Source organism: Phycicoccus jejuensis, from assembly GCF_044797865.1.
Taxonomy (GTDB): Bacteria; Actinomycetota; Actinomycetes; order Actinomycetales; family Dermatophilaceae; genus Phycicoccus; species Phycicoccus jejuensis.
Map to the genome: position 1 here is coordinate 456267 of NZ_CP085209.1, position 55164 is coordinate 511430.

Here is a 55164-nt window from a genome sequence, read left to right on the forward strand (position 1 = left end):
ATCCACTCGACGACGTGCTCGGTGCCGTCGTCCTCGCGGTAGATCGCGTCCTCGGTGCTCAGCTTGAGGTCGACGACGCCCGGGGCGATCGCCACGCGCGGGTGGTGGCCGACCTCGTCCCCCGCCTCGGCGACGGCGGCGACGAAGCGGGCGGCCGCCGCGAAGTCGTCGACGCGGTAGCGGGCGTGCAGCCCCTGGGCCAGCCGGCGCCAGTCGTCGAGCGCGGCCGCGGCGATGTCGTCTCCCCCGAGCATGTCCATGACGGGCGACCCTAGCCCCGATGTGCCGTGGACGACAGCCCCCGGGAGGGCGGCTCCGGGTCAGGGAGCGACGAGCTCGAACACCTCGAGCGTGGCGTCCATGTACCTGGTGCTCGGGCCGAGGTGGCGCATCCCCAGGCGTCGGCACACGGCCGTCGAGGCGGTGTTCTCGGGGTGGACGACGGCGACGACGCGGGTCAGCCCACGGGCGAAGGCGTCGTCGAGGACCATCCGTGCCGCCTCGGTGGCGTAGCCGTGGCCCCAGGCGTCGGGGTGCAGGTGCCAGCCGACCTCGACTTCGGGAGGCCCGTCCGTCCGTTCGTCCGTGCTCAGGGGCACGGGCTTGAGGAGGAGGTTGCCGAGCCGGCGCCCGTCGTGGTCGGCGACGAGCCAGACGCCGTGCACATGGTGCGCGCTGATGGCCCGCCGCCGGTGGATCGACGCCAGCGCCTCGTCGCGCGAGGTCATCGTCGACGGGGCCGCGCCGAGGTGCCGGACGACCTCCCAACGGCCCTCGAGGTCGAGGAGGAAGTCGGCGTCGGCGGGCTCCCAGGGCCGCAGCACGAGCCGCTCCGAGGTGAGGGTGCGCACGGCGCCGACCCTAGCGACGAGGCGTCGGCGCCGGGGTGCGTCCCGGATGTCCCCGCAGCCGCCGGGTCGTCCGGCAGCAACCAAGGCGTCCGATCTGCCGGCCTCGCGCGTCCGGAGTGCGGGCAACCTGAGACGACCGGCGGGGTCCATCGATAACATGTGGTCAGCCATCTTCAAACGAGGAGTTATCAATGTCCCTCCACCTCGGCGACACCGCCCCCGACTTCACCGCCGACTCGACGGCCGGCCCGATCAGCTTCCACGCGTGGAAGGACGGCGCCTGGGCCGTGCTGTTCAGCCACCCGGCCGACTTCACGCCCGTCTGCACGACCGAGCTCGGCCGGACCGCGGCGCTGGCGGGGGAGTTCGCCGCGCGCAACGCCAAGCCGATCGCCGTGTCCGTCGACTCGGTCGAGGACCACGGCCGCTGGGTGCCGGACATCGCCGAGGTCGGCGGGGTCGCGGTCGACTTCCCGATCATCGCCGACCAGGACCGCACCGTCGCGCAGGCCTACGACATGATCCACCCCGGCGAGGGTGACACCTCGACCGTGCGGTCGGTCTTCCTCGTCGACCCCGGCAACAAGGTGCGCCTGACCATCACCTACCCGAAGTCGGTGGGGCGCAACTTCACCGAGATCCTCCGGGCCCTCGACGCGCTCCAGCAGACGGACGCCGCCCCGGTCTCGACGCCGGCCGAGTGGCAGCCGGGCGACCGCGTCATCGTCGCCCCGACGATCTCGACCGACGACGCCCGCGAGCGCTTCGAGAACGTCGACGAGGTCAAGCCCTACCTGCGCTTCGCCGACGCCCCGGCCTGAGCCGGCGGCCGTCCGGCCCGAGACACGAGAACGTCCACGAGACCCCGGCTCCGAGACGGGGTCTCGTGGACATTTCGGGGTGACCCCGAAATGTTGAGGCGCCGGGGTCAGGCGGGGGTGTGCGGGGGGAGGCGGTGGAGCTCCACGTCGTGGATGCCGCCGTCGGCCAGCCGCAGGGTCATCCACGTGAAGTCCGGCTGGCGCCGGCGGTCGGTCGGCGAGCCGGGGTTGAGCAGCCGCAGGCCGTCCTGCGCGGTGTCCCACGGGATGTGGCTGTGCCCGAACACGAGCAGGTCGACGTCGGGGTACGCGACGCGCATCCGCTCCTCGCGGCGCTGCTTCTGGCCGGTCTCGTGGACGACGGCGATGCGCACGCCCTCGATGGTCGCGCGGGCGACCTCGGGCAACCGCGCCCGCAGGCCGGGGCCGTCGTTGTTGCCCCAGCAGGCGAGCAGCCGGGCGCTGCGGGCCTCGAGGGCGTCGAGCGTCGCCTCGTCGACCCAGTCGCCGGCGTGCACGACGAGGTCCGCCGCCTCGACGGCGTCCCAGAGCGGCGCCGGCAGGTCCTTGGCCCGCTTGGGCAGGTGGGTGTCGCTCATGAGCAGCACCCGCGTGCCGGGCTCGCGGCTCATGCCTCGTCCTTCGGGCGGTTGCGGCGGCAGGCCTCCGAGCAGTAGCGCACCTCGTCCCAGTCGCGGGCCCACTTCTTGCGCCAGGCGAACGGCCGGCCGCACGTCGCGCAGACCTTGGTGGGCAGGTCGGCCTTGCGGGTCATCCGCGCCATCGGGCGTCCTGGTCGTGGCGGCGGCTCATCGCCTCACCGTACGTCGCCGCGTGCGGGCAGCGGCAGCTCGCGTGCGGTCCATCGACGCCGCAGCCAGCGGTCGTGCGAGGCGACGAGCACCGTCGCCGGCGACGCGTCGACGGCCTCCTCGAGCTCGTCGACGAGGGTGAGCGACAGGTGGTTCGTCGGCTCGTCGAGGAGGAGGACGTCCGGGCGGTCCAGGACGACGAGGGCGAGGGCGAGCCGTCGCTGCTGGCCGAGGCTGAGGTCGCCGACCGGGCGGGCGGCGTCGCGCGGGTGGACGAGCCCGAGCGGCAGGAGCGCGGCCCGCGCGTCGTCCTCGGCGAGGCCCTGCTGCGCGGCGACGAGCTGCTGGGGGCTGCGCCGCGGGTCGTCGAAGACGGTGTCCTGGGCGAGGCGCGCCACCCGGCCGCCGACGTCGACGCCGCGGTGCCGCGGGGCGTCCGCGAGGGCGCGCAGCAGCGTGGACTTGCCGCAGCCGTTGGGCCCGGTGACGAGCAGGTGCTCGCCGGCCGCGACGTCGAGCCGCGCGAGCCGGAGGCGTCCGGGCACGTGGAGGTCGCGGACCCGCACGCCCGAGGACGGCGCGCCCCCGCGGCCCAGGTCGACGTCCAGCCTCAGCCGCGCCGGGGGACGCGGCACGGGGTCGGCGACGATGCGCTCGAGGCGCCGCTCGGCGTCCTTGGCCCGGCGGCGGGCGGCGGTCTGCACGCGCGAGCCCTTGAACGCGTGGATGAACTTGTCGTTGTCGGTCGGGCCCCGGCCGTGGGCGACGCCGCCCTCGCGGGTGACGGCCCGCTCGCGCAGGTCCGCGACGAGCTCGCGCTCCTCGAGCCACTGCTCCTCCCAGCGCCGGCGGGCGGCCGCCTTCGCCGCGCGGTAGTCGGCGAAGGAGCCGGTCCACGACGCCCCGCCGACACCGTCCGTGCCGCGGTGGCGCGGGTCGAGGTCGACGACCCCGGTGCAGGCCCGCTCGAGCAGCACCCGGTCGTGGCTCGCGACGAGCACGGCTCCCGGCATCGACGACAGCTCGGACTCGAGGAACTCGAGCGCGGCGTCGTCGAGGTGGTTGGTCGGCTCGTCGAGGAGGAGCGCGTCCGGGCGGCGCACGAGGAGCGCCGCGAGGGCGAGGCGGGTGCGCTCGCCGCCGCTCGTCCGCGCGACGAGCCGGTCGTGGGGGATGCGCTCCAGCCCGAGCGCGTGCGCCGCCACCTCGGCCCGGCGGTCGGCGTCCCACGCGTCGCGGGCGACGGCCCGGGCCAGGGCGTCGTCGTAGGCCGCCGAGGTCGTGGCGTCGTCCGGCCGGGTGGCGAGATCGGTGGCGAGCCGCTCGACGTCGGCGGCGAGCCGGTGCAGCGGCGCGAGGGCCGCGCGCAGCACGGCGCCGACGGTCGCGGACGGGTCGAGCCCGGAGTCCTGCGGCAGGTACCCGAGGTCGTCGGGGAGGCCCGCTGACCCCGACGTCGGGGCGAGCCGGCCGGCGAGGCAGGCAAGGAGCGTCGACTTGCCGGAGCCGTTCTCGCCGACGAGCCCGACGCGGTGGCCGGGCGGGACGGTGAGCGAGACGCCGTCGAGGACGAGGCGGCCGTCGACGGCGTAGGACAGGTCGCGGACGACGAGGGGGGAGGATGCTGGCACGGGGACTCCACGCGGTGGTGCTTGCGTGCTCGCCGGGCGGTGCCTCGGGCGCGAGCAGGGCGTGGGTCAGTGCTTCATGGTCCGACCACGGTACCCCGGCGCCACCGGGTGGTCGCAACCCGCATTCGTCCCCGGAGCCCCCGCGCACGCCGGTGCGGGCTACACCGCAGTACGTGCTGCTGTGGCGACACTTACTGCGGTGTAGCCCGCGATGGGTCGTGCGAGTGGCGGGTTCTCACCGGTGTCGAGGGCGGAAGTGGTTGCTCCGGCGACCACGTCCGCACTCGACTCCGAGGGGGAGGGGGGTCAGCGGGGGCCGGCCACCGACGCCAGCGTCCCGCCGGCCCGGTCGAGCCAGCCGACGTAGACGCGGGTGTTGCTTCCGCCGCGCCGGTCGAGGTCGACCGTGATGCCGCGCTCGGTGGCGCCGCCGATCGTGACGGTGCGGGACCCGATGGTGCCCTTGCCGTCGACGACGTAGACGTGCGCCGTCCCGGCGGCGTTGGCGTGCAGGCGGACCCACGCGGTGTCCTTCGAGGTCGAGACGCGCTCGACCCATCCGGCGCGCTGCGGCGCGCTCGCGGGGCCACCGGCCAGCGGCACGTCGTTGCGCACCGCCTGCTCGAGCGACGGCGGGCTGTCGAGCGACGACAGCGCCGTGCGCGGGATCACCGGCTCCGGCGCCTCGGTCGGACGGTCAGCCGGCGGGGTGTAGCCCGGCAGCGTCGCGACGCCCCAGCGGTACGGGTCGCCCTGCACGCCGCCCCAGGTCGACCAGCCGATGCGGGTCTGGCCGGTCTTGTCCTGGGTGTCGGAGTCGTAGACGAACAGGTCGAGCCCGAGGTGCTCGGGGTCGACCGCGCCGGGGAGCTCCGACATCGGGATGGACACCTCGACGGTGTAGCCGTCGTACGGCTCGTTCACCGTCGACGCCACCTTCATGCCGGGAGCGGTCTCTGCCGCCGGGCCCTGGTGGTTGTCGGCGTCGCGCAGGCCGCACGCCGGACCCTCCGCCGTGGCGGGGAGGACGGCTGCCTTGAACGTCGTCGAGGTGTTCTCGCTGTCGCCCCGCGGGTCGATCGCGATCTCGACCGAGTCGGTGCGCCAGTGCCGCTTGCAGTCCGCAGTGTCGAGCCGGGTGCCGAGCACGTCGTCGGTCACGTGCACGAGGACGTTGAGCGTGTCCTCGTGCCAGGCGACCTTCGCCGTGGCCGAGCAGTCGGCGGCCGAGGAGCAGGCCGTCCCCTCCCAGAGGCGGGAGATGTCGATGGCCTCGCCGGGGTACTCGCCCGGCGACTCGGTGCCGTCGACCACCGGTGCGGCGGAGGCCTCCTCGATCGTCGTGGTCGGGACGATCTCGAGGGCGCCACCGGTCGTCGAGGTGCCAGCCCGGGTCGTCGTGACGATCCGGTAGGCGTAGTCACCGGCCGCGGCGCCGGGGGTGCCGCCCTGGTTGGAGGTCGGGAGGGAGGCGTCGGTGTTGGTGACGGTGAACGTCACGCTGCCGTCCGCCCCGGCCGCCAGCGGCCCGTAGTCGGCGCTCGCCGGCTCGGCGGAGAAGCCGTCGGGCAGCTCGAGGGCCACCGTGCCGGCATCCGGGCGGGTGCCGTTGTTGTGCAGGTCGACCCGCACCTCACGGCTCTTGCCGGAGGCGATGGGCAGGACCGGCGTGACGGTGCCGCTCAGCTGGGGCTCGTCGGCCGTCGCCGGGGCCCACCGCTCGAAGTCGGCGACCTGGGGCAGCAGCTGCTGGCGCGCCGAGACCGTCGGGACGACCTCGACGACGCGGTCGGAGTAGCCGGACCCGACCTTCGTCGAGAGGCGGGCGGCGACGCGCGCCCGCTGGCCGGCGTCGGCGTCGGCCGCCGGGGTGACCGTGAACGTGCGGGTGACGGTGCGCCCGGGCTTCACGGTGCCGAGGTCACGTCGGCCGGTCGCGGTCCAGCCGTCGGGCAGGTCGAGCCGGACGGAGGCACCCGGCAGGGCGCGACGGGGCGCCGTGACGGAGACCGTCGCCTCGAACGACCGGCCGGGCAGGACACCGAAGCGGTCGGTGTCGACGCGCAGGCCGGTGCCCAGCGGGACGGTGCCCGGTGCGTGCACCGTGGACCCGGCGAGCGCCGACCAGGAGCGCTGCGCCGCAGCGGTGCCCGGCTCGGCGAACGGCACGCGCGAGTCGACCTGGCGGAAGACGTCGCAGCCGATCTTCGTCGGGTCGGTCGGCACGTCGGGGAAGCCGGCCCAGCCCTGGGAGGCGTACTGGCGCTGCGCGTCGCGCTCGACGGCGGCCCAGGTGCGGCCGTCCGGCGAGGTGGCGCCGGCCCACACGCCGTAGACCGTCTGGGTCGGGTCCTTCGGGGCGAGCTGCGCCATGCACTGCTCACCGGTCGGGGCGGTGGCCGACCCGCGCATCATCAGCTTGTCGGGCGAGAACGGCCGCAGGCCCTCCGAGCGGATCTGCTCCGGGTAGCGCGTCGGGTCGCCCGCGGCCGCGAAGGCCTCGGTCGCGAGGCGCGCGGCCTCCTGGTGGTTGCCGTGGTTGCCGGGAGACGGCGCGGGGTCCATCGTGAAGAGGATCTCGGGGCGGGTCTCGCGGATGACCCGGACGACCTTGCCGAGGACCTCGTCGTGGTCCCAGACCTCCTGGGTCAGCGGGTCGCTGACGGTGTAGTAGAAGTCGACCTCGTCGAGGTTGAAGATGTCGGTGATGCCCGCCCGACCGACGGCCGAGCGCTCCTCCTTCTCGCGCAGGAGGCCGAGCGGCGGGCCCTCCTCGGGGCCGACCGCGTTGCCGCCGCCCTCGCCGCGCGTCACGGTGACGACGCCGGTGCGCAGGTGGTTGTCGTGACCCCACTGCCCGTAGGCCGACAGCGAGCCGGCCTCGTCGTCGGGGTGCGCGCCGATGAACAGCGCCCCGAGGTCGACCGGCTTCCCGGCGGACGTCGTCGAGGTCGGCGGGCGCGAGGAGTGTCCTCCGCCGTGGTGGTCACCGGACGTGGTCGCCGCGGCGGCCCCCGCCCCGGTGAGCGCGAGCGCGACGGTGGTGGCGAGCGTCGCCACCCTCCGCGCGGACGCGCGTGGTCTGCTGACGTGCGTGGTCATCGTTGACCCCAATCCCTGTCGGTGGTGCGGAATCCCCTGCCCTACTCCCGGACTGCTCCTTCGAGCATCCCGGCGATGAAGTGGCGCTGCAGGAACAGGTAGAGCACGACCACCGGGGTCGCGACGATGCAGGCACCGGCCGCGAGGAGGGTGAAGCCCTGCGTGTACTGCCCCTGGAAGAACGCCAGCCCGAGCGGCGCGGTGCGCAGCGACTCGGAGACGACCATGACGAGGGGGACGAGGAACTCGTTCCAGGTCCACATGAAGGTGAGCACGGTGAGCGTGACGACCGCCGGCCGGGCGAGCGGCACGAGCACCTGCCAGAGGATGCGCCACGTCGAGGCGCCGTCGAGCCGGGCGGCCTCGACGACGGACCGGTTCGCGGAGCGGAACCAGGCCCGCATCCAGAAGGTGCCGAACGCCACGGACTGCGCGACCTGCGGCAGCAGCAGCGCCCAGATGGTGTCGGTGAGCCCGAGCGCGCGCAGGTCGTAGTACAGCGGCACGAGCACGGCCTCGCTCGGCATCATGATGCCGACGAGGAAGACGTAGAACAGCACCGTCGCCCCGCGGAAGCGCATCGTCCCGAGGGCGTAGCCGGCGAGGAGCGAGAAGACGACGCTGACGACGACGACCGTGCTCGAGACGAGGAGGCTGGTGCGCAGGTAGCTGCCGAACCGGCCCTGGTTCCAGGCGGTCACGAAGTTCTCGGGGTGCAGGCCCAGGACGCCGGCGCCCACGGTGCCGCCCGCGGCGTCGTCCGGCCCGAGGGCCGCGACGACGACCCCGAGGATCGGCCACAGCGCGAAGACGGCGAAGGCCGCGAGGATGACGTAGTTGGTGGCGCGCTCGGCGCGGGAGACGCGCATCAGCGGTCCCGCTCCGCGATCCGGGTGATGCCGAACGAGATCGCGAAGATGATGACCGTCAGCACGACGGCGATGGCGGCGGCCGACCCGACACGCCCCTGCTGGAAGGCGCGGTTGTAGACCTCGTACGACGGCACCGAGGTGCTCGTGCCGGGCCCGCCGCGGGTCGTCACGTAGACGAGGTCGAAGGTGCGCAGCGCCGCGATCACGGTGAGCGTCAGGGCGACCGCGATCTCGCCACGCAGCGCCGGCAGCGTGACGACGAAGAACTCACGCACCGCGCCGGCGCCGTCGAGCCGGGCGGCCTCGTAGAGCTCGGTGGGGATCTTGCCCATCCCGGCGAGCAGCAGCACGGTGACGAGGCCGATCTCGAACCACGTGCCGATGAGGCCGACCGCCGGCAGCGCGGCGGTGTAGTCGCCGAGCCAGCCCCGGGTCAGGGCGTCGAGTCCGATCGCCGACAGCAGGTCGTTGATGCTGCCGTCGGGTGCGTACATCCGGCGCCAGGCCACGGCGATGACGACCATCGCGACGACCTGCGGCAGGAAGACGACGGTGCGGAAGAAGCCGAGGCCGCGGACCTTGGCGCGCCCGAGGACGGCGGCGAGCACGAGGCCGACGACGAGCGGCAGCAGCGCGTAGAACGCGATGAGGACGAGGGCGTGCCCGAAGGACGCGCGCAGGGCCGGGTCGCCGACGACCTCGACGTAGTTGTCGAGGCCCGCCCAGGTCGCCAGCGTGTTGCCGTTCCAGTCGTAGAGCGAGATCTGGACCGCGCGCAGGAGCGGGTAGAGGAGGAAGGCCGCGTAGACGAGGAGCGCCGGCAGGACGTAGAGCCAGCCGACGGCGCGCGGCTCCCCGGGGGGCCCGCCGCGGCGTCGGCGGCGGGTCCCCTCGGGGGTGCGGGCGCGGCTGGGTGCCGCCGTCGCGGTCTCGCTCATCCGTTCTGGGCGACGAAGTCGCCGTAGTCCTTCTGCACCGTCTCGAGGAACTGCCCGGGCGTGGCCTTCTTCGCGAGGAGGTCCTGCAGGGCCGCGCCGAGGGTGTCGGACATCGTCGGCGTCGCGTAGTCGAGGTACGGGACGAGCGAGTCGTCGTCGACGGCGGTGCCGAAGGCGGTGAACACGTCCTGCCCGATCGCGCTCGGCGCCTTCTGGTCGGCGGTGTCGGCGACCGGCAGGTTCTCGGTTTTCGCGAGGATGCCCATCGCGTCCTTGTTCGTGATGAAGTCGATGTAGGCCGCGGCGGCGTCGGGGTTCTTCGTCTTGCTCGAGACCGCCCACGGGATGCCGGTGCCGCCGGTGGCGACGGGCGCCTGCTGGGCCTTCGGCGGCAGGACGAAGGTGACGTCGTCGCCCATCGCCTTGCCGAGGTCGGCCTGCAGCCAGGTGCCGGCGATGAGGTAGGCGCCGGTGCCCTTGCTGAACTGCTGCCAGGCGGGGTCGTAGCCGAGCCCGTTGACGTCCTTGGAGAAGTAGCCCTTGTCGACCCAGTCGACGAGCGTCTGCGCGGCCTTCGTGTTCTCGGCGGTGGTCCAGCTGCCGCCGGGCTGCCCGAAGCCGAGGGTCCGGATCTGGTCGGCCGGCGTGGTCTGCGCCTGGACGGTGCCGAAGACGTGGATGGCGGGCCACTTGTCGAGGTTGCCGAGGACGAGAGGCTGCTCGCCGGCGTCCTTGACCTTCTGGAGGCTCGCCTCGAAGCCGGCCCAGTCGCTCGGGACCTCGGAGACACCGGCCTTCGCGAGGACGGCCTTGTCCGCGTAGACGCCGACGACCTCGCCGACCTGCGGCAGGCCGTAGAGGTTGCCGGTGCCGAAGGTCTTGCCGTCGGGCGAGTAGCTCGAGTACTTGCGGACCGACTCGGGGTAGCGGTCGGTCCAGCCGTAGGCGTCGGCGTAGCGGTCGAGCGGCAGGAGCTGCCCGGCCTGGACGAACTTGCCCATGTCCGGGCGCCCGTTGTTGGCCTGGAAGACGTCCGGGGCGTCGTTGCCCGAGAGGGCGAGGCCGAGGATGGTCTTGAGGTCGTCGAACGAGCGCGAGACGCGCTTGAGCGTGATGTTCGGGTACTTCGCCTGGAACTCCTTGTTGAGCTCCTCGATCTGCGCGGCCTGGCCGCCGCGGACCTCCTGGTCCCAGACCGTCAGGGTGACCTGGCCGAGCGACGCGGGGTCGGTGTTGACCGTCCCGGTCGGGGCGGCGCTGGACCCCGTGCCGTCGCTGCCCGACCCGGGGGTGCAGGCGGTGAGGGCCAGGGCACCCAGGGCGCCGACGGCGATCAGGCGGGTGGTGGGTCGTCTCCTCATGCGGGTGCTCCTCGGTGGATGACGGTGCCGCGGGGGTATCCCTCGACGTCGACGTGGCGGGCGATGGTGGCGGTGGCGCGGCGCCCGGCGCCGACGGGGACGTCCTGGACGAGGTCGTCGAGGAACGCGTACCGGCGGCGGACCGAGCGGTGGTAGCTGTCGGTGGCCTCACCGTCGCGCAGGTGGTGCCACCAGTCGGCGATGTCGCCCCAGCCGGGGGCGGCGAGCGAGCCGCCGAAGTGCTGCACGGCGAGTGCCGAGCACAGCGCGGCGAACGAGATGCGCTGCTGGAGAGGCCACTCCGCGAGGGTCCCGAGGACGACGGCGGCCCCGAAGACGTCACCGGCGCCGGTGGGGTCGAGGGCGTCGACGCGCAGCGCGGGGACGACCGCCTCCTCCCCGGTGCGCGAGTCGATCGCCAGCGCGCCCTCCTCGCCGTTGGTGACGACGGCGAGCGGCACGAGGTCGGCGAGCGCGTAGAGCGCCTCGCTCGGGGTGCGGGTGCGGGTGTAGGCCATCGCCTCGACGGCGTTGGGCAGGAACGCGTCGCACGTGCCGAGCTGCTCGAGCACCGTGCGCGGCCACGTGCCGCTGGGGTCCCAGCCGACGTCGGCGAACACGAGCGCGCCCTGCGCCCGGGCCTTCTCGACCCACGTCGGCTCGTCGGCGTCGACGAGCAGCCGGTCGGGTGCGAGCTCGGCCATGACGGCGCGGCTGCGCGGCGGCTCGCCGATGAGGGCGGTCGCGTCGAGGGGCGGCGGGTGGCCGTGGCTGACCATCCCGCGGTCGCGGGCGACCGCCATCGAGACGGTGACCGGCGAGTGCCAGCCCTCGAAGCGGCGCGAGCGGGAGAGGTCGACGCCCTCCTCGTCGGCGAGGGTCTCCCAGCAGAAGTCGCCGTAGGCGTCGTCGCCGAACGCGGCGGCGAGCGAGGTGTTGAGGCCGAGCCGCCGCGCGGCGACGGCGAGGTTCGCGATGCCGCCGGGGCACGAGCCCATCCCCGTGGCCCAGACCTCCTGGCCGCCGTCGGGCAGCGCCTCGAGGCCGGTCATGATGATGTCGAGGAAGACCGTGCCCCAGACGAGGACGTCGATCTGCGGGGCGTCGTCGGCCCGCTGCGCGGCGAGCGGGTCGAAGGCCGGGGACGGCACGGCGGGCTCCTCGGGTCAGCGGGGCGGTCGAAGGGCCAAGCATGCACCCGACGACGGGGTCGGACAAGCAGTCGGTGCACCTAATTCTTCATCCGTGATCATGACGTGACGAAATCTGATCGGTACAGTGACGGCATGCGAGCGGCCCGGCAGCGATCCATCGTCGGTCGCCTCCGCGCGCGCGGGGTCGCCTCGACCGAGGAGCTCGCCGAGCTGTGCGGGGTGTCCGTCGCCACGGTGCGGCGCGACCTCATCGAGCTCGAGCGGCTCGGCTCCCTGCGTCGGGTGCACGGCGGCGCCGTCCCGACGAACGTCGCCGACGCCGACGCGCTGCGGGGCTTCGCCGAGGTCGCGGCCACCGACGCCGGGGACAAGGCGGCCGTCGCCCGGCGGGCCGCCGCGATGGTCGCCGACGGCGACTCGGTCGTCCTCGACATCGGGACGACGACGATGCTGCTCGCCCGCGAGCTGCGCGGCCGGCACGTCACGGTCGTCACCGCGAGCCTCGCCGTCCTCGACGTCCTGCGCGACGACGACGCCGTCGAGCTCATCCTCCTCGGCGGCATCGTCCGCCGGACCTACCACTCGCTCGTCGGGTCGCTCACCGAGGACGCGCTGCGCCAGGTGCAGGGCTCGTACGTGTTCCTCGGCGCCAGCGGCGTCCGGGCCGACGGCACCGTGCTCGACACGACCGCGGTCGAGGTGCCGGTCAAGCGCGCCCTGCTGCAGGCCGGTGACACCTCGGTGCTCCTCGTCGACCGGCACAAGATGCCCGGCACCGGCTCGCTGCGCGTCTGCGAGGCCGGCGCCGTCGACCTCGTCCTGACCAACGAGGGGGCCGACCCCGCGACCCTGGCGGCCTGTCGGGCCGCCGGCACGGAGGTGGTGCTCGCATGAAGCTCGCGATGCTCGGCGGTGGGGGCTTCCGGACCCCGCTCGTCTACGGCGCCCTGCTGCGCGACCGGCACGAGCGACGGGTCGACGAGGTGTGGCTGCACGACGTCGACGAGGAGCGGCTGGCCGCCATCGGGCGGGTGCTCGCCGAGATGGCCGACGGCGACCCCGACGCCCCCTGCGTCCACACGAGCACCGACCTCGACACCGCGCTCGAGGGCAGCGACTTCGTCTTCTCGGCCATCCGGGTCGGGGGCCTCGAGGGTCGTACGGCCGACGAGCGCGTCGCCCTCGACCTCGGGCTGCTCGGCCAGGAGACCACCGGCCCCGGCGGCCTCGCCTACGGGCTGCGGACCGTCCCCGTCGCGCTGCACGTCGCCGAGCGCGTCGCCGCGGTCGCCCCCGACGCGTGGGTCATCAACTTCACGAACCCGGCCGGGATGATCACCGAGGCGATGCAGTCGGTGCTGCACGACCGCGTGATCGGCATCTGCGACAGCCCGATCGGGCTCGCGCGCCGGGCCGCTGCGACGCTCGGCATCGACCCGGCCCGCACGACCGTCGACTACGTCGGGCTCAACCACCTCGGCTGGCTGCGCGGCCTGCACTTCGACGGACGCGACGTCCTGCCCGACCTCCTCGCCGACGACGCCGCGCTCGCCTCGATGGAGGAGGGGCAGCTCTTCGGGCTGGACTGGGTCCGCACGCTCGGGGTCGTGCCCAACGAGTACCTCTACTACTACTACTTCACCCGCGACGCGGTCCGCTCGATCACGGCGGCGCCGCAGACCCGCGGCGAGTACCTGCTGGACCAGCAGCAGGGCTTCTACGCGTCGCTGCGCTCCGGAGGGCCCAGCGGCCCGAACGGGTCCGGTGCGCTCGCCGAGTGGGACCGCGTGCGGATGGAGCGCAACGCCACCTACATGCAGGAGGCGCGCGGCGAGGACGAGGAGCGCGACGAGGCCGACGTCCAGGGCGGCGGCTACGAGGGGGTCGCGCTCGCCATCATGGCGGCGATCTCCCGCGGCGAGCCGGCCGAGCTCATCCTCAACGTGCGCAGCCGGGGCACGGTCCCGGGCCTGCCGGACGACGCGGTCGTCGAGGTCCCCTGCACCGTCGACGCCTCCGGCCCCCGGCCGCACCCGCTGCCGCCGCTCACCGGGCACGCGCTCGGGCTCGTCGAGCAGGTCAAGGCCGTCGAGCGGCTCGTCATCGCGGCGGCCCGCACCGGCTCCGAGCGCGACGCGGTGCAGGCCTTCGCCCTGCACCCCCTCGTCGACTCCGTCACCGTCGCCCGCGAGCTGCTCGCCGGCTACCGGTCGCGCATCCCCGCGGTCGACGCCGTCTTCGCGCGCGGTCGCTGAGGCCGGGTCCGGCCACCCGCCTCGTAGCATCGGCCGGGTGGGAGACCGACGATGAGCCCGCGCCGCCGGGCGTTCCTCGCAGGGGCGCTCGCCGTCGTCGTCCTCGGCGTGCTCGCGCTCGTGCTCGTCCCCCGGCTGGCGTCGGACCCGGCCGACACCGCCGCCGGCCCGGTGCTGCTCGTCCCCGGGTACGGCGGCAGCACCGCATCGCTCGCCTCGCTCGTCACCGCCCTGCGCACAGCGGGTCGCGACCCGCGCGTCGTCGAGGTCGGGGACGGCACCGGTGACCTCGCGGCCCAGGCGGCCGCGGTCGGTCGGGCCGCCGACGCCGCGCTCGCCGAGGGCGCCGCGTCCGTCGACGTCGTCGGCTACTCGGCCGGGGGTGTCGTCGCGCGCGTGTGGGTGGCCGGCGAGGGCGCCGGGGTGGCCCGACGCGTCGTCACGCTCGGGTCGCCGCACCACGGCACGACCGTCGCCGACCTCGGCGCCCTGCTCGGCGGGGCCTGCCCCACGGCCTGCCGCCAGCTCGCCGAGGGCAGCGACCTGCTCGCCGGCCTGCCCGAGGCCCCCGGCAGCGCCCGCTGGACGAGCATCTGGACCCGCGACGACGAGACCGTCACCCCGCCGGACTCGGCCGTCCTCGCGGGCGCGGAGGACGTCGAGCTGCAGGCGGTCTGCGCGGACGCGCGGGTGACCCACGGCGGGCTGCCCGGCGACCCGCTCGCGGTGGGCGTCGTCCTGCGCTCGCTCGGCCGCACCGCCCCGGACGCCCCGCCCACGAGCGCGGACTGCGCGGCCCTGCGGGCGGCCGGCGCCGGGGCGCTCGGCGGCTGACGCGGCTCAGCTCGTGACGTCGCGGGTCGTGAAGTTGGCCCACGCCGCGCCGAGGAAGACGAGCACGTACCCGGCCTGCACGAGCGCGCCGGCCTGGAGGTCGTGCCACGGGATGGGGTCGCGGAACAGGTCGACCCACGCCAGCCAGTACCGGGTCGGCAGGTAGTCGCGGACCGAGCCCGCGGCGTCGAGCGTCACGAGGACGGTGCTGCTCACGAGGGCGGCCAGCCCGCCGAGGGCCGCGCCGAGCGAGGAGTCGGTGAGCGTCGAGAGGAAGAGCGAGATGGCCGCGAGCCCGACCATCGACCAGCCGATCGAGAGCACCATGACGCCGGTGCGCCACGCGAGGTCGGTCGGGGTGAGGGCGGTGCCGGAGAGCGTGGTCGTCGTCAGCTGCCCCGAGTTGCCCAGCAGCGAGATGCCCGTGACGTACCCGACGACCGCCACGGCGACGACGGCCAGCAGCGTGTACGCGACGACCGACACGAGCTTGGCCGCGAGGAGCCGGGTGCGGCCCACCGGCCGGACGAGGAGGTAGCGCAGCGTCCCGGTCGACGCCTCGCCCGCGACCGCCTCGCCCGCCTGCACCGCGACGGCGATCGGCAGGAAGAACGGCAGGACGATGCCGAGCGCCGCCGCCGGGTAGAGCGCGCCGTTGCCGAGGACGGCGGCGAGCAGGGTCGGCCCCTGGCCCGGCCGGGGCGCGATCCCGGTGACCGCCAGGAAGACCGCGACGACGACGGGCAGGAGGCAGAGCAGCCCGATGCTCACCCAGGTGCGAGGACGCGAGACCAGCTTGCGCAGCTCGACCCGGATCACGCGGTCAGCTCCAGCACCGACTCCTCGAGGGTCCGTCGCTCGGGGGCGGCCTCGAGGACGGCGACGTCGGCCCGCACGAGCCGCGACGTCGCCTCGGCGACGCTCGACCCCTCGAGGACCAGACGGCCAGCGGGCTCCCCGGTGCGTCGCCGGTCCGGTGGGGGCACCCCGAGCGCCCGAGCCGCGGCCTCCACGTCGTCGACGTCGACGACCGTGCGGCCCGTCGGACCCCGCAGGGCGTCGAGGTCGTCCTGGGCGACGAGCCGGCCGCGGTGCAGCACACCGACCCTCGTGCAGAACAGCTCGACCTCGGCGAGCAGGTGGCTGGAGAGGAACACCGTCGTGCCGCCCTCGTTGAGGCGCAGCAGGAGGTCGCGCACCTCGGCGATGCCGCGCGGGTCGAGGCCGTTCGTCGGCTCGTCGAGCACGAGCAGCCGCGGCCCCCGCAGGAGGGCGGCGGCCAGCCCGAGGCGCTGGCGCATCCCGAGGGAGTAGGCGCGGACCGGCTTGCGGCCGACGTCGGCCAGGCCGACCTCGTCGAGGACCGACTCGATGCGCCGCCGCCGGCTGCGTCGGGAGCCGACCTCGGCGGCGAGGGGGTCGCCGACGTCACGGGGGCCGGCGGCGTCGAGGAGGCGCAGGTTGGCCCGGGCCGACAGGTGCGGGTAGGCCGCCGGACCCTCGACGAGGGCGCCGACCTGCGCGAGGGCGGCGGCGGCCTGCCGGGGCACCGGATGGCCGAGGACCTCGGCCTCGCCGCTCGTCGCGTGGACGAGGCCGAGGAGCATCCGCACGGTCGTCGTCTTGCCCGAGCCGTTGGGCCCGAGGAAGCCGTACCGGTCGCGCGGCCGCACGAGCAGGTCGAGGCCGTCGACGGCCGTGACCCGCCCGAAGCGCTTCGTGAGGCCCCGCGTGGCGACGGCGGGGGTGTCGGGGCTGGGGTCGGTCACTGGTCCTCCCGGAACGGGGGTGGTGAGGCGAGCAGGGCGGTGGCGACCTCGTCGAGCAGCGCGGGCTCGACGAGCCCGGCCACGACGTAGGCGTGGAAGCGGTCCTCGCCGCGGACGAGCTCGACGTTGAGCAGGCTCGAGCCGATGCGGACGACGGAGCCACCGGGCAGCTCCTCCTCGACCGAGCCGGCGCGCGTCGCGTTGCCGACGACCTCGCGCGCCACGCGGCCGGGCAGCGGCAGCACGAGGACGCGGGTCAGTCCCGTGCCGTAGGTGCTCGCGCCGTCGACGACCTGCGTCGACGCCGGCAGGCCGGCGAGCTCGTCCGGCAGGTCCCACGGGGAGCGCTGCGCCACCCGGGCGACCAGGTCGGGGGCGGAGTCCAGGGAGCGTCGCGCGGTCGGCGGCGACGGCGGGTCGAGGACGTCGGCGGGGGGCCGTCCGGTGCGCACCCCGCTCACCTCGCTGACGAGGGCGTCGGCCCCGCCGCGCGCGGTGACGACGACGCGCAGCGGCAGGCCGGTCTCGCGGTCGACCCAGACGTCGGCGCGGGCGAGGGTGCTGCGGGCCGAGGCGGGGACGACGCGCAGGCCGTCAGTGGTGCGTCCGTCGATGCGCTGTGGGGGCAGGGCGGACAGGCGGTCGTCGGGTCCGACGGCGGACAGCAGGCGGCGGCCCGCGTTCGGTGCGACGAGGTCGTCGGCCCGGGGCAGGCGGACCGACGGGTCGCCGGTGACGGTGGCGAGCCGCCGGCTGCCGTAGTCCCACGTCGTCGTCGAGGTGGCGAGGCCGTAGGTGTCGCGCTCACCGGCCGCGTCGACGGTGTCGACCCGCCAGCGCCGCGGGCCGTCCCACCAGATGCGGGTGCGGGTCGTCCCGCCGAGGAGCGTCGCGAGGTCGCCGAAGCCGCCGACGTCCGGCAGGGCCAGCCCGCCGCGGCTCTCGCCGACGGCGGTGTAGGCGACGGAGGCCGACGCCAGGGCCCGCTGCCGCACCTCCGCCGGGGTCGTCGTCGCCGCCCCGACCGCCACGGTCGACCGGAGGACGGGCACCGCGGCGAGCATCCCGACGAGCACGCCGGTCGCGGCGACGACGGCCGCCCACCGCCGCCGCGCGTCACGGCTGACGACGGTGCCCATACGGCATCCTCACCCGGGAACCGGCCGGGGACAACGTGTCCGATCGTCCGTCCACCGGCGCCGTCCAACCGTGCCCGCCCCGGCACCGCTTCTCGCTTCGCCTTCTCCGCGCGACCTGCGCAGGTCCGGGTGCGACCGCACGCGGACCCGCGCAGGTCGCCACGAGGAGAGGCCGGACCCGTGCACGCGCCGCGGCGGCCGGCCGGGTCGGTCAGGTGCGCTGCTGCACCGTGACCGGGTGGTCGGGGTGGCGTCGCAGCCACTCCGCCGCGAACGGGCAGTCCGGCCGGACGGCGCGGCCCTCCGCGGCGAGCTCGTCGAGCGCGGTGCGCACGAGCGCGCCCCCGACGCCCTGCCCCTCGAACGCCTCGCCGACGCCCGTGTGGACGAGGACGACCGCCGAGCCGTCACGGCTCTCGCGCCACACGAGCTCGCCGGCGACCTGCCCGTCGACCCGGGCCACCCACGCGTGCTCGTTCCTGCTCACCTCGACGTCGGCCACGCCGCACCACCTCCTGCGCCCATGCTGGCACCTCCGGGCCGGATGATGCGCCGGTGCGGGGCCACTGTCCGAACGGCCCGTTGCCCGCGGCGCGTCGTCGGGGTGTACTGCGAGGGTGTCGAGCAGGACGGCCCGGCGCGGCGCCGGTGGCCCCGACGGGGTCCGGTCGGTCGTCGCGGAGTCCTGGCTGCGTTCGTCCGCCGCGGGCGTGGACCCCGAGGGGCACCTGCCCCCGGTCGTCCTCGACGGCGGTGACCTCGCCGACTACCGCACCGCGCACGCCCTCTCGCACGTCTTCCCGCTGCTCTACGACGTCCTCGGGCGCGCGGCGGTCGACTGCGACGCACTGATGGCGGTCGGTGACGCGAGCGGCCACCTGCTCTGGGTCGCCGGGGCCCGGCACGTGCTGCGGCGCGCGGAGGACATCAACTTCGTCGAGGGCTCGGCGTGGAACGAGCACTCCGCCGGCACCAACGCCCCGGGGATGGCCCTGCACCTCGACGGTCCCGCCGTCGTGCGCGCCGGGGAGCACTTCAACCGGCTCGTCCACCCCTGGTCGTGCGCGGCGGCGCCCATCCACGACCCGACGACGAGCGCGGTGCTCGGCGTCGTCGACATCACGGGCGGACCCGACGTCGCCTCCCCGCAGAGCCTCGCGATGATCCGGGCCGCGGCGCGGATGGCGGAGTCCGAGCTCGGCCGGCTCGCGCTGACCGGGACGCTGCTCGGGGGCGGGGAGCATCCCGGCGCCGGCCTCGGGCCGGGGGTCGTGCGGGTGCGCGGCCTGGGTCTGCCGGAGGCGGTCGTCGAGGTCGACGGGCGCACGCACCGGCTCAGCCGCCGGCACAGCGAGATCGTCGTCGCGCTGACCGAGAACCCGCGCGGCCTGTCGGCCGAGCAGCTCGAGACCGAGGTGTACCCGGGGCGGGTGACCTCGTCGACGTTGCGCGCCGAGATGACCCGGCTGCGGACGCTGCTCGGACCGGAGGTGATGCTCTCGCGGCCCTACCGCGTGCAGGCCGAGACCGAGACCGACTGGTCCGGCGTGCTCGCGCACCTCGCCGCCGGACGGGTGCGCGACGCGCTGCGGGCGTACAAGGGCCCGCTGCTGCCGGGGTCGGAGGCGCCGGCGGTCGCGGAGCTGCGCGAGGTGCTCGAGGCGCGGATGCGCGCCGCCGTGCTCGCCTCCGGCGAGGCCGACCTCATGGTCGGGTGGACCCGCTCGCGCTGGGGCGCCGGTGACCTCGAGATGTGGGAGCGCCAGCTCGACACGCTGCCGGCGGCCTCCCCGCTGCGCCCCGTCGCCGAGGCCGAGGTCGCGCGCCTCCTGCGCGACGCCTGACCCGCCACCCCCCGTCCCCACCCGCCCCACCCGCCTCCCCTTTTCGGGGTCACCCCGAAATGTCCACGAGACACGACCTCGGAGCCGGGGTCTCGCGGACGAACCGGGGTGCATCACGGTGCCGGGGCGACCTCGCCGTGCCGGGGCGAGCTCGCCGTGCCGGGATGGTCTCGCCGTGCCGGTGTGGTTTCGACGTGCCGAGGTGCTGTGGCAGGGCGGCGGGGCGAGGTCGGGGCGGCAGGGTGATGTGGGGGCGGCGGGGCGCGGTGAAGGCAGTGGGGGCGAGGTCGAGGTGGGCCCGTGGTGCCGAGGTGGGCCCGCGGTGCCGGGGTGGTTTCGCGGTGCCGGGGCCGCGCTGCAGCGTGGTTGCAACGTCGCCGCGCCTACGGTCCGTCCATCCCGCACCGGGCACCCCACGATCGAAGGAGATCGAGTCAATGACGACGTACACCCCGCCGGGCCGCGACGGCAGCAGCATCGAGGTCAAGGGCCGCTACGAGAACTACATCGGGGGCCAGTGGGTGCCGCCGGTCAGGGGCAACTACTTCGAGAACATCACCCCCGTGACGGGGCAAGCGTTCACCGAGATCGCCCGCGGCACCGCCGAGGACATCGAGCTCGCCCTCGACGCCGCGCACGGCGCCTCCGCCGCCTGGGGCCGCACGAGCGCGACCGAGCGCTCCAACATCCTCCTGAAGATCGCCGACCGGATGGAGGCCCACCTCGAGGACCTCGCCGTCGCCGAGACCTGGGACAACGGCAAGCCGGTCCGCGAGACCCTCGCCGCCGACATCCCGCTCGCGATCGACCACTTCCGCTACTTCGCGGGCGCCGTTCGTGCACAGGAGGGTTCGATCGGCGAGATCGACGAGTACACCGTGGCGTACCACATCCACGAGCCGCTCGGCGTCGTCGCGCAGATCATCCCCTGGAACTTCCCGATCCTCATGGCGGTCTGGAAGCTCGCCCCCGCGCTCGCGGCCGGCAACTGCGTCGTCCTCAAGCCGGCGGAGCAGACCCCGTGGTCGATCCTCAAGCTCGTCGAGCTCGTCGGCGACCTGCTGCCCGACGGCGTCCTCAACGTCGTCAACGGCTTCGGCGTCGAGGCCGGCAAGCCGCTCGCGTCGAGCCCGCGCATCGCCAAGGTCGCCTTCACCGGCGAGACGACGACCGGCCGCCTGATCATGCAGTACGCGAGCCAGAACCTCATCCCGGTCACGCTCGAGCTCGGCGGCAAGAGCCCGAACATCTTCTTCGAGAACGTCTCCGCGCAGCGGGACTCGTTCTACGACAAGGCCCTCGAGGGCTTCGCGCTCTTCGCGCTCAACCAGGGCGAGGTCTGCACCTGCCCGAGCCGCGCGCTCATCCAGTCCTCGATCTACGACGAGTTCCTCCAGGACGCCGTCGACCGCGTCGGGAAGATCGTCCAGGGCAACCCATTCGACACCGACACGATGATCGGCGCACAGGCGAGCAACGACCAGCTCGAGAAGATCCTGTCCTACATCGACATCGGCAAGCAGGAGGGCGCGAAGGTCCTCATCGGTGGCGCGCGGGCCGACCTCGGGGGCGAGCTGTCCGGCGGCTACTACGTCCAGCCGACCGTCTTCGAGGGCGAGAACTCGATGCGCATCTTCCAGGAGGAGATCTTCGGGCCGGTCGTGTCCGTCACCCGCTTCGAGGACGAGGCCGACGCGCTGAAGATCGCCAACGACACCCTCTACGGCCTCGGCGCCGGCGTGTGGAGCCGTGACGGCTCGCAGGCCTACCGGGCCGGCCGCGAGATCCAGGCCGGCCGCGTGTGGACGAACAACTACCACGCGTACCCCGCGCACGCGGCGTTCGGCGGCTACAAGCAGTCGGGCATCGGGCGCGAGACCCACAAGATGATGCTCGAGCACTACCAGCAGACGAAGAACCTCCTCGTCAGCTACAGCCCCGACGCGCTCGGCTTCTTCTGAGCCGATGAGCGTCCCGGCCACCGCGAGCCGGGTCGACGTCACGGGTGGGGCGGCGGAGCTCCTCCGCCGCCTCACCGCGACGCACGGCCCGCTGATGTTCCACCAGTCCGGCGGGTGCTGCGACGGGTCGGCCCCGATGTGCTACCCCGACGGCGACCTCATCATCGGCGACGCCGACGTCCACCTCGGGACGCTCGACGTCGGTCTGGACCGGGCTGTCCCCGTCTGGATCTCGCGGGCGCAGTTCGAGTACTGGCGCTACACGCACCTGACGATCGACGTCGTGCCCGGCCGCGGCGCCGGCTTCTCGCTCGAGGCGCCCGAGGGCGTCCGCTTCGTCATCCGCTCCCGGATGCTCACCGTCGACGAGCTGCACGACCTCGACGACGACTGACCGGCAGGGCCGCGGGACCGTCCGGCCGGGCGGTCCCGCGGCCCGTCCGGGCGTGCTTGGCTGGGGGGATGGACCGCGCCACGCTCCGCCAGATGCAGGCTCCGCTCCGCGAGCGCTACGCCGCCGACCCGTCCTCCGCGCACACACCGCTGCACGCCACCGCCGACTTCCGGGACGAGGGCGTCACCTGCACCGTCGACGGGTTCGCGGGACCGGTGCGGGCCGGGCTGCACCGCGCGACCGGCGGCGACGGCTCCGACGCGTGCAGCGGCGACATGCTCCTCGAGGCGCTGCTCGCCTGTGCCGGGGTGACGCTGCGCAGCGTCGCGACGTCCATGGACCTGGCGCTCGGCGAGGTGCACGGGGTCGCCGAGAGCTCGTTCGACGCCCGTGGCACCCTCGGCCTCGACCGCGCCGTGCCCGTCGGCATCGGACCCGTCACCCTCACGTTCACCGTCGCGACGGACGCCGACGACGCCGCGCTCGAGCGGCTGGCGACCTCGACGGAGCGGTACTGCGTCGTCGGGGCGAGCCTCCGTGAGGCCCCCACGGTCGTGGTCCGCCGGGCATAGCCTGTCCCCAGCACGGCGACCCGGCCGCACGAGGAGGACAGCAGGATGAGCGCACCCCCCGGATGGCACCCGCAGCCCGACGGCCGCGACCGCTGGTGGGACGGCCAGCAGTGGACCGACCACTTCCGGGACCCGGTGGCCCCCGCCGCTCCGGCGCCCTACGGCACCCCGGGCGCGCCCCAGGGCCAGTGGCCGCCACCGAAGCGCGGGATGAGCGGCGGCGCCAAGGGCTGCCTCGTCGCCGCGGTCGTCGTGGTCCTGCTCGTCGTCGTGGCGCTCGTCGTCGGCGGGATCTTCTTCGCGCGCACCGCGAACCGCGTCGTCGAGGACGTCCGGACCTCGTTCCCGACCTCGAGCGCGTTCCCCTCGGGGCTCCCCAGCGACCTTCCCGGAGGCGGCGAGCCGGTCGAGGTCACGGTCGGTGAGGGGTTCGAGCTGGGATCCGCGAGCGTCGAGCCCGGCTGGACCCTCGGGAGCCTGGCCGGCGTCGGCGCGACGGTCGACGGGATGACCGTCACCTTCGGCGGCGGCAACGCGCTCCCGGTGGTGTTCTCGATGGACTTCGACAACGGAGCGTCGACGACGTGCACGGCGAGCCCGGCGGAGGGCGCCGACTCCGGCGACGTCTCGTGCCTCCCGATGGTCGACGACGCCCCGGACGACGGCGCCCGGGTCACGGTCACCCCACGGTTCTGACGCTGCGGGTCACGGCCGCCGGGTCACGGCCGCCGGCTCACGACCCGGTGGCGTTGACGACGTCCTGGACGAGCTCGTCGGTGCGCAGGTCGGCGGGGTCGACCTCCGGCGAGAACCCCATCCGGACCACGACGAGCCGCTGCGACGGCACGACGTAGACGCGCTGGCCGTCGTGCCCGCTCATCCAGTAGGCGTCCGCCGGCAGGAGCGGCGTGACGAGGGAGCCGTCGGCCTGCCGGTTGACCCACCAGCCGGCCGCGTAGCCCTTCTCCTCGCTGCGGTCGACCGGCTCGGCCGTCGTCGAGCGCTGCATCCAGCCCTCCGGCAGCAGGCGCTTGCCCTCCCAGACCCCGTCCTGGAGCGCGAGCTGCCCGAGCACGGCCCAGTCCCGGGGCGTCGCCCACAGGTACGAGCTGCAGACCGGCGTGCCCGCGGCGTCGGTCTCCCAGACCGCCGACGACAGGCCGAGCGGGGCGAACAGCTCGGTCCGGGGGAAGTCGCGGTCCGGGGTGTCGGCGAGCGAGGACAGCCACGAGCAGACGAGGTTGGTCGAGCCGCTCGAGTACTGCTGGTAGGAACCCGGCCGGTGCGCCAGCGGCTGGCTCGCGACGTACTTCGCCATGTCCGGCGCGTCGTAGAGCATCTCGGTGATGGGGGTGCCCAACGAGTAGGTCTCGTCCCACCGCAGCCCGCTCGTCATCCGCAGGAGCTGGTCGACGGTGATGTCGGCGCGCCCGTCGGTCCACTCCGGGCGCAGGTGGTCCTCGCCGAGGTCGAGCCCCCGGTCCAGGACGTACCGGCCGACGAGCAGGTTGGTCGCGCTCTTGGCCATCGACCACCCGAGCTGCGGTGTGCCCGGGGTGAACCCGTCGGCGTACCGTTCGGCCACGAGCTTGCCGTCCTGGACGACGACGACGGCCCGCGTGCCGAGCCGTCGCTTGGCGGCGTTGGTCAGGTCGTCGCCGAAGGCCCGGGCCATGGCCCGGCTCAGCGCCTTGTCGGCGCGCGGCACCTCGGCCCCCTCGAACGGGTTGCCCTCCGGCTCGACCTTGGTCGCCCGGCGCTGGTCCTGCGGCTGCTCGGACGCGACGGTGCAGCCGTACCCCGGTGTGTACCAGGCCTTCTGCTTGGCGAGGATCCAGGCGACGGCGGAGGTCGAGGAACCTCCGGCCTCGTCGACGTAGCCGGTCAGGTAGGGCACGAGCGGGTTCGGCGGCAGGTCGGCCCCGGGGTCCTTGCGCCCGGCCACGAGCTCGACGGCACACGCGTTGTGCGCGGCGTAGCCGGTGCCGGTGCGCAGCAGCGGTCGGTACTGGCGGTACCCGAGCACGGCGCCGACGACGACGAGCACGAGCAGGACGGCGAGGATCCGGCGCAGGACACGCATGGCGGGACGGTACCGCCCGGTGGCACGCGCTGCGGGGACGTCGGCCGAGCGGCCGGGACCCGCAGGTCAGGCGGCGGGCAGGGCCTCGAGGCGCAGCCGCAGGCGGTCGAGCAGCTGGGTGAGCAGGCGCGAGACCTGCATCTGGCTCACACCGATCGACTCGCCGATCTCGCGCTGGGTGCGCTCCTCGACGAAGCGCATGCGGATGATGACCTGCTCGCGCGGCGTGCAGCGACGGACCTCCTCGCGCAGCGTCGCGGACAGCGCGAGGTCGTCGGCCCAGTCGGCCGACCCGGTCAGCAGGTCGCCGACCCGGCCACCGCCGGGCAGCGGCGCGTCGAGGGAGTCCGGGGTGAACGCCGACCCGGTGGCCCGGGCGTCGCGGACGTCGACCTCGCTACGGCCGATGGCCTCGGCCATCTCGCCGGCGGTCGACTCGCGGCCGAGGCGGTGCCGCAGGGCCTCCTCGGCGGCGACGAGCTCGGAGCGCAGCTCCTGGAGGGCGCGCGGCGGGCGCACCGCCCAGCCGGCGTCCCGGAAGTGCCGCTTGAGCTCCCCGCGGACCGACGGCACGGCGTAGGCGGCGAAGCCCCGCCCGGCCCCGGGCCGGTAGCGCCGCACGGCGGCGACGAGCGCGGCCCGCGCCACCTGGACGAGGTCGTCGGTCTCGATGCCGCGCCCGGCGTACCGCAGGGCGAGCGAGTCGGCCAGCGGCAGGGTCTCGGTGACCACCGCGGTGAGGACCCGGTCGTGCTCGGGGCCCGCGGCTGACCGGTGCAGCTCGACGAGGAGCGACTCGAGCCGCTCGTCGTGCTCGCGACGCTGCAGCTCGCGGCCGGAGACCTGGTGGTTCCGGGTGGGGACCTGCTCGACGGCGACGATCTGGGACATGGCACTACCTCCGGTCCACGACGAAGACCGGTGGCACCTTGCTCGACCACCGCAGACCCCGATCGGGGTCTGGTGCCGACGCTAGACGGACCTTCGACGCCCGAGGGCGGGAGGGTCGCGAAAGTTCGACAAACTTTCGGCAGGACCGAGCGGCCGACGACACGGCTCGACTCGAACTCCCCTGCCGGGCAACGACTTCGCCCCCTCCGGCGCGAATCCGCACGAGGGGGCGAAGGTTCGACAGGTCGTGTCCGCTCAGTCGTCGGAGACGTGGATGACGAGCTTGCCGCGGACGTGGCCCTCCTGGCTGCGGGCGAAGGCGTCGCGCACCTCGTCGAGGCCGTAGCGGCCGGCCACGTCGACGGTCAGGCCGCCGCGGGCCGCAAGGTCGGCGAGCCACTGCAGCTCCTCGGCGTCGGGCCGCACCCACACCCACGACCCGCCGTGCTCGATGACCGACGGGTCGGCGACCGACGCGTGCCGGCCGCCCTCGCGCAGCACGCCGAGCGTGTCGTCGAGGACCCCGCCGACGAAGTCGGCGACGGCGTCCACACCGTCGGGGGCCAGGGCACGCACGCGCTCGACGAGGCCGTCGCCGTACGTCACGGGCTCGACGCCGAGCTCGCGCAGCCGGTCGTGGTTGGACTCGGAGGCGGTCCCGATGACGCGCGCGCCGAGCTCGCGGGCGACCTGCACCGCGAGGAGCCCGACCCCGCCGGCGGCGGCGTGCACGAGCACGGTGTCGCCCCGGCCGACCTCCAGCCGCTTGAGCGTGCGGTAGGCGGTCTGGCCGGCGAGCGGGAGGGCGCCCGCGCTGTCCCAGTCCAGACCGGCCGGCTTCTTCGCCGCCGCGCGCACCGGGACGGTGACCAGCTCGGCGAAGGTGCCGCCGTGGACCCAGTCCTTGCGCGCATAGGCCAGCACCTCGTCACCGACGGCGAGCTCCGGGGTGTCCGGTCCGACGGCGCGGACGACGCCGGCGACGTCCCAGCCGGGGACGACCGGGAAGGTGGCCTCCATCATCCCGTCGAGGCCGCCGGACATCAGCTTCCAGTCGACGGGGTTCACCGAGGCGCTGCGCACCTCGACGAGGGCCTCGCCGGGGCCGACCTTGGGGTCGGGGAGGTCGTCGCGGACCTCCAGGACGTCGAGGTCGCCGTAGTGGTCGTAGGTCACTGCTCGCATGGGGGAGTCAGCGCCACGGACCCCGGGCGGCATTCCCGCGCGTCCCCGCACCCTCGACGCGTCACGCCGCACGGAAGCTCGTCGATCGGTGTTTGTGCCGGTCACGGGCGGGTACGGTCGGGTGGCCCCGCCACCGCGGGGAGCACGAACGGACGAGGAGGTCCGGGGGATGACGACCGTTCACGTCGCCGAGGGGGCGACCGGCGCGGGGGACGACCCGCTGCTGGCGTCGCACCTCGCCGAGCTGCGCACCGCGCTCGCCGACCACCCGTTCCCCACCCACCAGGACGACCTCATCGCGTCCTGCCTCGCGCTCGGCACGCCCGCGCGGGTCTGCTGCCGGCTCTCCCTCCTGGACCGCACGCACGAGTACGCCTCGCTCGACGAGGTGCAGGCCGCCATCGTCGCGGCCTGCCCGCCGCCCGGCGCCTGACCCCGGCCCCACACCCGGCGACACCGCAGTCATGGTCGCGATCACGACCACTCCTGCGGTGTAGCCCGCGTCCGGCGTCCGGCGGCGGGGGGTGCCGACGGGTCCGGGACGCGACCGCGACCCACTAGCGTGGCCTCCCACGGGACCCCGGACGGCCGGGGCCACGACCGAGAGGAACCACCCCGATGGCCGGTGGGCTCGTCGCACTGCTCGACGACATCGCCGCGATCGCGAAGCTCGCGGCCGCGTCCGTCGACGACGTGGGGGCCGCGGCCGGGCGGGCCAGCGCGAAGGCCGCCGGCGTCGTCGTCGACGACACCGCCGTCACGCCCCGCTACGTCACCGGGGTCTCGCCGGAGCGCGAGCTGCCGATCATCAAGAAGATCGCCATCGGCTCGATCCGCAACAAGCTGCTCATCATCCTGCCGGTGGCCCTGCTGCTCAGCCAGTTCCTCCCGTGGCTGCTCACGCCGATCCTCATGCTCGGCGGCACCTACCTCGCGTACGAGGGCGCCGAGAAGATCTGGGAGAAGCTCGCCCACCACGAGGCGCACGCCGAGCCGGTCACCGAGGTCGGGCCCGAGCAGGAGCAGCAGATGGTCTCCGGCGCCATCCGCACCGACCTCATCCTCTCCGCCGAGATCATGGTCATCGCGCTCGACGACGTCGCGTCCGAGCCGTTCCTCACCCGGGCCGCCGTGCTCGTCGTCGTCGCGGTCCTCATCACCGCGCTCGTCTACGGCGTCGTCGGGCTCATCGTCAAGATGGACGACATCGGGCTGCACCTGGCCGGCCGGGAGTCCAGCGGCGCCCGCCGGGTCGGGGAGGGCCTGGTCCGGGCCATGCCCAAGGTCCTCTCGTTCCTCTCGACCCTCGGCATCGTCGCGATGCTCTGGGTCGGCGGTCACATCCTCCTCGTCGGCGCCGACGAGCTCGGCTGGCACGGCCCGTACTCGCTGGTCCACCACGCCGAGGAGGCCGTCCACGACGCCACCGGTGCGCTCGGTGGCCTGCTCGGCTGGCTGACCAACACCCTCGGCTCGGCCGTCGCCGGCGCGGTCGTCGGCGCCGTGGTCGTCGCGGTCGTGCTCGCCGTGAAGCAGGCCCGCGGCGGCGACCCGCAGGACGCCGCCGCGTCGCACTGACACCGCGGCGTCCCCCGCGCGTCAGGCGCGGGTCGCGGTGAGCAGCAGGTACTCCCAGCGCATCCGACCGTCGGCGTCCGTCCCCTCGCGGGCCACGCCGTCGATGGCTGCCTCGAGGGCAGCCCGCTGCTCGGGGTCGTCGGCGACCGAACGGTGCACGGCCACCGTCGGCCCGTAGCGCTCGACGAAGAACGTCCGGAACTCCTCCGGGGTCGCGAAACCCTCGACGACGAGCTCGCGGCGCTCGGCCCGCAGGTCGCGCACACCGTCGCCGAGCAGGCCCTCGACGTGCTCCGGCCGCCCCCACAGCGGCGGCGGCTGCGCCCCGGGCGGCGGGGGCGGCGCCCACGGCCGGATGGCGGCGAGCAGCCGGCCGATGAACCCCTCGGGTGTCCAGGACAGCAGGGCGATGCGCCCTCCCGGCCGGCAGACGCGCAGCAGCTCGCCGGCCGAGGCCTCGTGCACCGGCGCGAACATCACGCCGACGCAGGAGAGCACGACGTCGAAGGTCGCGTCGGGGTAGGGCAGGTCCTCGGCGTCGGCGACGTCCCAGAGGACCTCGAGCCCGGCGTCCCGGGACCGTTCCCGCCCGACCTCGACGAGCTCGGGCGTGAGGTCGGACGCGGTGACGTCGGCGCCGGCGCGCGCGGCCGGCAGCGAGGCGTTGCCCGCGCCCGCGGCGACGTCGAGGACGCGCTCCCCGGGCGTGATGGAGGCGGCCTCGACGAGCACCTCGCCGAGGCGCGGGATGACCCGGTCGGCGACGCTCGGGTAGTCGCCGAGCGCCCAGAGGGCGGCATGGCGGGCCTTGACCTCGGGCGGGGCCGGCGGGGCGTGGTGGACGGTCATGGTGGTCTCCTCTCGTCGGGCGACCAGCGTCCCGCCGGGCCGCGCCGGCCATCCAGTGCCGGATGTGGACCGCCTCCGGTCCACGATCTGTACTGGCGCGCCGGGCCCGGGCAGCGGTTCACTGGACGCACCGGCGTCGGCGGCGACCACCCGTCCGCCGTCCGGGGGAGGTGTGCGATGGCCTCGACCTACGGCCAGTTCTGCCCGGTCGCCAAGGCGATGGAGGTGCTCGACGAGCGGTGGACGCTGCTCGTCGTGCGTGAGCTGCTCTGCGGCAGCACCCACTTCAACGACCTGCGGCGCGGGGTGCCGCGGATGTCGCCGACGCTGCTCTCGAAGCGGCTGCGGAGGCTCGAGCGCGCGGGGGTGGTGGAGCGCCGGGTCGTCGGCGGCCGGACGTCGTACCACCTGACGCGCAGCGGGCAGGAGCTGCGCGGGGTCGTCGAGGCGCTCGGGGCCTGGGGGGTGCGCTGGGTCGGTGACCTCGGACAGGAGGACCTCGACCCGCACCTGCTCATGTGGGACCTCAAGCGGACGCTGCCCCTCGACCGCTGGCCGCGGGAGCGCACGGTCGTCGCCTTCACCTACACCGACGTCGAGCCGCGCGCCCGGCGCTGGTGGGTCGTCGTCGACGGGGCGTCGGTCGACGTGTGCGACGCCGACCCGGGGTTCGAGGTCGACGCGGCGCTCACGACGACGCTGCGCGCGATGACCGAGATCTGGCGCGGTGACCGGGCGTGGGAGGAGGCGGTGCGGGGGCGGCTCGTCGCCATCGACGCGCCGGCCGACGTCGTCCGCGCCGTGCCGGGCTGGGTCGGCATCTCGACCCTCGGCGTCGTCCCACGCCCGGCCTGACGCTGCGGTCGGGCCGGGCGGTGGGAGGCATCCGCCGGGGTGGGTGGGGTGTCAGGACGAGGGGGCGGCGGCGCGCAGCTTCTCGAGGAGCTCGGGGGCGACCTCGTCGAGGAACGGCGTCTGGTGCTCGCCGCCGACCTGGACCAGCGCGATGTCGGTGAAGCCGGCCTCCCAGTAGGGCGCGACGGCCTCGACGATCTGGTCGAGGTCGGGGCCGCACGGGATGGACTCGGCGACGTCCTCCTCGCGGACGAACTGGGTGGCCCCGCTGAAGCCCATCGGGGTCGGCAGGTCGGCGTTGACCTTCCAGCCGCCGGCGAACCAGCGGAACTGCTCGTGGGCGCGGGTGACGGCCGTGGCCTCGTCGCGGTCCCAGCAGATCGGGATCTGGCCGATGGCGCGGGCGCCGGAGCCGATCGTCGAGCCGGCGAGCTCGTTCCACTGCTCGACGAGCTCGGCCTCGGGCTGGACGGCGACGAGGTGGTCGGCGAGCGGGCCGAACCGCTCGATGCCCGCACTGCCGCTCACCGCCACGCCGATCGGGACGCCGTGCTCGGGCAGGTCCCAGAGGCGCGCGGAATCGACGTCGAAGTACTCGCCGCGGTAGGTCGTCAGCTCGCCGGTGAACAGCTCGCGGATGATCTCCATCGCCTCGGCGAGCATGTCCTGGCGCTGGGCGACCGGCGGCCAGCCCTGCCCGATGACGTGCTCGTTGAGGTTCTCGCCGGAACCGAGGCCGAGAGTGAAGCGGCCGTCGGCGAGGATCTGGAGGGTCGCGGCCTGCTGCGCGACGACGGCCGGGTGGTAGCGCATCGTCGGGCAGGTCACGTAGGTCGCGAGGTCGACCGTGCTCGTCGCGTGGGCGACGGCGCCGAGCATCGTCCAGGCGTGGGGGGCGTGCCCCTGCTCGGTCAGCCAGGGCGAGTAGTGGTCGCTCGAGACCAGCAGGTCGAAGCCGGCGGCCTCGGCGCGCACGGCGGCGTCGACGAGCTCCTTGGGGCCGCTCTGCTCGGTCATCAGGGTGAAGCCGAAACGGGTCACGCGTCCTGCTCCTCGGGTCGGGCGGGGGCCGGCGGGTCCGGCCGCTTGCCCGTCCTCGTACCCCGCGGCGCCCCGCGCCGAACCCCTCGCCCGCGTCCACCCCGCCTCCCTCCCGCGAACGTGCGTGGACCCGCCGGTGGACCCCGGCGGGTCCACACGCGTCCGCGCTGGTCGGGGGCGTGGATGGCGCCTACCGTCGGGGGATGGGGTACCCACCACGCCTGTACGACGGGGACGACGGCGAGGTCTCGGCCTGGACGCACCCGGCCGACCGCCCGCCGGACCTGACCTACCCGAACGGCAACGAGGTGCACTACCTCGCGTCGGGGGCCTCGACCGGCGGCCTCTTCGGCCTCTACCGGTGGACCTTCGCGGGGCCACCGAGCGGGCCGGGACCGCACTTCCACCGGACGCTCAGCGAGTCCTTCCACGTCCTCGAGGGCGTCGTGCGGATCTTCGACGGGCGCGACTGGGTGCGCGCCGGCCCGGACGACTTCGTCCACGTGCCGCCGGGCGGCGTCCACGGCTTCCGCAACGAGGACGGGCCCGCGCGGATGCTCCTGCACTTCGCGCCGGGGGCGCCGCGCGAGGGGTACTTCGAGGGCCTCGCCGCGGGCACCGACGGCTGGAGCCGCGAGCACTACGACGCCTTCATGGCCGAGCACGACAACATCTGGGTCGACGGCACCTGACCCCGACCGCCGCCCCTCCATCCGCGAACGCGTGTGAAACCGCCGGGGATGTCCGGCGATTTCACACACGTTCGCGCGAGAGGGAGGGTCAGGTCAGGGGCGGCGGGGGCCGAGGCGTCGGGCGAGCACCCCGGCGGCGACGAGCAGCAGCACACCGGCGCCACCGGCGAGGAGGATGGTCGTCGCGTCCTGGCCGGCCGAGGCACCGACCGCGACGTAGGCGACCGTCCCCGGCACGACGCCGAGCGCCGTCCCGAGCAGGTAGTCGCGCCGCCCGACCCGGCTCACGCCGGCGCCGTAGTTGACGACCGTGAACGGGACGAACGGCGTGAGCCGGGCGATGACGACCGCCAGCAGCCCACGCTCGCGCAGCACCCGCCGCACCCGCTCGACCCGGGCGCCGGTGATGCCGTCGACCGCGTCGGCGCCGAGCCGGCCGGCCAGCTCGAACGTCACCCAGGCGCTCGCGACCGCACCGCCCCACGACAGCGCGCTGCCCGCGCCGAGGCCGAAGAGGGCGCCGGCGATGCCCGCGAGGAGGTTCTTCGGGACCGGGACGAGGGTGAGGACGACGTGCAGCACGACGAAGACGACCGGACCCCACGCGCCGCTGGCGGCGACGGCACGGCGCACCGTCGCGAGGTCGCCGCCGAGCAGGAGCAGCGCCAGACCGCCGGCGAGCAGCACCCCGACGACGAGCCCGACGAGGCGCAGGCGGGCGGCGGTCGAGGACGGCATCCCGGTCAGCCTAGGCGCGGGTGGTGACGTCGACTGCGCCCGCATCCGGGCTTGCTCGAGCGGCGCCGAGGCCGCTCAGCGAGCGGGTGCGCAGGTGTCGGCGGTCGCCAGCCGCCGGCCGAGGGCGCCGACGCCGAGGGCGGCGACCGGCACGAGGGCCCGCGTCGTCACGGCGACGCCGTCATCAGCCGGGCGCGGGCGAGCAGGACGAGCGGGCTCGCGGCCCAGGGGGCGGTGGCGAGGACCCGGGCGGGCGGTCACCGCCGGTCGGTGGCCTGCTCGGCGGGCTCGTCGGCGCAGGTGCAGCGGGCGGGCGGCGGGACGGACGCCATGACCATGTCGGCGTGCATGCCGCAGCCGGCCCAGGTGGTCTTGCCGCAGACGTGGCAGGTGGCGGGGGAGCACACGGCGACCTCCGGGAGGGCGAGGGGGGGAGCGGTCGACCACAGGATGGCACATACCCGTGGGGGTATCAATTCACGAGCAGCGACCCGGTCAGGCGAGTCCCGCGGCCCGGGTGCCGGTGGACCGCGAGCGGACCGCGACCACCCCGGCGGCGAGCACGACGGCGGTGATCACGCCGAACCCGAGGCGCGGCTCGAGGGGCACGAGGATGCCGACGGTCCCGCCGACGACCCAGAAGGCCTGGAGGATCGTCTCGGACCACGAGAACACCCGCGCGCGGACGACCTCGGCGACGTCGCGCTGGATGAGGGCGTCGAGGCACAGCTTGGCCAGCTGCCCGAAGACCCCGCCCGCGAGCCCGACGAGGGCCAGCACCCAGACGGAGTAGAAGAGCGACGTGGCGAGCGCGGCGGCCGCCGCGACGACCGCGATGGCGGTGGCCATCACCTCCGGCGCCGGGGTCTCCTTGCGGTTGCCGATGAGCGACCCCACGCCGTTGCCGACGCCCGCGGCCCCCGCGACGACGGCGAGGACGAGCGGCCCGTTCCAGCCGGGGATGGGGTGCTCGCGCATGAGGAAGGTGAGGAACAGGGTGAGGAACCCGGTGAGGAGGCGTGCGCCCGTCGTCAGCCACAGCACGTAGCGCACGGTGACCGGCAGCGCCCGCAGCCGGCGGGCGCCGCGCTCGGGCGAGCCGATGGGCTCCTCCCCGACCGGCGTGCCGTCGACGTCGAGCTCGCCGAGGCTGGAGTCGACCCGCGCGGGCAGGCGGATGGCCAGGACGGTGGCGGCGACGAAGATCACGAAGGCGACGCGCAGCGACCAGTCGGGCCCGATGCGCGACGCGGCCCCGGCGACCCCGCCGCCGAGGACCATCCCGACGATGCCGGCGATGTTGAGGCGCGAGTTGGCGCTCACGAGACCGATGCCCGCGGGCAGCAGGCGCGGGACGGCGGCGGCGCGGGCGACGGCGTAGGACCGGGATGCCACGAGGCACCCGAGGGCTGCGGGGAAGAGCCACGGGCTGTCCTCGAGGACGGCCGTGGCCAGCACCCACGCGAGGAAGCCGCGCATCGCGAGGGTCGTGCCGAGCGCCCAGCGGCGCCCGTGCCGGAAGCGGTCGAGCAGCGGCCCGATGAGCGGCGCGAGGAGGAGGAAGGGCGCCATCGTCAGGAGGAGGAAGAGGGCGACCCGGCCGCGGGCCTCGTCCGTCGGCATCGCGAAGACGGTGCCGGCGAGCGACACGGTGACGGCGGCGTCACCCGCCACGTTGACCGCGTGCAGCTCGGTGAGCCGCGCGAGCCCGGTGTCGGCGGCGCCGTCGGCCCCCGCGAAGCGCCGGAAGCGCTGCCCGGCGGCCCGGCCCCCGCGCCCGACGACCCGCGCGGACGCGGCGCCCCCACGGCCGACCGCCCGCAGGCCCCGGCCACCCCCGCGGCCGACGGCGCGGGCCCCGTCGGTGAACCGGCGCGGGCGCGCGGCGCGCGGCTCCTGCTCCGGTGGGGTGGAGGGCGGGACGGTCACGCACCGATCCTGCCTCGTGCCGGGCGGGTCGTGGGGGACCGGGCCGCCGTCGTGTCCGTCCCGTGGTCGCCCGCCCGCGCCACCGGGCCGGAACAGCCGCCGTCGACGTGGCGTTGAGCGACGCATGACCACCTCCGAGACCGGCATGGCCGAGCGCTACCAGAGGGCCCGGGGGCTCTTCGAGCACGGCGAGTTCCAGGCCGCCGCGGAGGAGCTCTCACAGCTCGTCGACACGAGCGCCTACGAGCCGCCGCTGCACGGGACGACCGAGCTCCGGCTGCTCCTCGCGCGCTCCTACTTCCACTCCGCGCAGCTGTCCCGCGCCGAGACCGTGACCCGCGCCATCCTCGTCGACGACCCCGACGAGGCCTACGCGAACCTGCTCCTGGGGCGCACCCTCCAGCGCCAGGGGCGAGCGGCCGAGGCCAAGCCGCACCTCGTGATGGCCGAGCTGCTCGGCGGCTACGGCGACGAGGGCCGGCTGCCCCCGGTCGTCAGCGACGAGGGGGTCGGGGGCGTCGTCGACGTCGAGCCGCCGGCGCGGGGTGTCGACCGCGGCACCGACGAGCCCCGCCCGGGCACCCCGTGACCGACTACGGGCACGCGCTCGAGCTCGGGATCTTCCCGACGCCCGAGGTCTCCTCGGCCGAGCGCGTGCTCGAGCTCGCCCAGCTCGCCGACGTCCTCGGCCTGGACCTCGTGACCGTCCAGGACCACCCGTACCAGGCGCGCCACCTCGACGCGTGGACCCTCCTGTCGGTCATCGGCGCCCGCACGACCGCCGTGCGGGTCGCGCCCAACGTCGTCAACCTGCCGCTGCGCCCGCCGGCGGTCCTCGCGAAGTCGGTGGCGACGCTCGACGTGCTGACCGGCGGCCGGGTCGAGCTGGGCCTCGGCGCCGGTGCCTTCTGGGACGCCATCGAGGCGGCCGGCGGCACCCGGCTCTCGCCCCGCGAGGCGGTCGACGCGCTCGAGGAGGCGGTCGCGGTGCTGCGCGCCATGTGGACCGGCGAGGGCACGGTCCGCGTCGACGGCCGCCACCACCGCGTCCACGGCCTGCACGCGGGGCCCGCGCCGGCGCACCCGGTCGGCCTCTGGCTCGGCGCCTACAAGCCGCGGATGCTCCGCCTCACCGGACGCGTCGCCGACGGCTGGCTGCCGAGCATGGGCTACGCCGACCCGGACGCGCTGGGGGCGATGAACGCGGTCGTCGACGAGGCGGCGCTCGAGGCCGGCCGGGCACCCGAGGACGTGCGGCGGCTCTACAACGTCTTCCCGGCGCGCTCCGGCGGCGGCAGCGGGCTGCGCGGCCGGCCGTCCGACTGGCCCGAGCAGCTGGCCGCCCTGACGCTCGAGCACGGGATGTCGACCTTCGTGCTCGGCACCGACGACCCCGGGCTGGTGCAGGCGTGGGCGCGGGAGGTCGCGCCGGCGACGCGCGAGCTCGTCGAGGCCGAGCGGGCGCGGCGGGCCTCCGGCTCGGCGCCGGCACCGGCCGAGGAGCCGGTCGAGGTCCAGGACGAGCCGGCTCCCGGCATCGAGACCCCGCGCCGGCAGGCCGCCACCGCACCGCCGTTCGTGCCGACCCCCGACGACGGCCGCCGGCTGACCGGGGACCTGCCCTGGGACGAGGCGTCGCGTCCGAGGTACCCGGACTCCTCCGACTCCTCGGGCTACACCGAGGCGCAGCTGGCCGTGCCGCGCCACCTCGTCGACGTCCACGACCACCTGCGCACCGAGCTCGCCCAGGTCCGCGACGTCGTCGACCAGGTTGCGCGCGGGATGCTGTCGGTCGGCTCGGCCCGCTCCGCGGTCAACGCGATGACGATGCGCCAGAACCAGTGGACGCTCGGCGCGTACTGCGAGTCGTACTGCCGCGTCGTCACCGGGCACCACACGCTCGAGGACGCCTCGATCTTCCCGCACCTGCGGTGGACCGACCCCGCCGCGGCACCGGTCATCGCCCGGCTCGAGGAGGAGCACGAGGTCATCCACGACGTCCTCGACGACGTCGACCGCGCGCTCGTGGCGCTCGTCGCCGACGAGGACGGGGCGATGGACCGGCTGCGGCACGTCGTCGACGTGCTGACCGACACCCTCCTGTCGCACCTGGCCTACGAGGAGCGTGAGCTGATGCACCCCCTCGCGCGCCACGGCTTCCACTGACCGCCGACTTCCTGCCCGTCCGCCACCCGGACGCCTCGAGAGCCCGACTGATGGCGAGTTCCGCCGCTCGACACGCCGCTGGACGGCGCGTCGAGCGGCTCAACTCGCAAGAAGTCGGGAAGGGCCGGGGTCAGGAGCGGGCGGGGTGGGAGGCGTGGGCGGCCTCGAGGGCGAGGAGGTGCTCCTTGGCCGCGGGACCGCCGGCGTACCCGCCGACCCCGCCGGCCGCCGGCAGCACCCGGTGGCAGGGCAGCGTGACACACAGCGGGTTGCCGCCGAGCGCGGTGCCGACCGCCCGCGCGGCGCCCGGGTGCTCGACCGCGGCGGCGAGGGCCGCGTACGTCGTCCGCTCGCCGTAGCCGACCCGCGCCGCCAGGCCGGTCAGCACCTCGCGCTGGAAGGGCGACGCGAGGGCGAGGTCGGGCTCGACGTCGACCCGGCGCGTGCGCCCGGCGAGGAAGTCGCCCAGGGCCCGGCGCGCGGCGTCCGTCGGGGCGGGATGGCGAAGCACCCGCGGGCTGACGGACGCGGCGAGGCGGGCGAGCCAGCGCTCCTCGGCCGCGTCGTCCGGGGCGAAGGCGGTCGCGAGCACCCGGCCGTCGTCGCGCACCGCGACGAGCATCCGCCCGACCTCGGTGTCGTCGAGGACGTACGAGACGTCGGTCGGCGCGAGGCGGGGCGGTCCGGCCAGGGGCGGGTCGAAGGAGGTGAGGGCGGTGAGGACAGCGGGCGTGGTGGCGGGGTCGGTCATCGGAGGTCCTCCGGGTCGGTGAGGTCGAGGCGCAGGGCGGCGACGGCGTCGCTGACCAGCCGCCTGCTCATCCCGGGCGACGTGCCGAGAGCGGCCGCGACCGCGCGGTGGTCGAGGTCGCCGACGAAGCGCATGACGACGGCGTCACGCTGCCGGGGCGGCAGGGCGGCCACCCGCGCCCAGAGCCCGTCGTCGGGCGGGGTCGGCGGGTCGACGACGGGGGCCTCGGCGAGGACGGCCGGGTCCTCGTGCGGGGTCGTGCGCCGGGCGGCGCGGTGGTGGTCCATCGCGCAGCGGTGGGTGACGGTGAGGAGCCACGAGCGCAGGTTGCGGGCGTGGGTGAGCCGGGGGTAGGCGGCGAGCGCCCGGGTCCACGCCTGCTGCGCGACGTCGTCGGCGTGCACCGGCCCGACGAGGCCGTGGGCGAGACGGGCGACGTCGCGCCAGTGCTCGTCGACGAGGTGCTGGAAGGGCGGGAGGCTCACGATGGTCCAACGGTAGGGCGGCCGGGAGTGTGAGTGGCGTGACCGCGGGCCGGTCGCACCACCCGCGGGTCGGCCGAACGGCGCGTCCTCGGCCCCGAGGCGTCGTGGACGGCCGTGACCGTGGATGATGGTGTCCCGTGACCGTCGAGCAGCAGACGACCACCCGTCCCCTCGTCGTGGCCCACCGTGGCGCCAGCGAGGAGGAGGCCGAGCACACGCTCCGGGCCTACCGCAAGGCGTTCGCGCACGGCGCCGACGGGGTCGAGTGCGACGTGCGCCTCACGGCCGACCACCACCTGGTCTGCGTCCACGACCGGCGCGTCGAGCGGACGTCGAACGGGTCCGGGGTCGTCTCGACCCTCGAGCTCTCCCGGCTCGAGCAGCTCGACTGGGCGTCCTGGAAGAGCGGCCCCGGCGAGTCCGAGCGCCCCGAGTCCGACCCCGAGCGCGGGCACCTGCTGACCCTGCGACGCCTGCTCGACACCCTCGTCGACACCGGTGACGAGGTGCTGACCCTCATCGAGACCAAGCACCCGACCCGGCACGGCGACGACGTCGAGAAGACCCTCGTCCAGGTGCTGCGCTTCTTCGAGCTCGACCGGGGCGACCGCCCCGGCCGACCGCACGTGCGGGTCATGTCGTTCTCCGCGCGCGCGCTCGCGCGGGTGCACCGGCTCTCGCCGCAGACCCCCCTCGTCCACCTCCTCTCGGCGACGGGCCGACCGCTGCCGCCCGACGGGACGCTGCCCAAGGGGGTCGGCACCGTCGGCCTCGACATCGTGTTCCTGCGCAGGAAGCCGTCGGTGGTCGAGAAGTACCGCCGGCACGGCCACGACGTGTTCGTGTGGACGGTCGACGACGAGGCCGACATGGACCTGTGCCGCGAGCTCGGGGTCGACGTCGTCATCACCAACCGCCCCGGCACGGCCATCGCCCGGTTCGGGAGCAGGTTGTAGCGTGACGCCCGTGACCTCGGAGAACACACCCCTGACTCCCGACGTCGAGGAGGAGGTGCTCGGCGTCGTCGAGTCCTCCGGGCCCGGCGCCGACAGCATCATCTGCACCGTGCGCGTCCCGTCGGACGCCTCGTCGGTCGGGCGCGTCCGGCGCGCCATCGTCACCGACCTCACCGAGCGCGACCTCGACGAGGACCTCGTCGGCGAGGCCGAGATGGTGACCTCGGAGCTGCTGACCAACGCCGTGCGCCACGCCCGTCCGCTCTCGGACGGCACGATCCGCGTGCGGTGGAAGATCCGCGGCGACGTCGTCGAGGTCGAGGTGACCGACGGCGGCGGCGCCACCGTCCCCAAGCCGGCGCCGCGCACGGTCTGGCTCTCCTCGGGCCGCGGCCTGCGCATCGTGCGCTCGATGGCCCACGAGTGGGGCGTCACCGAGGACCGCACGGGCAACGTCGTGTGGGCCACGCTCGGCGGGCCCAGCCGCCGCCGCGCCACCTGAGCGACGTCCCTTAGGGTGCTCGCATGGGCAAGGCATCCCGACGTCAGCGCGGCTCCGACCGCACCCCGAAGGCCGCGCGCCCGGCGCCGGCCCCGTTCGAGGCGCGGCCCTTCGCCGGCCTGCCCGGCGAGACCGACTGGGTCGCGATGCGCGAGATCCTGCCGGCGGCCACCGCGGTCGTCCGGGTGCGCCCCGAGCACGTGCCCGACGGCGCCCCGTCGGAGGTGACCGTCGCGACGGTCCTGCCGATGGCCTGGCCCGCGCTGCACCGCACCGACGGCACCGTGCTCATCGGCACGCAGTCGGGCAACGCGAGCGGAGACGCCTCCCGCGACCTCGCCGCGCAGCTGCTCGCCGGCCTCGCCGCCGAGCAGGGCACCCCGGTCACGAGCACCCCGCAGGTCACCGCCGACAGCCCCCGCCTCCAGGACGTCCTCGCCGAGGACACGACCTTCGAGGTCACCGTCCACGAGGGCTTTGACTTCTGGGTCGAGGGCCAGGAGCTCGAGGGCGAGGCGCAGGAGTCGCTGGAGCGCGCCAACTCCTCCGTCGTCCCGACCGTCGCCATGACCTCGCTGCCGTCGGCGTACTGGGTGCGCATCGGGGACCGTGCGCACGTCCGGCTCGTCCTGCCCGAGGACGAGGACGTCGCCACCGACGCGCTCGCCCGCCTGCACGCCGCCGGTGAGGACGGCCTCGGCGAGGGGACCCGCCTCCTCGGTGCCTTCCGGACCGGCGGCCTGCTCGTCCCTGTCTGGGACCTCGACCCCGAGCTCGAGGCCGGTGACCACGAGTCCGAGCTCGCCGCGTTCGGTGAGCGCTACCGGGCCGCGCTGGCCGCGGACGCGCCCCTGACGCCCGAGGAGCGGCGCGCCCGCTCGGGGCTGCTCAGCCGCCAGGTCACGCTCCGCTGATGGCCGGGGTCGCGGCGGTCGTCCCCTGCAAGGACGAGGCCGACCGCATCGGGGCCACCGTCGCGGCGGTGTCCGCGCTCGACGTCGTGACCCGCGTCGTCGTCGTCGACGACGGCAGCTCCGACGGCACGACCGCCGCGGCCGAGGCCGCCGGCGCCGACGTCGTGCGCCACCCCGTGAACCGGGGCAAGGCGGCGGCCCTGCGGACCGGTGTGGCCCGGGTCCGCGAGCTGGAGGCCGCGGCCGGCGAGGCGCCGGCCGCGCTGCTCTTCGTCGACGGCGACCTCCAGGAGACCGCGTCCGCGCTCGGCGTCCTCACCGACGCGGTGCTCGACGGCAGCGCGGACATGACGATCGCGACGCTGCCCGCGCAGATCACCGCCGGTGGCGGGCGCGGGCTGGTCGTCGGCCTCGCCCGGCGAGGCATCGAGCACCTCACGGGTTTCCGTGCGGTGCAGCCGCTCTCGGGGATGCGCTGCCTGTCCCCGGGGGCCTACGAGGCCGCGTCGCCGCTCGCGCGTGGCTGGGGGGTCGAGACGGCGCTGACCGTGGACGTGCTCCGTGCTGGGCTGCGCGTCCTCGAGGTGCCCTGCGAGCTCCAGCACCGGGTGAGCGGCAGCGACTGGCGCGGCCAGCTGCACCGGGCCGGCCAGTACCGCGACGTGTGGCTGGCCCTGGTCCGGCGCGGTTGGCGGCCGTGGCAGCGGGGCTGAGCGCCGCCCGGCACGACCCCCCGACCGTCGCGTCGGACGGGCCGGTGCGCACCGACGGGGTGCGCCGGCTGCTCCTCGGTGCCTCCGTGGCGCTCCTGCTCGTCGTCGGCCTCGCCCGGCCGAACGCCGCCCAGCCCGACCTGTCGCCGCGCGGCTGGGCACCGGGCACGCTGCTGCCGCTCGACCTCTCGCCCGCCCTCGTCACCGGCGTGCTGTGGGCCGCGTACCTCGTCGGTGCCGCAGCGGTCGTGCTCGGGCTGCGCTCGGGCACACCGGCCCTGCGGGGATGGCGGGTGCCGGGAGCGCTGGCCGTCGCCGCGCTGCTCACCGCGCCCTTCGGCTCCGCCGACCACGTCAGCTATGTCGCGTACGGGCGCATCCTCGCCACCGGGGGCAACCCGTGGGTCGAGTCGCCGAGTGACTGGATGAACGGCACCGACCCCGTGACGAGCCGGGTCGAGGCGCCCTGGACCGAGGAGCCGAGCGTCTACGGGCCCTTCGCCACGCTGCTGCACGGACTGTCGGCCCTCGTCGGCGGACCCCAGCTGCGGCAGGAGGTCTGGGTCTGGCAGCTGCTCGTCGTCCTCGCCTGGCTCGGCGCGCGCTGGGCGCTGAGGTCGGCCCTCCCCGCGCGGCTGCACGGCCGGGTGGACGCGGCGTGGACCCTCAACCCGCTCGTCCTCGGGGCCGGGATGCTCGGGGCGCACGTCGACGTCGTGGCCGCGGCGCTGCTCGTCGTCGCCGTCGCGCTGCTGGTCCGGCTGCCCGGCCCGGCCGGGCTCGCCTGCGCCGGCGGGGTGCTCGCGCTCGCGGCCTCGACGAAGGTGACGTACGGGGTCGGCCTGCTCGCCGTCGTGACGGCCCTGTGGCTGGTGCGCGACCGGTCGGCGCGGGTCGCGTCGGCGCTGCGCCGCGTCGTCGTGCTCGTCGGCGGCTTCGTCGTCGTGGCCGGGCTGCTCCAGCTCTGGGGCGGGTCGCACGTCTACGACCAGCTGCTGCGCTCGCGGCAGGCCGTCTCCCTCGCGACGCCGTGGCGCCCGCTCCTCGAGGCGCTGCGCTCCTCCCTCGGCAACGCGGACGCCCGGACGCTCGTCAGCGCCGGGGCCGCCGTGCTGGCGGTGCTGCTCGCGGTCCTCCTGGGGCGCGCGACGCGTGGAGCCGTCCGCAGCACCGACCTCGCGCCGCAGCGCCTCGCCGCCACCGCCCTGCGCTGGACGGCCGTCCTCTCGCTGGCGTACTCGCTCGCCGCCCCCTACTCGCTGCCCTGGTACGACCTTCTCGTCTGGGCCGCGCTGCCCGCGCTCGCCGCCGGCTGGGTCGACCGGCTCGCCCTCGCCCGGCTGCTGCTCATGTGCCTCGCGTACGTCCCTGGCCGGGTCCTCGGGATGACGCCCGGCGTCGAGTCGGTGACGCTCGGGTTCCGGCGCGAGGTTGCGCCGTGGCTCGCGCTGCTCGTGTGGGTCGTGGCGGTCGGGGTCAGCGTCGCCGTCGGCCGGCGCGGGTCGGCGCCGTCGTCCGTGCCTCCTCGAGCAGGTACCCCACCGACACCGACACGATGAGCGGGACGGCGAGCGTCGCCCCGACCGCGGGGATGGCCACGCCGGAGTCGTTGACCGCGAACCCGATCGCCAGCACGAGGAACAGCGCGACGAGGCCGGGGCGGAACGTCGGTGCCGCGTCGAACGAGCGCTGCAGCGACCGCGAGCCCCACGACGTCGGGCGCGCGAGGACGTAGGCGACGAAGAGCAGGGCCGCCGGCACGAGGAGCGTCAGGGGCGCGTTCTCGCGGAGGATCTCGAGGTTCTGCTCGGCCTTGCGCACGACGATGTCGTCGGCCGTGCCGTCGATGATCGACTGGACGAAGCGGCCGAGGTGCGTCCGGCTGCCCGGCGGCCGCAGCCAGTCGGCCCCGGCGGCCGCGAAGAACACGACGACGACGGAGACGACGATCAACCCCCAGCGCTTCCACGTGAGGCGGATGCCCAGGATCGTCAGGACGAGGTAGACGACCGCGGGCAGGAGCGCCGGCGGGCCGCCGAGGTCGGCGCCCCAGAACGGCGCCGCGTCGACGAGGAGCGCGACGAACCCGATGCCCCCGACGGCGACCGCCGCGGCGACCCGCGCCCCGCGCAGGACGAGGACCGACGAGACGGCCGTCGCGAGGAGGATCGCCGCCGTCCCGAACAGGGCGAACGTCGGGTTCCCCATCCCGTAGAAGCGCCCGGCGACGACCGGCTGCAGGCCCATCAGAGAAGACAGCTGGAGGCGGGAGCCGGTCATGACGTCGGCGGCGAGGACGACCGCGGTGACCGCCGAGACGAAGGCCATCGGCCCGAGGGGGCGCTTGCCCCACGGCCCGCGGAGCGCGACGCCGGCGATGACGGCGACGAAGGCCAGCACCGCCGCGACGACCGCGAGCATCTCGACGGGGAAGCGCCACCACGGCACGAGGTTGGCGAGGAAGGTCGAGACCGGGACGGCGGCCGCGGCCACCGACAGCACGCGCACACGCGTCAGCACGGTCGTCCGGGTGGCCTCCGAGCCGATCCGGCCCTTCCAGACGAGGAGCACGAGCAGGTAGACGACGAGCTGGCCGTACGCGAAGACCTGGAAGAACGGCTCGACGAGGCCGTGGACGTCGTGGCTCGCCTCGTCGAGGTCCCGCAGGTGGGTGAGCCGCTCGGTGGCGCGGCGCTCGGAGCCGTCCGGCGCGGGGTCGGTCGTCAGCGGCGAGCCGGCGACGGAGTCGGGGACGGGCAGGCCGACCCCGGCGAGCACCGTCGCGGTGAGGTCGGGGGCCTGGGCGAGGCCGTCCTGCCGGGTCGAGCCGGAGACGAGCGTGCCGGGGCCGAAGTGCGGGCCACGGGCGAGGACCATCCGCAGCCGCTCGGAGAGGCCGGCGTCCGACAGGCTGGCGACGACGAAGTCGGCGCCGTTCGGGCCGGCGTCGAGGACCTGCCCGATGCGCCGGTCGACCGCGCGCACCTGCTCGACGCGCGAGCCGGTGGCCCGCTCCCCGGGTGCGAGGTCGTCGGGGTCGCGGACCGTGCCGACGTCGACGAGCGTGACGGGGCAGGTGTTGAGGTCGACGAGCAGGTCGTCCGGGGCGAAGTCCATCTGCTGGGTCACGCGGCCGTCGGGCAGCGCGCCGCCCAGCGCGGCGTACGGGCCGACCGTCGCGACGCACATCTTCTGGGCGTCGACCTGCTGGGCGAGCAGCCCCAGCCGGGTGTCGAACTTCTGCTCCGCCGCGGCCGCCTCGTACTGCGGCCACTCGGTGACGCGTCCGTCCTGCACGGTCGGCGGGCCGGGGCAGGCGCGGTCGGCGGGGTTGGCGGCGTCGCCGGTGCGCGGCACGGCGGCCCGCGAGCCGGCGGACAGCCCGAGCCACCCGTCGGCGGGGCAGGTGTTGGACCACACGGAGCGGACCGACAGCGTCGCGCCGGAGCCGCTGCGCAGCATCGACCAGAGGGTCGGGGTGTCGCGGGCGTTGACGTCGGACCACGACAGGCCGCCGGTGCCGACGAGGACGACGGCGCCCGTGGGCTCGCGCGCGGCGGTGGCCGAGGACCCCGGGACGGCGAACAAGAGCCCGCCGACGACGGCCACCAGGGCCACGGCGACGGCGAGGGCTCTGCGGGTCACGCGGCCCAAGGGTAACGACCCGTGGTGAGAATGGTGTCGTGACCTCCCCGCCCGCCCGACGCCCCGCCGTGCCCCGGCACCGCTGGATCCTCGCTGTGGTGCTCGTGGCGCTCGCCGCCTCGCCGGTGGCCCTGCGCTACCTCGTCTTCTGGCCGCTGGACCAGTGGCAGGTCGACGTCGACGTGTACCGGCAGGCGGGGGTCTCGATCCTCACCGGGCGCCCGGTCTACTCGGCGATGACAGAGGCGCCGCAGCTGCTGCCGTTCACCTACCCGCCGTTCGCGGCGTTCCTCGGGATCCCGTTGGCGCTCATCCCGTTCGGTGTCGTCGGCTGGCTCTGGACGGCGATGCAGGTCGTCGCGACGACGGCCATCGTCTGGTACGCCGGCCGGGCGCTGCTGGCCCGCTCCGGGTCGTGGCTGCCGCTGGCGCTCGCGGCCCTCACGGCGCCGATGCTCTGGCTGCACCCCGTCGGCGACGGCATCCGGTTCGGGCAGGTCAACGCCTTCATCGTCCTCGCCTGCGTCATGGACCTCGTCGAGCCCCGACCGCGCCTCGCGCGCTGGCTGCCCAAGGGCGCGCTCATCGGGCTGGCCATGGCGGTCAAGCTGACGCCGGGGGTCTTCGTCGTCCACTTCCTCCTGACCCGGCGCTGGAAGGAGGCGGCGACCGCCGTCGCGTCCGCCGCCGTCGCGACGCTGCTCGCGGCCGCCGTCCTGCCCGGCACCTCGTGGACGTACTGGACCTTCGCGCTGCGCGACCCCACGCGGCTCGGGCCGAACGCGGGGACGGCCAACCAGTCGGTGCGCGGCTTCCTGCTGCGCCTCGGCCCGGAGGGGCTGCCCGGCACCGTGATCTGGCTGGTCGTCGTGGCCGGCATCGCGTGGGTGGGGTTCCGGCTGGCCGCCCGGATGTACCGCGCCGGCGACCCCGTCGGCGAGCTCGCGGTCGTCGGCATCGTCGCGTGCCTCGTGTCGCCGGTGTCGTGGGTGCACCACTACCACTGGGTCGTCGTCGTCGTGCTGGCGCTGCTCGGGGCCCGGCCGTGGGAGGAGCGGCACCGGCTGTGGGCCGCGGCGGCCGTCACGGTCTTCTTCACGCTGCGCCTGCCGTGGTGGGGCATCGACTGGCTCGCGCAGCGGGACTGGCCGCAGTGGCCGGGGCGGATGCTGCAGAACGCCGACGTCGCCGGTGGGCTGGCGTGCCTGGCGCTGCTGTGGTGGAGCGCCCGTCGGCGGGACCGGGAAACTGGGGCGGGCGCCGGCGCCGGTGCGGACCCGGACGTCGAGGCGCGGCCGTCGTCCCCGGCCCTAGCCTGAGGGCATGCTCGACATCGGACCGGCGGAGGCGCTGCTGCTCGCGGTTCCCGCGCTGCTGCTCCTCGCCGCGGTCGCGCTCGTCGTGCTCCTCCTCGTGCGGACGGCCGGGCTGCGCCGGCGGGTCGACGCCCTCGAGGCGCACCGGCCGGCCGGCGACACCGACGTCAGCGCGTTGCGGGCCGAGGTCGCCCAGGCGCTGCGGCACGTCGCGGTGGTCCGCTACGACGCGTTCGGCGACATGGGCGGCCGGCTGAGCTTCAGCGCGGCCGTCGTCGACGACCGGGGCGACGGCCTCGTCATCAGCTCGATCCACGCGCGCGGCGAGTCGCGCACCTACGCGAAGGGGGTCGTCGGCGGTGCGTCCGAGGCGACCCTCTCGCCCGAGGAGCAGCAGGCCCTCGCCGCCGCCCGCACCGGCAAGGAGCAGCCATGACCACCCGCTTCGGCTACCTCGGACCCGAGGGGACGTTCACCTCGATGGCGCTGGACGCGTGGCCGGCCGCCGGCGACGGGGCGGAGCGCGTCGCGTTCGGGTCGGTCGGGGCGGCGCTCTCGGCGCTGCGGGCCGGCGACGTCGACGGGGCGATGGTGCCCATCGAGAACTCCGTCGAGGGAGGTGTGTCGGCGACGCTCGACGCCCTGGCCAGCGGCGACCCCCTCGTCGTGACGGGCGAGGTGCTCGTGCCGGTGCGGTTCGTCCTCGCGGCGCGCGGCGGGGTGTCGCTCGCCGACGTCCGCGCCGTCGGGACGCACTCGCACGCGTGGGCCCAGGTACGCGGCTGGATGGCGACGCACCTGCCCGAGGCCGTGTACGTGCCGACGCTGTCGACGGCGTCGGCCGCCGAGACACTCGGGGCGGTGCACGAGGGGCGCGCCGGTGCGGTGGACCAGGCGGGCGCCGGCTCGCCGCAGTTCGACGCGGCGGTGTGTGCGCCGGCCGCGGCGTCGCTGCACGGGCTGTCGACGCTCGCCGAGGGCATCGGCGACATGCAGTCGGCGGTCACCCGCTTCGTGCTCGTCGCGCGGCCGGGCGCGATGCCGGCGCCGACGGGGGCCGACAAGACGACGGTCGTGCTCTACCAGCGCGAGGACCACGCCGGTGGGCTGCTGGAGCTGCTCGAGCAGTTCGCGGCGCGGGGCATCAACATGACGCGGCTGGAGTCGCGGCCGACCAAGGAGTCGATGGGGGCGTACTGCTTCTCCGTCGACGTCGAGGGTCACGTGCTCGACGAGCGGCTCGGGGAGGCGCTCATGGGGCTGAAGCGGATCTGCGCCGAGGTGCGCTTCCTCGGGTCCTACCCCCGGGCGGACCGGCAGCCCGCGACCGTCGGGCCGCGCGCGAGCGACGCCGACTTCGCCGCGGCCCGAGAGTGGATCCAGGGGCTGCGCGCCGGAGGCGCCTGACCCGTCGAAGGCCGGACCCCGACCCCGCCCCGTCGTGCCCACCGCCGCCGATCCTGAGAGCGGGCCCCGGTATGGATGACTCCCAGCCTCCATGCGCCCCGGAAGGTTTACCTTCCACCCGCAAGCATCTGGTTGCACAGGGAACGTTTCCCTTTCACCCCGCAAGTGTCTGGTTGCTCCGGGAAGGTTTACTTCTCCGCGGGAACCATGTGGTTGCGCCGGCGAGGTCTTCCTTCCGCGCAGCATGGATGTGGTTGCGCGCGGAAGGTTGACCTTGCGGCGGGAAGCTGATGGTTGCGAGGTGGAAGGTAAACCTTCCGGGGAGACAGGAGGCTGGGAGGACACACCTCGACCGGCCGCTCTCAGGATCGCGGTCCCTGCGCCCCGGTGCTCGGGTCGGGACGGTCGGAGGGTGGGGGCGTCGGGTGGTCGGGGGCTCACGCGCCGGCGGGCTGCCGCTCCATCCCCAGCCACCAGCGCTCTCCGTCGCCCCAGTAGAGGTAGAGGTACGGGCCCGAGATCTCGAGTCGCGGCCGGGACGACAGCATCTCGAGCGCCCACGCCTCCTGCGCCATCCTGTCGGCGTCCAGGCACGCCATCTCGGTCACGGCGAGCCCGTCCGGGACGGCCAGCCGAGACTCCTCCACCGCCACGCGCCCCCCGCCGGAGTTGCACCCCGGCTGCACCGTGAGCCGATCCCCGTCGACGGAGAACGACAGGGTCCGCGGGACGACGGGGGCCGGGGCCCCGGTGGTGTTCACCGCCACCCACCGCCCCGCGAGGTCGTCCACCGACCCCACCGTCCGCGACCCGTTGGCCGAGCCGTCGCCCCCGTCGCCCACCACCTGCAGCCGTAGGGCCGCCGCCCCCGCGACGACGAGCAGGACGACGGCGAGGGCGGCGGCCACGCGACCGGACAGGCGCTGCATGCCCGTGCGACGCCCGTCAGGGCGCGACGGTTCCGCCGGCGGTGCCTCCGGACGAACCGCTCGGGTCGTCCGGCGACGCGTCCGGCAACGCCGCGGACCCCGTCGCGGACCCCGTCGCGGGACGCCGCTCCGGGATGCCCCCGGGGTCCGTGTGGGCCGTCACCCACGCGTCCACCTCGTCCCACCGGGCGTCCAGCCACGCCGCGAACGCGACCGGGTCGGACGGCACGTCCTCGCTGCGCCAGGTCCACGTCCGCACGAGGAAGGGCCGGTCGCGGAACGGCATCGCGTCCCAGATGAGCCGCGGGCTCGAGAGCTGCCCGTACCCCGCGTGCGCCACGACCATGACGTCGGCCTCGGGACGGGCCTCGCGCGCCGCCCAGGCCCCCCGCGTCTTCGGCGGGAGCACGTTGACCAGCGCCTCGGCGCGGGCGGCCCGGCGGTGCTCGCCGCGCCGCCGCAGCCGCTCGATGAGGTGCGCCCGGCGTGACGGGGTCCAGTTCTGGCCCTCGGGGAAGATGAGCAGGACGTCGTCGTCGCCGAGGGTGCCGGCCATCCCGCGCACACCGGCCAGCCGGTCCTCCCCGGCCGACGGGACGAAGAACGAGTCGAGGCGGGTGAGGATCGTGTCGACCCCGGGGTCCCACCGCAGCGCCTCGGCGAGGACGATCCGCGGCAGCCGGCCGGCGGTCCGGGCCAGCAGCCAGGCGACGGCCAGCGAGTCGAACGGCCCCGCGTGCCGCGCGAGGGCGAGGAGCGGACGCCCCGCGGTGCCGAAGTGCATCCGGTCGGTCAGCCGGACCTCGAGCCCCAGCCAGCGCCGCGTGTAGAACATCAGGGAGTCGAGCGCGTCGGACAGCAGCCGCTCGTGCGCCTCGCGCCACTCCGGGGCCCGGTCGTCGTGGGGCTCCGCCCCGAGCACCCAGCAGCGCACGAGCATCCGGATGTCGACCCACATGAGCAGGACGGCGAGGCAGGCGCAGCGGAACAGCCGCGCGCGCCGGTCGACGAGCGAGTGCAGGGCCCCGGCCACGACGACCGGCACCATCAGCCCGGTGACGACGAGGCCGACGAGCGGCCAGAGCGGCGCCAGCACGCGGCGGACCGCCCGTGGCGGCGGGGGGATGCCTCGAGCGCCCATGCCCGCGAGCCTAGGGCCAGGTCCCGCTGCGGGACAGGGCCTCCGGCGGGTGCCCCGTCAGAGCGCGGCCAGGTACGCCGCCGACGCCTCGAAGGCCTGCCGCTCCCGCTCGCGCATCCGGGAGGACCGGGCCGCGCGCAGCGACACGCTGGGGGTCGACTCGGCCCCGCTCGGCAGGACGTGGGTCTCGACCTCGGCCGGGACCGACGCCATCTCGTGGACGTACCGGTGGCGGCGGGCGATCTCGAACGCCACCGTCCCGACCTCCCACGGCCGGCGCGGCGGCGCCAGCGGCTGCTCGACGCGCCCGACCTGGAGGACGAACACCCGGGTCGCCCCGAGCGCCAGCGCCCGACCCACGGGGATCGAGTGCACGAGACCGCCGTCGAGGTGCGACCACCCGTCGATGACGACCGGCGGGAAGAGTCCCGGCACCGAGCACGACGCGACGACCGGCCACGTCAGCGGCCCGGCGTCGAACCACGCGGCGCTCGCGTCCTCGATGCGAGCCGCGACGCACTGGAACGGCACCGCCAGCTCCTCGAACGTCGACACCGGCAGGTAGGTGTCGATGACGTGCCGCAAGGGCGCGTTCGACAGCAGGTGGGTGCGCGACCGGGCCGCCCGCGCCGCCTGACGCACCGGGTTCTCGACGAACACCCCCTCGCGGACGACCGCCTCCCAGACCTCGGCCAGCCGGCCCGCCCCGGCGGGCGTCGGGTCGGCGGCCACGAACGCCCCGTTGAGCGCCCCGATGCTCGTCCCGAGGACGAGGTCGGGCACGACACCGGCGTCGGCCAGCGCGCGGACCATCCCGACCTGCGTGGCCCCGAGGACGCCGCCCCCGCCGAGGACGAACGCCGTGAGCCCCTCGCCGTCCGCCATCCCCCCATGATGCCGCCCGGTAGCCTGCGACCATGGCTGGCGCGGCGATCTTCGACCTCGACCGCACCCTCCTGCAGGGCGGCACCGGGCCGCTGCTCTCGCGCGCGATGTACGACCTCGGCGTCGTCAGCCGGCGCCTGCCCGGTGAGGGTCTGCTCTTCAAGGCCTTCGACCTCATCGGCGAGACCCTGCCGAGCATCGCCCTGGCCCGCCAGGCCACGCTCGTCGCGCGCGGCCGCGCCGGGGACGCGTTCGACGCGGCGGCCACCGCTGCGGCGGAGACGATCTCCGCGGTCATCCACCCGTTCGCGCTCGCGCTCATCGAGCAGCACCGCGCCGCGGGCCGCCCCGTCGTCCTCGCGACGACGACGCCGGAGCACCTCGTCCGCCCGCTCGCCGACCGGCTCGGCGTCGACCACGTCGTCGCGACCCGGTACGCCCTGACCGAGGACGGGCGCTTCAGCGGCGACCTCGAGGGGCCGTTCGTCTGGTCGCGCGGCAAGCTCGACGCGGTGCGCGCGTGGGCCGCGCGCGAGGGCATCGACCTCGCCGAGTCCTTCGCCTACTCCGACTCGATCTACGACCTGCCGCTGCTCTCGGCGGTCGGCACCCCGGCCGCGGTCAACCCCGACCCGCGGCTCACCGTCTACGCGCTCGCCCGGGGGTGGCCCATCGTGCACTTCGACGTCTCGCCCGGAGTCGTCAAGATCCCGGTCCTCGGGGTCGAGCTCCAGCGGCTGCTGTTCCTCGCGAGCCCCCCGCTGCTCACGCCGTACGCGCGCTTCGACGTCGGCGGCACCGAGAACATCCCGCGCACCGGGCCGGCCATCCTCGTCGGCAACCACCGCAGCTACTTCGACATCCCCGCGATGATCCAGATGATGCGCCGCACCGGCCGCACGGGGCGCATCCTCGCGAAGAAGGAGCTCTTCGACGTCCCGGTCGTCGGGGCGCTCGCGACCGCCCTCGGCGGCATCCCCGTCGACCGCGCCGGCGGTGGGCAGGAGTCCTTCGAGACCGCGGCCGTCGCGCTCGAGGCCGGCGAGCTCGTCTGCCTCCTGCCCCAGGGCACCATCCCGCGCGGCGAGCGGTTCTACGACCCGGTCCTCAAGGGGCGCACCGGCGCCGCCCGGCTCGCCGCCGCGACCGGCGCCCCCGTCATCCCCTTCGGGATCTGGGGCAGCGAGAAGGTGTGGCCGCGCAGCTCGGCCACCCCGCGGATGCTCGCGCTCACCGACCCGCCGACGGTCCGCGTACGGGTCGGCGAGCCGGTCGAGGGGCTGGGGGGCACCCCCGCGGCCGACACGAAGAGGATCATGGCGGCGATCGTCGACTGCCTCCCGCCCGAGGCCCGCGAGCAGCGCACCCCGAGCGCCGAGGAGATCGCGCTCGCGACCCCGCGCGGCCGCTGACGAGACGGCAGGAGGGCCGGCGCCCGTCGGTCCGGGGCGGTGACCTCTGACCGGGAGGCGAGGCCGCGTGGGCCCCTGCGCCGGCGCGGACCCGCCTCCGGTCAGGACGCTACCGACGGCCACCGCCGGCTGCGATGGGGAGAACTCCCCTCCTGACGAAATATATTCCGCACCAATGGAAATGCGCAAACGCTGGTGTCGGGCCGCCTCGGGCGACAGGGTGGGACCATGACCGCGCCCACGACCGTCATCCTCTTCGGCGCCACCGGCGACCTCGCGCAGCGCAAGCTCATCCCCGGGCTGCTGCACCTCTTCCAGTCGCGCCTGCTCGACGACCTGCGTGTCGTCGGCACCTCGCTCGACGACAAGTCGCCGGACGAGTTCCGCGCCTTCGCCCACACCGCGATCCGCGAGCACAGCACCCGCGACATCGACGAGGCCGACTGGCGCGAGTTCGTCCAGCGGCTCGACTACGTCCCGCTCTCGGCCGGGCCCGACGCGCTCGCCGAGGCCGTCGGGCGGGCCGAGAAGCAGCTGCCCGGCGAGGTCGAGCTGCGACTGCACTACCTCGCGGTCCCGCCCAAGGCGGCGCTCGCGGCCGTGCAGACCATCGCCGACGCCCGGCTCGTCGAGCGCAGCCGCGTCGTCATGGAGAAGCCCTTCGGCCACGACCACGCGAGCGCCGTCGCGCTCAACGCCCAGCTGCACGAGGTGTTCGACGAGGACCAGATCTTCCGGATCGACCACTTCCTCGGCAAGGAGCCGGCGCAGAACATCCTCGCGTTCCGCTTCGCCAACGGCCTCTTCGAGCCGATCTGGCACCGGAACAACATCTCCCACATCCAGATCGACGTCCCCGAGACGCTCGGCCTCAGCCAGCGCGCCGACTTCTACGAGGCGACGGGCGCCTACCGCGACATGGTCGTCACACACCTCTTCCAGATCCTCGCCTTCACCGCGATGGAGCCGCCGACGGCGCTGGAGCCGCTGGCCATCAGCCGCGAGAAGAACAAGGTCTTCCGCTCGATGCAGCCGATCATGCCGTCCGACGTCGTGCGCGGGCAGTACACCGGCTACCACCAGGAGCCCGGGGTGGCGGCGGACTCCGACACCGAGACCTTCGTCGCGCTCAAGTGCTACGTCGACAACTGGCGCTGGGCGGGGGTGCCGTTCTACCTGCGCACCGGCAAGCGGATGGCCGAGGGCGCGCGGATCATCTCCATCGCCTTCAAGGAGCCCCCGCAGTCGATGTTCCCGAAGGGCTCGGGCGTCGGCGACCAGGGGCCGGACCACCTGACCTTCGACCTCGCGGACCGGTCCCGGATGTCCCTGTCCTTCTACGGCAAGCGGCCCGGCCCGGGCTTCCGGCTCGACAAGCTCTCCATGCAGTTCTCGATGCAGGAGACGAGCTGGGCCGGCGCGGTGCTCGAGGCGTACGAGCGGCTCATCTACGACGCGGCCCGCGGCGACCGGACCCTCTTCACGTCGGCGACCGGCATCGAGCGGCTCTGGGAGATCAGCCAGCCGATCCTCGACAACCCGCCGCCGGTGCACCCGTACGCGCAGGGGACGTGGGGCCCGAACCAGATCCACCAGCTCATCGCGCCCTTCACGTGGCGGCTGCCGTTCGAGCGCACCTGGCGCGAGCACACGAGGGGCTGAGCGCCGTCCGGCGCCGGCCGCAGCCGGCGATCTCGGGTCAGGCGCCGGCCGGCCGCCCGTTCTCGGTGCGGACGACGAGCACGCGCGGCTGCACCTCGACCGAGAGGCGGCTCGCCTCGCCGATGATGTCGCCGTCGACCTGGACCCGCTGCGGCTCGTCGACCTGCACGGTCGCCGTCTGGCACTTGTGCCGCGCGAGGTTGGCGTTGGTCCGGTCGCTGCGGGTGATGACGCGCGCCGCGACCGACGCCCACGCAGCCACCCCGCGGGGCGCCAGGACGATGACGTCGAGCATGCCGTCGTCGGGCTCGGCGTCGGGGAGCAGGTCGATGCCGCCGGTGATCTTGCCGCAGTTGCCGATGACGACCATCCGCGCCCGCTGCGTGGCCGGTGGGCCGCCGTCGACGGTCAGCGTGACCTTGAAGCGCTCGGTGAGCATGTGGCGCAGGCCCGCCGGGACGTACGCGCCCCAGCCGATCCGCGACTTCAGCTGCTCGGACGTCGAGTCCATGATCGCGGCGTCGAGGCCCATCCCGGCCATGACGAAGAAGGCGTGCCGCTGCGCGCCGGCGCTCGAGCCCTCGCCGGCGCCCTCCTCGAGCTCGAGGTCCTCGGGGTCGAGGGTCAGCCAGGCGGCGTCGACGTGCCGGTTGCGCCCGGTGAGGGCGACGACCATCGCGCGCTCGAGGTCGTCGACGGGCATCTCGAGGTTGCGGGCGAGGAGGTTGCCGGTGCCGCCGGGCAGCAGCCCGAGCGGGACGCCGGAGCCGACCATCTCCTGGGCGACGGCGCGGACGGTGCCGTCGCCGCCGAGCGCGCAGACGAGGTCGACCCCGCTCGCGAGGGCCTCGCGGGTCTGGCCGAACCCGACGTCGTGGACGGTCGTCTCGTGCAGCTCCGGCGGGGCCCAGTCCTGCGCCTCGCAGACGCGGGCGAGGGTGGCGCGGACGGCGTCGAGGTCGTCGAACTTCGTCGGGTTGACGACGACGGCCACCCGCTTGCGCGGCGGCGGGGCGTCGTCGACCCCGCGGAAGCTGTCACGCGAGGGGCGCTGGGCCGCGACGTGCCGCCCCGGCTCGCGCGCGGACAGCACGAGGTAGACGCCGACGACGGCGAAGAGCACCGCCACCGCGACGCCGACCCAGGTCCACGCTTCGCCAGACACACACCGGAAGGTACAGGAGGCCCGGCACGCCCGTAGTCTGCGGGGATGACCGAGAACGCCGACGCCGCCCTGGTGCCCGACACCAAGGACTGGACGTGGGTGCTCGAGCGCCCGTGCCCCGACTGCGGCTTCGACCCGCGGGCCGTCGCCTCCGACGACATCGCCCGGCTGCTGACCGCCTTCACGGACCCGTGGCCGTCGGTGCTCGAGCGTCCCGACGCCGCCGTCCGGCCGGACCCGGCCACGTGGTCGCCGCTCGAGTACGCCTGCCACGTGCGCGACGTCTGCCGCCTGTTCGACCAGCGGCTGGAGGGCATCCTCACGCAGGACGACCCGACGTTCGGCAACTGGTACCAGGACGCCACCGCCGTCGCCGAGCGCTACGGCGAGCAGGAGCCGGCCACCGTCTCCGTGGAGCTGCGAGAGGCCGCCGCCGGCCTCGCCGACCGGTTCGCCGGCGTCGAGGACGTCGCGTGGTCACGGACCGCCACCCGCTCCGACGGCGCCCGGTTCACGACCCTGTCCTTCGGCCGCTACGGCCTGCACGACCTCGCGCACCACCTCGTGGACGTCGGGGTCGCCCTCCCGTGAGTCCCGAGCTCGTCTACGTCCTGCTGGGCGGGGCGCTCCTCCTCGCGGCCGTCCTCCCGCAGGCCCTGCACCGCTGGGCCCTCTCGGCCCCGATGGTCCTCGTGGCGGTCGGGCTCCTCGTGGGGACGACCGCGGTCTCGGGTGACGTCGTCATCGACCCCGTGGCGCTGCGCCCGTGGATCGAGCACCTCGCCGAGTTCACCGTGCTCGTCGCGCTCATGGGCGTCGGGCTCGCGCTCGACCGCCCGCTGCGGCCGCGGCTGCGCGCGTCCTGGGCCTCCTGGGAGCCGACGTGGCGGTTGCTCGGCATCGCGATGCCGCTGACCATCGGCGCGGTCGCCCTGCTGGCCTTCGGTCCGCTCGGGGTGGCGTT

The 55164-nt window shown here is 74.9% G+C and carries 56 protein-coding genes (2 of these 56 running past the window's edge); 27 read left to right on the top strand and 29 right to left on the bottom strand.

The window, feature by feature from the left end:
- Together LG324_RS02035 and LG324_RS02040 are read right to left on the bottom strand one after the other, a co-directional pair.
- Positions 1–260: the 5' end (the start) of a VOC family protein gene (locus LG324_RS02035; protein ID WP_404351406.1), read on the bottom strand. 430 nt of this gene lie to the left of the window's left edge; 260 of the gene's 690 nt are visible here — the first part of the coding sequence; its start codon is at positions 258–260; the stop codon falls past the left edge of the window.
- A gap of 60 nt (positions 261–320) precedes the next feature.
- Complete coding sequence (locus LG324_RS02040) at positions 321–851, bottom strand: GNAT family N-acetyltransferase (protein WP_404351408.1); 531 nt, start codon at positions 849–851, stop codon at positions 321–323.
- Positions 852–1042: 191 nt separating this feature from the next.
- Here LG324_RS02040 and LG324_RS02045 point away from each other — a divergent pair, with 191 nt between their 5' ends.
- Positions 1043–1672 (top strand): peroxiredoxin, encoded by a 630-nt coding sequence (locus tag LG324_RS02045; protein ID WP_404351410.1) that lies wholly within the window; start codon positions 1043–1045, stop codon positions 1670–1672.
- 107 nt (positions 1673–1779) lie between these two features.
- On the opposite strand, the gene LG324_RS02050 is transcribed toward LG324_RS02045, so the two are convergent.
- From LG324_RS02050 to LG324_RS02085, 8 genes are all read right to left on the bottom strand, one after another.
- The gene (locus tag LG324_RS02050; protein ID WP_404351412.1) at positions 1780–2304 is read right to left on the bottom strand and encodes a metallophosphoesterase family protein; all 525 of its coding nucleotides are present in this window, start codon (positions 2302–2304) and stop codon (positions 1780–1782) included.
- Complete coding sequence (locus tag LG324_RS02055) at positions 2301–2456, bottom strand: DUF2256 domain-containing protein (protein ID WP_084696596.1); 156 nt, start codon at positions 2454–2456, stop codon at positions 2301–2303. The genes LG324_RS02050 and LG324_RS02055 overlap by 4 nt, the downstream gene beginning before the upstream one ends.
- A gap of 33 nt (positions 2457–2489) precedes the next feature.
- Complete coding sequence (locus LG324_RS02060) at positions 2490–4115, bottom strand: ABC-F family ATP-binding cassette domain-containing protein (RefSeq protein ID WP_404351414.1); 1626 nt, start codon at positions 4113–4115, stop codon at positions 2490–2492.
- Positions 4116–4421: 306 nt separating this feature from the next.
- On the bottom strand, positions 4422–7217 hold the full coding sequence (locus tag LG324_RS02065; protein WP_404351416.1) for a sugar-binding protein: 2796 nt from the start codon (positions 7215–7217) through the stop codon (positions 4422–4424).
- Positions 7218–7258: 41 nt separating this feature from the next.
- Positions 7259–8086 (bottom strand): carbohydrate ABC transporter permease, encoded by an 828-nt coding sequence (locus LG324_RS02070; protein WP_030527165.1) that lies wholly within the window; start codon positions 8084–8086, stop codon positions 7259–7261.
- On the bottom strand, positions 8086–9027 hold the full coding sequence (locus tag LG324_RS02075; protein ID WP_404351418.1) for a carbohydrate ABC transporter permease: 942 nt from the start codon (positions 9025–9027) through the stop codon (positions 8086–8088). The genes LG324_RS02070 and LG324_RS02075 overlap by 1 nt, the downstream gene beginning before the upstream one ends.
- Complete coding sequence (locus LG324_RS02080) at positions 9024–10388, bottom strand: extracellular solute-binding protein (RefSeq protein ID WP_404351420.1); 1365 nt, start codon at positions 10386–10388, stop codon at positions 9024–9026. The genes LG324_RS02075 and LG324_RS02080 overlap by 4 nt, the downstream gene beginning before the upstream one ends.
- Positions 10385–11539 (bottom strand): PfkB family carbohydrate kinase, encoded by a 1155-nt coding sequence (locus LG324_RS02085; RefSeq protein ID WP_404351422.1) that lies wholly within the window; start codon positions 11537–11539, stop codon positions 10385–10387. Before LG324_RS02085 ends, LG324_RS02080 begins: the two co-directional genes overlap by 4 nt.
- A 135-nt stretch (positions 11540–11674) precedes the next feature.
- On the opposite strand from LG324_RS02085, the gene LG324_RS02090 reads away from it, so the two are divergent.
- Genes LG324_RS02090 through LG324_RS02100 form a run of 3 tightly spaced genes read left to right on the top strand, consistent with a single transcriptional unit; the run spans position 11675 to position 14631 of the window.
- Complete coding sequence (locus LG324_RS02090) at positions 11675–12436, top strand: DeoR/GlpR family DNA-binding transcription regulator (RefSeq protein WP_404351424.1); 762 nt, start codon at positions 11675–11677, stop codon at positions 12434–12436.
- Complete coding sequence (locus tag LG324_RS02095; RefSeq protein WP_404351426.1) at positions 12433–13797, top strand: 6-phospho-beta-glucosidase; 1365 nt, start codon at positions 12433–12435, stop codon at positions 13795–13797. The genes LG324_RS02090 and LG324_RS02095 overlap by 4 nt, the downstream gene beginning before the upstream one ends.
- Positions 13798–13848: 51 nt before the next feature.
- A complete protein-coding gene (locus tag LG324_RS02100; RefSeq protein ID WP_404351428.1) occupies positions 13849–14631 on the top strand; it encodes a lipase family alpha/beta hydrolase in 783 nt (260 codons plus the stop codon).
- A 6-nt stretch (positions 14632–14637) separates the two neighbouring features.
- On the opposite strand, the gene LG324_RS02105 is transcribed toward LG324_RS02100, so the two are convergent.
- The 4 genes from LG324_RS02105 to LG324_RS02120 form a co-directional block, all read right to left on the bottom strand.
- Positions 14638–15450 carry an ABC transporter permease gene (locus LG324_RS02105; protein WP_207023856.1) on the bottom strand — a complete coding sequence of 271 codons (813 nt, stop codon included), beginning with the start codon at positions 15448–15450 and terminating at the stop codon, positions 14638–14640.
- Positions 15447–16400 (bottom strand): ABC transporter ATP-binding protein, encoded by a 954-nt coding sequence (locus LG324_RS02110; RefSeq protein ID WP_404351430.1) that lies wholly within the window; start codon positions 16398–16400, stop codon positions 15447–15449. Before LG324_RS02110 ends, LG324_RS02105 begins: the two co-directional genes overlap by 4 nt.
- Positions 16397–17539 (bottom strand): hypothetical protein, encoded by a 1143-nt coding sequence (locus LG324_RS02115; RefSeq protein ID WP_404351432.1) that lies wholly within the window; start codon positions 17537–17539, stop codon positions 16397–16399. Before LG324_RS02115 ends, LG324_RS02110 begins: the two co-directional genes overlap by 4 nt.
- 211 nt (positions 17540–17750) lie before the next feature.
- Positions 17751–18041: a GNAT family N-acetyltransferase gene (locus tag LG324_RS02120; protein ID WP_030527155.1), complete on the bottom strand. Its 291-nt coding sequence runs from the start codon at positions 18039–18041 to the stop codon at positions 17751–17753.
- A gap of 115 nt (positions 18042–18156) precedes the next feature.
- Between LG324_RS02120 and LG324_RS02125 the strand changes: the two genes are divergently transcribed.
- The 5 genes from LG324_RS02125 to LG324_RS02145 all read left to right on the top strand — a co-directional run bounded on the left by LG324_RS02125 (position 18157) and on the right by LG324_RS02145 (position 23006).
- Positions 18157–19383, top strand: coding sequence for a GAF domain-containing protein (locus LG324_RS02125; protein WP_404351434.1), 1227 nt, complete (start codon positions 18157–18159; stop codon positions 19381–19383).
- 437 nt (positions 19384–19820) lie between these two features.
- The gene (gene adh, locus LG324_RS02130; RefSeq protein WP_404351436.1) at positions 19821–21344 is read left to right on the top strand and encodes an aldehyde dehydrogenase; all 1524 of its coding nucleotides are present in this window, start codon (positions 19821–19823) and stop codon (positions 21342–21344) included.
- 4 nt (positions 21345–21348) lie between these two features.
- Positions 21349–21738, top strand: coding sequence for a DUF779 domain-containing protein (locus LG324_RS02135; protein WP_030527152.1), 390 nt, complete (start codon positions 21349–21351; stop codon positions 21736–21738).
- 92 nt (positions 21739–21830) lie between these two features.
- On the top strand, positions 21831–22310 hold the full coding sequence (locus LG324_RS02140; protein ID WP_404351438.1) for an OsmC family protein: 480 nt from the start codon (positions 21831–21833) through the stop codon (positions 22308–22310).
- A gap of 45 nt (positions 22311–22355) precedes the next feature.
- The gene (locus LG324_RS02145) at positions 22356–23006 is read left to right on the top strand and encodes a DUF2510 domain-containing protein (RefSeq protein WP_404351440.1); all 651 of its coding nucleotides are present in this window, start codon (positions 22356–22358) and stop codon (positions 23004–23006) included.
- 37 nt (positions 23007–23043) lie between these two features.
- On the opposite strand, the gene LG324_RS02150 is transcribed toward LG324_RS02145, so the two are convergent.
- The 3 genes from LG324_RS02150 to LG324_RS02160 all read right to left on the bottom strand — a co-directional run bounded on the left by LG324_RS02150 (position 23044) and on the right by LG324_RS02160 (position 26469).
- Complete coding sequence (locus LG324_RS02150; protein ID WP_404351442.1) at positions 23044–24393, bottom strand: serine hydrolase domain-containing protein; 1350 nt, start codon at positions 24391–24393, stop codon at positions 23044–23046.
- Positions 24394–24459: 66 nt separating this feature from the next.
- Entirely contained in the window at positions 24460–25284 is an 825-nt protein-coding gene (locus LG324_RS02155) for a sigma-70 family RNA polymerase sigma factor (protein WP_404351443.1), read from the bottom strand.
- A gap of 255 nt (positions 25285–25539) precedes the next feature.
- Positions 25540–26469, bottom strand: a complete 930-nt coding sequence (locus LG324_RS02160) for an NADP-dependent oxidoreductase (RefSeq protein WP_404351445.1) — start codon at positions 26467–26469, stop codon at positions 25540–25542.
- Positions 26470–26638: 169 nt separating this feature from the next.
- Between LG324_RS02160 and LG324_RS02165 the strand changes: the two genes are divergently transcribed.
- Together LG324_RS02165 and LG324_RS02170 are read left to right on the top strand one after the other, a co-directional pair.
- A complete protein-coding gene (locus tag LG324_RS02165; RefSeq protein ID WP_030527146.1) occupies positions 26639–26902 on the top strand; it encodes a hypothetical protein in 264 nt (87 codons plus the stop codon).
- Positions 26903–27087: 185 nt separating this feature from the next.
- Positions 27088–28047 carry a DUF808 domain-containing protein gene (locus LG324_RS02170; protein ID WP_404351447.1) on the top strand — a complete coding sequence of 320 codons (960 nt, stop codon included), beginning with the start codon at positions 27088–27090 and terminating at the stop codon, positions 28045–28047.
- A 21-nt stretch (positions 28048–28068) separates the two neighbouring features.
- Here LG324_RS02170 and LG324_RS02175 read toward each other — a convergent pair whose 3' ends face one another.
- Complete coding sequence (locus LG324_RS02175) at positions 28069–28896, bottom strand: methyltransferase domain-containing protein (protein WP_404351449.1); 828 nt, start codon at positions 28894–28896, stop codon at positions 28069–28071.
- Positions 28897–29073: 177 nt separating this feature from the next.
- Between LG324_RS02175 and LG324_RS02180 the strand changes: the two genes are divergently transcribed.
- Entirely contained in the window at positions 29074–29751 is a 678-nt protein-coding gene (locus LG324_RS02180) for a winged helix-turn-helix transcriptional regulator (protein ID WP_404351451.1), read from the top strand.
- A 51-nt stretch (positions 29752–29802) separates the two neighbouring features.
- On the opposite strand, the gene LG324_RS02185 is transcribed toward LG324_RS02180, so the two are convergent.
- Positions 29803–30792, bottom strand: a complete 990-nt coding sequence (locus tag LG324_RS02185; RefSeq protein WP_404351453.1) for an LLM class F420-dependent oxidoreductase — start codon at positions 30790–30792, stop codon at positions 29803–29805.
- A gap of 203 nt (positions 30793–30995) precedes the next feature.
- On the opposite strand from LG324_RS02185, the gene LG324_RS02190 reads away from it, so the two are divergent.
- On the top strand, positions 30996–31484 hold the full coding sequence (locus LG324_RS02190) for a cupin domain-containing protein (RefSeq protein ID WP_404351455.1): 489 nt from the start codon (positions 30996–30998) through the stop codon (positions 31482–31484).
- Positions 31485–31577: 93 nt separating this feature from the next.
- Here LG324_RS02190 and LG324_RS02195 read toward each other — a convergent pair whose 3' ends face one another.
- The 3 genes from LG324_RS02195 to LG324_RS02205 all read right to left on the bottom strand — a co-directional run bounded on the left by LG324_RS02195 (position 31578) and on the right by LG324_RS02205 (position 34151).
- The gene (locus tag LG324_RS02195) at positions 31578–32222 is read right to left on the bottom strand and encodes a TVP38/TMEM64 family protein (protein WP_404351457.1); all 645 of its coding nucleotides are present in this window, start codon (positions 32220–32222) and stop codon (positions 31578–31580) included.
- A gap of 257 nt (positions 32223–32479) precedes the next feature.
- Positions 32480–32629, bottom strand: coding sequence for a hypothetical protein (locus LG324_RS02200; RefSeq protein ID WP_207023889.1), 150 nt, complete (start codon positions 32627–32629; stop codon positions 32480–32482).
- Between the two features lie 88 nt (positions 32630–32717).
- Positions 32718–34151: an MFS transporter gene (locus LG324_RS02205; RefSeq protein ID WP_404351459.1), complete on the bottom strand. Its 1434-nt coding sequence runs from the start codon at positions 34149–34151 to the stop codon at positions 32718–32720.
- A gap of 124 nt (positions 34152–34275) precedes the next feature.
- Between LG324_RS02205 and LG324_RS02210 the strand changes: the two genes are divergently transcribed.
- Positions 34276–34740, top strand: a complete 465-nt coding sequence (locus LG324_RS02210; protein WP_084696594.1) for a M48 family metallopeptidase — start codon at positions 34276–34278, stop codon at positions 34738–34740.
- Positions 34737–36317, top strand: coding sequence for an LLM class flavin-dependent oxidoreductase (locus LG324_RS02215; RefSeq protein ID WP_404351461.1), 1581 nt, complete (start codon positions 34737–34739; stop codon positions 36315–36317). Before LG324_RS02210 ends, LG324_RS02215 begins: the two co-directional genes overlap by 4 nt.
- Positions 36318–36447: 130 nt before the next feature.
- Here LG324_RS02215 and LG324_RS02220 read toward each other — a convergent pair whose 3' ends face one another.
- Complete coding sequence (locus LG324_RS02220) at positions 36448–37068, bottom strand: methylated-DNA--[protein]-cysteine S-methyltransferase (protein WP_404351462.1); 621 nt, start codon at positions 37066–37068, stop codon at positions 36448–36450.
- The gene (locus LG324_RS02225) at positions 37065–37553 is read right to left on the bottom strand and encodes an RNA polymerase sigma factor (RefSeq protein ID WP_404351464.1); all 489 of its coding nucleotides are present in this window, start codon (positions 37551–37553) and stop codon (positions 37065–37067) included. The genes LG324_RS02220 and LG324_RS02225 overlap by 4 nt, the downstream gene beginning before the upstream one ends.
- Before the next feature lie 137 nt (positions 37554–37690).
- On the opposite strand from LG324_RS02225, the gene LG324_RS02230 reads away from it, so the two are divergent.
- Genes LG324_RS02230 through LG324_RS02250 form a run of 5 tightly spaced genes read left to right on the top strand, consistent with a single transcriptional unit; the run spans position 37691 to position 42197 of the window.
- The gene (locus tag LG324_RS02230) at positions 37691–38509 is read left to right on the top strand and encodes a glycerophosphodiester phosphodiesterase family protein (protein ID WP_030527134.1); all 819 of its coding nucleotides are present in this window, start codon (positions 37691–37693) and stop codon (positions 38507–38509) included.
- A gap of 10 nt (positions 38510–38519) precedes the next feature.
- Positions 38520–39011 carry an ATP-binding protein gene (locus LG324_RS02235; RefSeq protein ID WP_342666150.1) on the top strand — a complete coding sequence of 164 codons (492 nt, stop codon included), beginning with the start codon at positions 38520–38522 and terminating at the stop codon, positions 39009–39011.
- Between the two features lie 23 nt (positions 39012–39034).
- A complete protein-coding gene (locus LG324_RS02240; RefSeq protein WP_030527132.1) occupies positions 39035–39925 on the top strand; it encodes a DUF5926 family protein in 891 nt (296 codons plus the stop codon).
- Positions 39925–40638, top strand: a complete 714-nt coding sequence (locus LG324_RS02245) for a glycosyltransferase (protein WP_030527131.1) — start codon at positions 39925–39927, stop codon at positions 40636–40638. Before LG324_RS02240 ends, LG324_RS02245 begins: the two co-directional genes overlap by 1 nt.
- On the top strand, positions 40623–42197 hold the full coding sequence (locus LG324_RS02250) for a hypothetical protein (protein WP_404351467.1): 1575 nt from the start codon (positions 40623–40625) through the stop codon (positions 42195–42197). Before LG324_RS02245 ends, LG324_RS02250 begins: the two co-directional genes overlap by 16 nt.
- Here LG324_RS02250 and LG324_RS02255 read toward each other — a convergent pair.
- Positions 42115–44283: a hypothetical protein gene (locus tag LG324_RS02255; RefSeq protein WP_404351469.1), complete on the bottom strand. Its 2169-nt coding sequence runs from the start codon at positions 44281–44283 to the stop codon at positions 42115–42117. The genes LG324_RS02250 and LG324_RS02255 overlap by 83 nt on opposite strands.
- Before the next feature lie 38 nt (positions 44284–44321).
- Here LG324_RS02255 and LG324_RS02260 point away from each other — a divergent pair, with 38 nt between their 5' ends.
- From LG324_RS02260 to pheA, 3 genes are read left to right on the top strand one after another with little or no spacing between them, the layout of a single operon-like run.
- Positions 44322–45602: a glycosyltransferase 87 family protein gene (locus LG324_RS02260; RefSeq protein WP_404351471.1), complete on the top strand. Its 1281-nt coding sequence runs from the start codon at positions 44322–44324 to the stop codon at positions 45600–45602.
- A 4-nt stretch (positions 45603–45606) separates the two neighbouring features.
- A complete protein-coding gene (locus tag LG324_RS02265) occupies positions 45607–46035 on the top strand; it encodes a DUF4446 family protein (RefSeq protein WP_030527127.1) in 429 nt (142 codons plus the stop codon).
- Complete coding sequence (pheA, locus tag LG324_RS02270) at positions 46032–47006, top strand: prephenate dehydratase (protein ID WP_030527126.1); 975 nt, start codon at positions 46032–46034, stop codon at positions 47004–47006. The genes LG324_RS02265 and pheA overlap by 4 nt, the downstream gene beginning before the upstream one ends.
- A gap of 437 nt (positions 47007–47443) precedes the next feature.
- Here the strand turns inward: pheA and LG324_RS02275 are convergent, their stop codons facing one another.
- From LG324_RS02275 to LG324_RS02285, 3 genes are read right to left on the bottom strand one after another with little or no spacing between them, the layout of a single operon-like run.
- Positions 47444–47935, bottom strand: a complete 492-nt coding sequence (locus tag LG324_RS02275; RefSeq protein WP_404351474.1) for an META domain-containing protein — start codon at positions 47933–47935, stop codon at positions 47444–47446.
- A gap of 16 nt (positions 47936–47951) precedes the next feature.
- A complete protein-coding gene (locus LG324_RS02280; RefSeq protein ID WP_404351475.1) occupies positions 47952–49076 on the bottom strand; it encodes a 1-acyl-sn-glycerol-3-phosphate acyltransferase in 1125 nt (374 codons plus the stop codon).
- A gap of 57 nt (positions 49077–49133) precedes the next feature.
- A complete protein-coding gene (locus tag LG324_RS02285; RefSeq protein ID WP_207023915.1) occupies positions 49134–49961 on the bottom strand; it encodes a patatin-like phospholipase family protein in 828 nt (275 codons plus the stop codon).
- 32 nt (positions 49962–49993) lie between these two features.
- Here LG324_RS02285 and LG324_RS02290 point away from each other — a divergent pair, with 32 nt between their 5' ends.
- Together LG324_RS02290 and zwf are read left to right on the top strand one after the other, a co-directional pair.
- Positions 49994–51373 (top strand): HAD-IB family hydrolase, encoded by a 1380-nt coding sequence (locus LG324_RS02290; protein ID WP_404351478.1) that lies wholly within the window; start codon positions 49994–49996, stop codon positions 51371–51373.
- A 228-nt stretch (positions 51374–51601) separates the two neighbouring features.
- Positions 51602–53035, top strand: a complete 1434-nt coding sequence (zwf, locus tag LG324_RS02295; protein ID WP_404351480.1) for a glucose-6-phosphate dehydrogenase — start codon at positions 51602–51604, stop codon at positions 53033–53035.
- Between the two features lie 37 nt (positions 53036–53072).
- Here the strand turns inward: zwf and LG324_RS02300 are convergent, their stop codons facing one another.
- Complete coding sequence (locus tag LG324_RS02300) at positions 53073–54200, bottom strand: diacylglycerol kinase family protein (RefSeq protein ID WP_030527120.1); 1128 nt, start codon at positions 54198–54200, stop codon at positions 53073–53075.
- A gap of 45 nt (positions 54201–54245) precedes the next feature.
- Between LG324_RS02300 and LG324_RS02305 the strand changes: the two genes are divergently transcribed.
- Together LG324_RS02305 and LG324_RS02310 are read left to right on the top strand one after the other, a co-directional pair.
- Positions 54246–54791: a DinB family protein gene (locus LG324_RS02305; protein WP_404351482.1), complete on the top strand. Its 546-nt coding sequence runs from the start codon at positions 54246–54248 to the stop codon at positions 54789–54791.
- Positions 54788–55164, top strand: partial view of a cation:proton antiporter gene (locus tag LG324_RS02310; RefSeq protein WP_404351483.1) — the start only. The gene runs 976 nt beyond the window's last position; 377 of the gene's 1353 nt are visible here — the first part of the coding sequence; the start codon lies at positions 54788–54790; its stop codon lies beyond the right edge, outside the window. Before LG324_RS02305 ends, LG324_RS02310 begins: the two co-directional genes overlap by 4 nt.

Coding starts and splice junctions, on each gene's coding strand:
- LG324_RS02170 (WP_404351447.1), top strand. CDS start 27,088: ATGGCCGGTGGGCTCGTCGCACTGCTCGACGACATCGCCGCGATCGCG.
- LG324_RS02070 (WP_030527165.1), bottom strand. CDS start 8,086: ATGCGCGTCTCCCGCGCCGAGCGCGCCACCAACTACGTCATCCTCGCG.
- LG324_RS02280 (WP_404351475.1), bottom strand. CDS start 49,076: ATGGGCGCTCGAGGCATCCCCCCGCCGCCACGGGCGGTCCGCCGCGTG.
- adh (WP_404351436.1), top strand. CDS start 19,821: ATGACGACGTACACCCCGCCGGGCCGCGACGGCAGCAGCATCGAGGTC.
- LG324_RS02290 (WP_404351478.1), top strand. CDS start 49,994: ATGGCTGGCGCGGCGATCTTCGACCTCGACCGCACCCTCCTGCAGGGC.
- zwf (WP_404351480.1), top strand. CDS start 51,602: ATGACCGCGCCCACGACCGTCATCCTCTTCGGCGCCACCGGCGACCTC.
- LG324_RS02135 (WP_030527152.1), top strand. CDS start 21,349: ATGAGCGTCCCGGCCACCGCGAGCCGGGTCGACGTCACGGGTGGGGCG.
- LG324_RS02095 (WP_404351426.1), top strand. CDS start 12,433: ATGAAGCTCGCGATGCTCGGCGGTGGGGGCTTCCGGACCCCGCTCGTC.
- LG324_RS02245 (WP_030527131.1), top strand. CDS start 39,925: ATGGCCGGGGTCGCGGCGGTCGTCCCCTGCAAGGACGAGGCCGACCGC.
- pheA (WP_030527126.1), top strand. CDS start 46,032: ATGACCACCCGCTTCGGCTACCTCGGACCCGAGGGGACGTTCACCTCG.
- LG324_RS02150 (WP_404351442.1), bottom strand. CDS start 24,393: ATGCGTGTCCTGCGCCGGATCCTCGCCGTCCTGCTCGTGCTCGTCGTC.
- LG324_RS02195 (WP_404351457.1), bottom strand. CDS start 32,222: ATGCCGTCCTCGACCGCCGCCCGCCTGCGCCTCGTCGGGCTCGTCGTC.
- LG324_RS02265 (WP_030527127.1), top strand. CDS start 45,607: ATGCTCGACATCGGACCGGCGGAGGCGCTGCTGCTCGCGGTTCCCGCG.
- LG324_RS02140 (WP_404351438.1), top strand. CDS start 21,831: ATGCAGGCTCCGCTCCGCGAGCGCTACGCCGCCGACCCGTCCTCCGCG.
- LG324_RS02165 (WP_030527146.1), top strand. CDS start 26,639: ATGACGACCGTTCACGTCGCCGAGGGGGCGACCGGCGCGGGGGACGAC.
- LG324_RS02065 (WP_404351416.1), bottom strand. CDS start 7,217: ATGACCACGCACGTCAGCAGACCACGCGCGTCCGCGCGGAGGGTGGCG.
- LG324_RS02045 (WP_404351410.1), top strand. CDS start 1,043: ATGTCCCTCCACCTCGGCGACACCGCCCCCGACTTCACCGCCGACTCG.
- LG324_RS02175 (WP_404351449.1), bottom strand. CDS start 28,896: ATGACCGTCCACCACGCCCCGCCGGCCCCGCCCGAGGTCAAGGCCCGC.
- LG324_RS02285 (WP_207023915.1), bottom strand. CDS start 49,961: ATGGCGGACGGCGAGGGGCTCACGGCGTTCGTCCTCGGCGGGGGCGGC.
- LG324_RS02080 (WP_404351420.1), bottom strand. CDS start 10,388: ATGAGGAGACGACCCACCACCCGCCTGATCGCCGTCGGCGCCCTGGGT.
- LG324_RS02180 (WP_404351451.1), top strand. CDS start 29,074: ATGGCCTCGACCTACGGCCAGTTCTGCCCGGTCGCCAAGGCGATGGAG.
- LG324_RS02075 (WP_404351418.1), bottom strand. CDS start 9,027: ATGAGCGAGACCGCGACGGCGGCACCCAGCCGCGCCCGCACCCCCGAG.
- LG324_RS02275 (WP_404351474.1), bottom strand. CDS start 47,935: ATGCAGCGCCTGTCCGGTCGCGTGGCCGCCGCCCTCGCCGTCGTCCTG.
- LG324_RS02160 (WP_404351445.1), bottom strand. CDS start 26,469: ATGCGAGCAGTGACCTACGACCACTACGGCGACCTCGACGTCCTGGAG.
- LG324_RS02240 (WP_030527132.1), top strand. CDS start 39,035: ATGGGCAAGGCATCCCGACGTCAGCGCGGCTCCGACCGCACCCCGAAG.
- LG324_RS02100 (WP_404351428.1), top strand. CDS start 13,849: ATGAGCCCGCGCCGCCGGGCGTTCCTCGCAGGGGCGCTCGCCGTCGTC.
- LG324_RS02145 (WP_404351440.1), top strand. CDS start 22,356: ATGAGCGCACCCCCCGGATGGCACCCGCAGCCCGACGGCCGCGACCGC.
- LG324_RS02220 (WP_404351462.1), bottom strand. CDS start 37,068: ATGACCGACCCCGCCACCACGCCCGCTGTCCTCACCGCCCTCACCTCC.
- LG324_RS02190 (WP_404351455.1), top strand. CDS start 30,996: ATGGGGTACCCACCACGCCTGTACGACGGGGACGACGGCGAGGTCTCG.
- LG324_RS02210 (WP_084696594.1), top strand. CDS start 34,276: ATGACCACCTCCGAGACCGGCATGGCCGAGCGCTACCAGAGGGCCCGG.
- LG324_RS02090 (WP_404351424.1), top strand. CDS start 11,675: ATGCGAGCGGCCCGGCAGCGATCCATCGTCGGTCGCCTCCGCGCGCGC.
- LG324_RS02055 (WP_084696596.1), bottom strand. CDS start 2,456: ATGGCGCGGATGACCCGCAAGGCCGACCTGCCCACCAAGGTCTGCGCG.
- LG324_RS02155 (WP_404351443.1), bottom strand. CDS start 25,284: ATGTCCCAGATCGTCGCCGTCGAGCAGGTCCCCACCCGGAACCACCAG.
- LG324_RS02050 (WP_404351412.1), bottom strand. CDS start 2,304: ATGAGCCGCGAGCCCGGCACGCGGGTGCTGCTCATGAGCGACACCCAC.
- LG324_RS02115 (WP_404351432.1), bottom strand. CDS start 17,539: ATGGGCACCGTCGTCAGCCGTGACGCGCGGCGGCGGTGGGCGGCCGTC.
- LG324_RS02305 (WP_404351482.1), top strand. CDS start 54,246: ATGACCGAGAACGCCGACGCCGCCCTGGTGCCCGACACCAAGGACTGG.